Genomic DNA, 55,656 nt, shown 5'->3' with positions numbered 1-55,656 from the left:
TGTGTCATCGTATGGGAGTTGCCGCTGAAGTGCAGTGCTTTTGTTCAAGAAGGTTTGAAAAGCGGGCGTAACGAACGCTTGTTGCTTACAGACAGTTCATTAAATAAAAGCGGAAGACTTCAGTGGATTAATATCCGCACCAGCAAGCACCGATAATGATTAACAAGATGAACAACACAATGATCAACGCGAAGCCGTGGCCATGACCGTAACCTTTAGTTCCCATCCCTTACACCTCCTTCATCTCTACATCCCTAACATATACACCGTACAAGTCTGGTGTTTGGGCGAATGTCTATAGGGTTAAGCCTATTTTTTTAGAAATTCCTTCATTAAAAATCCCAGGGGTGAAAATAGTAAGAAATATATGGATAGACAAGCGATTTGGTTAGAAGCCAGATTTTATGTAAAATAGACATTAACATTCGTCTGAAAGGAGCTTTTTTGAATGTGGGAAGAATTTAAGAAGTTTATTATGCGAGGAAATGTTATTGATCTAGCTATCGGTGTCATCATTGGCGCCGCATTTTCTAAGATTGTTACCTCTCTGGTGGAAGATGTAATCATGCCTCCAATCGGTTTGCTGCTCGGCAAAGTGGATTTCAGCAGCCTTTATCTGAACTTGAGCGGAAAAGATTACAGCTCGCTAGCCGCAGCGCAAAAGGATGGCGCAGCTACAATAAATTACGGCCTTTTTATTAACAGCATTATTAATTTCATTATTATCGCGATCGTCATTTTTATTGTGGTCAAACAAGTAAACCGCTTCAAGAAAAAAGAAGAAGTGAAAGAGCCGGATACGAAGGAATGTCCTTATTGCTTGGCGCAGATTCCGCTGCGCGCTAAAAAGTGCCAGTGCTGTACAGCTGATTTTGTTACAGAAGCAGAAGCTTAATATTAAAAAGCAGCTTTCCAAATGTGAAAGCTGTTTTTTTTGTAGGAAAAAGTTCTCGCCGTTCAACATAATAGTAACTTTCTTTATAACTGTTATTTAACAGAATGAATTGACAGAGTTACTTAAAAACCGTTACTATTTTATTTATGTGTTTGTCGTAATTTGTCGAGAGGAGTTTACATCATGAAAAGAATTGGACTAGCGTGGCAAATTCTAATCGGTTTAGGATTAGGTATCGCGGTCGGAGCTGTCTTTTATGGCAATCCATCCGTGCAGACTTACTTACAGCCTATCGGAGATATTTTTATTCGATTAATTAAAATGATCGTTATACCGATTGTTGTTTCAAGCCTGATTGTTGGGGTGGCAAGCGTTGGGGATATTAAAAAGCTTGGACGCCTTGGCGGAAAAACTATTTTATACTTTGAAATCATCACGACTATTGCTATTGTCGTTGGTCTGGCAGTAGCGAATATCTTCAAGCCTGGAGCAGGCATCAACATGTCTGCATTAACGAAGGGGGATATTTCAAGTTACATGGGAACGACTGAGGAGGTACAGAATCACGGTTTTGCTGATACCTTCATCAATATGGTCCCGTCTAACTTGTTCCAGTCATTGGCGGAAGGCAATATGCTCGCCATCATTTTCTTCAGTGTAATTTTCGGAGTAGGAGTAGCTGCGATCGGAGAAAGAGGAAAGCCTGTCCTTTCATTTTTCCAAGGTACGGCCGACGCAATGTTTTACGTGACGAATCAGATTATGAAATTTGCTCCATTCGGCGTGTTCGCATTGATTGGTGTAACGGTTTCTAAGTTCGGTGTACAGTCGCTGATTCCATTGAGCAAGCTGGTGCTTGTTGTTTACGGTTCGATGATTTTCTTTGTGATCGTAGTACTCGGAGCCGTAGCTCTTATGTTCAAGGTTAATATATTCAGCATGATCAAGCTGCTGAAGGATGAACTGATTCTTGCATATTCCACAGCAAGTTCAGAAACAGTTTTGCCGAGAATCATGGAAAAGATGGAGAAGTTCGGATGCCCGAAAGCTATCACTTCTTTCGTCATCCCGACTGGGTACTCATTCAATCTGGACGGATCAACTCTTTATCAGGCAACAGCGGCAATCTTTATAGCCCAGATGTATGGCATTGACCTGACAATTGGGGAACAGGTTTCATTGCTGCTTGTTCTCATGGTTACTTCTAAAGGAATCGCGGGAGTGCCAGGCGTATCATTCGTCGTTCTGCTCGCAACATTAGGCACAGTAGGGATTCCATTAGAAGGTCTTGCGTTCATTGCCGGAATCGACCGTATCCTGGATATGGCACGTACAGCGGTTAACGTTGTCGGCAACTCTCTTGCTGCAGTTGTCATGTCAAAATGGGAAAAGCAGTACGATGAGAATAAAGGAACACAATATTTACAAGAACAGAAGATTGCATAAAATACAGAAATCCAGCCCCGAAAATGGGCTGGATTTCTTATTTTCTTAAAAGAATTGACTGATAATCAGGTCCGTCACCTTTTATTGGAATAACCTTAAACTCTATCAATTTGAACACGTTTTCTACAGTTTTCTTAATGTCCTCGTGTTCAAAAAAGGAAAAGAACCGTTTCGGCTCATAAAGATCGTCCTTCCAGACTCCCTCTGAATCCATGCCGCCATATACACCCATGTAAAAGATCCCGCCAGGCTTTAAAATACGTTTAATGTTTTCAAGAACAGATACGAGGCTGTCCTTTGGAACATGCAGAAGTGTGTTCATAGCGAAGACTCCGTCAAAGGTGCTCTTTTCAAAATCAAGATTGTAAAAGTCCATTTGAAAAGCGTTCAAGTGCTTTGCCTTGCAAGACTGCACCATGTTCTCAGACAAATCGATGCATGTCAAGTCCAAGCCTTTACCTTGCATGTACAATGCATGCTGTCCCGGACCTGAACCAAGATTCAGAATGGCACTTCCATCCTCAAGAAAAGATGAGAACATATCAATCTCTCCCGATTTCCAGTCTGACGTCATCATACTGTCGCGTTCTTCCACACGTTTGTCATAACTCTGCTTAAGCTGTTCTTTTAGTAAAATATCCATGCTACAGCTCCTTTTCATAGCAAAAGTAGGTTTGGTGTCCGGCAGGTTTGGAGCTGAACTGCACTTCTCCGCGTTTGATATATCTGTTGCTTTCATAAAGGGTGAGGGCGGCTTTGTTCCCTGAAAAAGCATCGAGACGGATGCAACTGTATTTCTGCTCAGCAGCAAACTTCTCGCAGAAGAGCAGCAGCTTCTTGCCGTAGCCTTTTCCTTGTTCAGACGGAAGCAGACAGAGAGTATGAATGATGAGTGCCTGGCTTGAATTATCACTCCAGGCAACATTGTCCCATTCTTCGGACTGCCATTCGTTCAGGACAACTGCCCCAATAATTTTTCTGCTCTCGCAAAGTACATACAATTCATTAGCATTTGCTGTTTCTTCGATATATGAAAAGTTTGGATAATACTCATCCCATTGAAATATGTGCTTGCTCAGCATGTCCTCCGTACACAACTGTATCAGGCTCATCACTTCAGCAGATTCGTTAATTTCAGCCTGCCTGATTGTGAGGGTTTCATTCGCTGTCATCATAACCGGCCACCTTCTCATTGTACTTATGTAATAATATCCCAACGTTTTTTATGCTGTCTATTAAAATATTTTTCGAGAGATATTACAGCGCTTACAATACTGCTCTCATCATATTGTATCTTTTTTATATAAGTGAAAACGCGCAGTTTCCCCTTGAATTAACGCAGTACAGTATGTACAATGAGAAAAATTTAAATTTTCTAAAAAAGGAGGGTGATTATGGGAAAGCCTTTATTAAAGGAGATATCGCTGGATAAACACCGCAAGCAGAAAAGAGGCTTTAACCGGTTTCTTGACTGGGTAGAGAAGAATGGCAACAAGCTGCCAGATGTGCTGACGCTCTTTCTCATCATCACAATCTGTATTCTGCTCGCTTCGATGGCTGCCGGGCTGTCAGGGTGGAGTGCAGTAAATCCTTCAAACAATGAAACAGTAAAAGCGGTCAACCTTTTGAACGAAGAAGGAATCAAACGGATGATGACCGATATGGTTAAAAACTTCGTCAACTTTCCTCCTTTAGGTCTTGTACTGGTTGTTATGCTCGGTGTTGGACTTGCCGAGTCAACGGGCCTGATTTCAGCTTTTATGAGAAAAATCGTCCTTGCCTCACCAAAAAAGCTAATACTTCCTATCATTGTCCTGATCGGTATTATCGGAAACGCTGCGGCTGATGCTGCGCTGATCGTTCTTCCGCCGGTAGCTGCAATGGTCTTCCTTACTTTGGGACGACATCCAATTGCAGGTCTAGCCGCGGCTTATGCGGCGGTCGCCGGCGGTTTCAGCGCTAATGTTATCATATCTATGCTCGATGTTATGCTGGCCGGCTTTACCGAGTCTTCCGCTCATATTGTGGATAAAGCGTACAAAGCCAACCCGGCCATGAACTATTATTTCTTGTTCGTTTCTACATTCGTTCTCGTGCCTGTTGCCGTATGGGTGACTACCAAAATAGTGGAACCGAGACTCGGACTCTATAAAAAGCCGGAAGATGCTGGCAGCACATCTGAAAAGCTCACAGATGCTGAACAGCGCGGCCTAAAATGGGCAGGCATTTCTTTATTCGCTTATGTTGCTTTAATTCTAGCAGTCACTGTCCCAGAAGGAGCGATGCTGAGGGACCCGAAAACTGACGGAATTATCGTGTCGCCGTTCATGGACGGACTTGTGCCGATCATGTTTTTATTCTTTTTGATACCGGCACTGTTTTACGGTTTTGGTGCCCGGGTATTGAAATCTGATAAAGATGTGGCAGAGCATCTGACAAAAGCGATGAGCGGGATGGGATATTATATTGTTCTTTCGTTTATAGCAGCGCAGATGATCACATATTTCGCCTGGAGCAATCTCGGCACCATTATCGCCATTAAAGGTGCGGATACATTGAAAGCGATCGGCTGGGAAGGACTTCCTCTCCTGCTGGCGTTTATCATCTTTACAGCCTTCGTTAACTTGCTGATCGCAAGTTCATCGGCTAAGTGGGCGATTCTCGGTCCTGTTTTCGTGCCAATGTTCATGATGATGGATATCAGCCCGGCTGCAACACAGGTCGTCTACCGTATCGGCGATTCGATCACGAACGTTATCACACCGATGCTCGCATATTTTGCCATCCTGCTTACGGTAGCAAAGAAATTCGATAAAAACATGGGAATGGGCACGCTCATTTCGGCACTTCTGCCATACTCGATCGCTTATACAATTTTTTGGACGATCCTTTTTGCCGTATGGTATGTGCTAGGACTTCCGCTCGGTCCTGGAGAATATATTAAAATGGGCTGATAATGTTAACATACACTAAAGGGAGATGAGATTCTTTTGGAACAGCTATATACAAAGCTTCAAAGCTATTATGATGAAATGGTAGAAATCCGCAGGCATCTGCATCAATATCCTGAGCTGTCTTTTCAGGAAGTGCAGACTCCGAATTATATCGCGGCTTATCATGAAAAGCTCGGGAATGAAGTAAGGACGAATGTCGGCGGAAGAGGGGTTGTAGCTACACTAAAAGGCGGCAAGCCCGGCAAGACAGTTGCGCTTCGTGCCGATTTTGACGCACTTCCGATTCAGGAAGAAAATGATGTGGAGTATGCTTCTAAGGTTCCTGGTGTTATGCACGCATGCGGCCATGACGGCCATACGGCGACACTGCTGGTGCTGGCGAAAACATTGGCTGAAATGAAGGACGAGCTGGAAGGGACCATCGTGTTCATCCACCAGCATGCAGAAGAGCTTGCACCAGGCGGAGCGATCGCCATGATCGAGGATGGCTGCCTGGACGGAGTGGATGTCATTTACGGCACACACCTATGGACGATCCTGCCGTACGGAGATGTTGGATACCGCACAGGTCCTGTAATGGCAGCTGCCGATTCGTTTAAAATTAAGATCCAAGGTAAAGGCGGACACGGCGCACAGCCGCACCGCACGAAGGACTCTGTCGTCGTCGGCGCTCAGCTCGTCGGAAACCTGCAGCAGGTTGTCAGCCGCAGGACGAATCCTCTCGATCCAGCTGTATTGACCGTTGCTTCATTCGTCGCGCAGAACGCATTTAACGTGATCGCTGACACAGCCGAGCTTATCGGGACAGTGAGGACGTTTAAAGAAGAAACAAGATCATTGATTGAGAACGAGATGGAACGGATCATCAGCGGAACATGCGCTGCTGCCGATGTGACATACGAATTTAAGTACAACCGAGGATATCCGGCAGTCGTCAACCATAAGGAAGACACCGAGTTTGTGGCAGGGCTTGCTCCGGCTGTGCCGGGAGTGGCCAACGTATACGAAATCGAGCCGTCGATGGGCGGCGAGGATTTTGGGTATTACATGCAAAAGGTGCCAGGCACTTTCTTCTTTACAGGAGTACAAAATCCGGATTGGGATGTCACATATCCACACCACCACCCGAAATTTGATATCGACGAGCGCGGCTTGCTCGTAGCGGCCAACGTCCTCGGAACTGCAGCACTTTCTTATTTGAAGAAAGAAGCGGGAAAAAAGGTTGAAGCGATATAAATGACGAAAGCACCGGCTGATAAAGCCCGGTGTTTTCTTTTGGGGGTATTTTGGGGGTACGGTACCATTCCAATTTAACACCGTTGCAGAGCCAAGCGTGCGGAATGGTACCGTACCCCAAGCCTTACATAAGAAGCTATAAAAAGGAATAGCATATGATTCAGCGAAATGTAAGAAGGCGTAAAGAAGCGATAGGATGTACCTTTATGGGGTACGGTACCATTTGTATTGCTTCCTTTAACAGTGGCTTCTGTGCAAGAATGGTACCGTACCCCCAACACCGACTACAGAAAGGGTGAGCGAGGATGATGGTAAAGAGTATTCATGACAGGGCAGTGCTGCACAATGGTGTGAAGATGCCTTGGCTCGGGCTTGGCGTTTATAAGGCAGAAGAAGGACAAGAAGTGGAGCAGGCAATTCAGTACGCGCTTGATGCGGGCTACCGCAGCATCGACACAGCGAAACTGTACGAAAACGAAAGAAGTGTCGGAGTGGCGATCAGGGATTCAGGTATACCCCGCGAAGAGATATTTGTGACCACAAAGGTTTGGAACACCGATCAAGGCTATGAATCAACACTCGCTGCTTTTCAAGAAAGTCTTAATAAACTTGAACTGGATTATGTTGATTTATATTTAATTCATTGGCCAGTGGCGGGGAAATACAAAGATACGTGGAGGGCACTTGAAGAAATCTACCGTCAGGGGAAGGCCAAAGCGATTGGAGTCAGCAACTTCAACGTATCACATCTTGAAGATCTCATGACCGTGGCGACCATCAAGCCAATGGTTAATCAGGTCGAATTGCATCCGAGACTCACGCAGAAGGAACTTTTGTCTTATTGCAAGGATAATGCTATCCAGCTGGAGGCTTGGCGTCCGCTTGTGAAAGGTGAAATCTTACAAGAGCCAGTGCTTCAGAAAATCGCAGACAAGCATGACAAGACGACAGCTCAGGTCGTACTGCGTTGGAATGTGCAAAGCGGGATTGTGACGATACCAAAATCCGTAAATGAAAGCCGGATCCGTGAAAATGCGGATATTTTTGATTTTGAATTGTCGGCGGAAGATATGCTGGCCATAGACGGTTTGAACGAGAACAAACGCAACGGTGCAGATCCCGACAACTTTGATTTTTAAGGAATTAAAAAAGCTCTTATCTAAAAGATTGTTACTTTTCAAATGATTTATTTGTTAGAAAGTTGAGCGGAGTTGCCGATGAAGAGTAAATTAAACTTCATCGCCTAATCTGAGGAATGTTTCATTCTTCGCTTTGCTTAACCATCTTTGAATACATCATTGATAAGTTGATCGGAGTGTAAGGTGCCGACTCCAGCGGGACGAGTGGGACAGGTGAGACCCTTTAGGGCGCGCAGCGGCAAAGGGGCTCACTTGTCCAGCAGAAAACGGCTAGCCCCTCGAGGTCAAAAGGGCAAGTGTCCAATAAGTCAAAAACCGACTTACCGGCCCCTGTCCCTTTTGCTTGTCGGGGCTGAACGAGCCGTTTCTGCTTTTCGCCACGCCCCGCGGAAAGCGTGTGCCTGAAACGGAGATCAACCACTTCTCTGATTGCTTTCATAGTACAGTTTAAGCAGACTCGGAAAAATAAGGCGTGATTATCCCGTTTATTTAAATGGGTGTTAAGGGAATAGATAGAAGGTAAATTGATTGAAAGGAAGTGTCAACGCATGACTAAACGCATTTTAATTGTAGTAACGAATCACGGGAAGATCGGCAGCAACGATACAGGCTTATGGCTGGAGGAGTTCGCGGTGCCGTTCAATCAGTTCAAGAAACAAGATTACGATATTACTGTAAAAAGCATTAAAGGCGGCGACATTCCGCTCGATCCAAACTCTCTTGAAGGAATCAATGAAGGCGAGTATAAGGAAGCCATCTCGAATCTGAAAAATACGAAGCCGCTCAATTCGGCTGATGCACTTGGATACGATGCAATCTACCTTCCGGGTGGACATGGAACAGTATTCGATTTTCCGAACAGTCCTGAACTGAAGGAAGTCGTCAGCCAGATGGCGCAGACGAATAAAGTGATCGGCTCTGTCTGTCACGGACCTGCAGGTCTCACTACGGCTGTCATGAAAGACGGCGAACCGATCGTAAAAGGACGCAAAGTAACAGGGTTTACAAATGAAGAGGAAGAAGAGATGAAACTCACACAAGAGGTTCCTTTCCTGCTCGAAACGAAACTGCGTGAATTGGGTGCAGAGTATGTACGAGGCGGCAAATGGGAGGACTACACGGTTGCTGACGGGACTCTCGTAACAGGCCAGAACCCGCAGTCGTCACTGAGCACCGCTCAAAAAATGATTGAAATACTTGAATCAGCTGAATAATGAAGAGATGCTGCCTGATTGATTGGGCAGCATTTTTTAATTGAAACTTGTGGAAAATATTTCCGTAATACAGGATAATAACCACAAGGAGCTGATGACATGAGCAAGGTGGAAGAGGCGATTAAAGCTAAGTTTAAATGTACGAAATGCAGCGGGAGTGAGTGCAAAATGAAAGAGCTTGCCATGACGGGATCTGGGCTCTCGAAGCTTCTTGATATCCAGCATAATCACTATTTATTTGTTTCGTGCCGAAACTGTGGATACGTGGAAATTTTTGATCCAAATGTTTTAGAAGGCAAGAAAGGGCAGCTAAGCTCGTTTCTTGATGTTTTGTTCGGGTAAGCGCTATGGAGATGTTTTTTGAAGATATGCCTGCATTTTTTATTGTGTTTTTCGTGCTTTTCATCTTGGTAGCTACAATAATCTTTGGATTGTTTTTTATTGCTATCATCAAAGGAATCATGGAGTGGAGCAGCAATAATAAAAAGCCTGCCCTGACAGTCGATGCGATTGTTGTTTCCAAGAGGCAAAATGTTAGCGGGGGAGCTGGTGATACATCAGCGAGCACAAATTATTTTTGCACATTTGAAGTGAAAAGCGGTGACAGAGTCGAGTTCCCATTATCGGGGAACGAGTACGGACTGCTGGCTGAAGGCGACAAGGGGGAACTGACTTTTCAAGGAACACGCTATAAAAGCTTCAGCCGGCCAACTTCAGTATCCGATAGTGCAAACTTCGGCGCAGGCATTTAACATGATAAAAGGACGATCCGCCATCTTCGTAAGATTGGTGTGATCGTCCTTTATGTTTGTTTTGCTGCAATTTCTCCTGCTTCGTTTTTGTTCTCCTTGTACGCAAGTCTGCAATCGCATAAATACTGCGTCCTGATGCTGGGCTGCGCTTTCCTTCACGTACCGACTTTTCTCGTTGTTTCTTTGCTTTGCTTTTCGCCATAGATATCACTCCTTTACCATATTTTATGCAAAAAATGCGAAAGCTGCAACAATGTTTAATAAGCAGGGTCTTCGGCAAATTATAAGGAGTAGACAAAATTAAAGAGGAGTGTGGAGCATGGCGAAAATTGCAACTGTTTTAGACAGCATGTTTGAAGACGTGGAGTACACAGAACCTGCAAAAGCATTTGAGGAAGCAGGACACGAGGTAACGGTCATCGGATCGGAAAAAGGAAAATCGCTTCAAGGAAAGCAAAAGGAAGAAGTATTAACGGCTGATAAAGGCATCGATGAAGTATCACCTGAAGACTATGATGCACTCTTTATCCCTGGCGGCTTCTCTCCTGATCTTCTGAGAGGGGATGATCGTTTTGTTCAGTTTGCCAAAAGTTTTGCTGACAGCGGGAAACCAATCTTTGCTATTTGCCACGGACCGCAACTGCTTATCACGGCGGAAGTGCTTAACGGCAGAAAGGTTACAGGATACAAATCCATTCACGTTGACTTGAAAAATGCTGGAGCGACAGTCGAGGACAAGGAAGTAGTCGTCTGCGGCGGCAATCTTGTCACAAGCCGCCAGCCTGAGGACATCCCGGCATTCATTAAGGAATCACTCAATACACTAGGAAAATAGCGCCTCGTAGAATACGGGTTTAGTAAAAAAGGGGCGTATTTCGCCTCTTTTTGCGTTATTTACCCCTCTTTGAATGTAAACGAATGCGAAGATTTTAAAAAGATGTGTGTGAAAAGGAGGGTGCTTTTTGAATACAAGCAATACAGCAGAGTCACTAATCATGAGCAAAGAAGAAGTGATTGATGCGGTAACGTTTTATCTGCAAAAAGAACGGTATCATGTGAACAGGCTGAATAAAAGCAACGAAGCAGATGTGATCGCGGCAAATGAGTTTCATACACTTATTATAGAAGCGGAAGGAAATGAAGCCGGGAAGTTCAAGCTTGAAACGGATTTTAGCTGCCAAGTCATGAGGCTGCTGAAAAAGTATGATAAAGCACCAGGCAGGACACTTGTGCTTGCCAACCCGGATACGCCGTTCCTTAGAGAGCGGGCTGCTTCTTTAAAAGAGGCTTTGGATGAACTCGAAATTGTCCGCTTCTGGGTGAAAAAAGATCAGACCGTCGAGTGGGAGTGATGAGCTCCCTTTTTGTGTTTTTAGAATCAATCTGATACCTTCAATAATAAGAGATTGAAGGAGTGAGAGAGATGAGTGGAAGAAATGAACTCGCCACGTTTGCAGGAGGCTGCTTCTGGTGCATGGTGAAGCCGTTCGATGAACTGCCAGGCATTGAGAAAATAGTGTCCGGCTATATGGGCGGCGAATTGAAGAACCCGACATATAAAGAAATCAAAACAGGAACGACCGGCCACAGGGAAGTAGTGCAGATCACGTTCGATCCTGACCAGTTTCCTTATGAAAAGCTGCTCGACTTATATTGGCCGCAGATTGATCCGACAGATGATGGCGGACAGTTTATCGACCGTGGAACACAGTACCGGACGGCTATTTTTTATCATAATGAAAAGCAAAGAGAGCTTGCTGAGCTTTCAAAACAGCGTGTCGCAGAGAGCGGCCGTTTCAAGGATCCAATCGTAACGGACATTTTGCCAGCAGCAGAGTTTTATGAAGCAGAAGAAGAGCATCAAGGCTTTTATAAAAAGAATCCTGAAGCGTACAAAAAAGAGCGGGTCGAGTCAGGACGCGATACGTTCATTAATGAAAATTGGAAATAAGGAAAAGCCCGCAAATCCGCGGGCTTATTTTTATAGCTATTATATCTTTTTCTTTAGAAATCTTTCATAAAACCTGGTGCATAGTTGAAGTCAATGCGTCCGATGTCAGGGAACTTTTGCTCTTGATAAAACAACGCGACAAGATAAGATTGGTCAGAATCCCCTGAACCGTTCACACGAAGAATGGCATCGAGCTGCTTTTTATCCTCAACCCGCAATGCTTTGCCTTGTTCGACTAGTTTGTTCAGTTTCTTGACGTCAATCATGCCGTCCTCTTCTTCCTTTAAATCTTGGTCCTCTTGCTTGAAAACAATCGCATGAGAAAGATCATCAGGCATGATGCGTGCGTTTTTAATTTCCCCTTTATTTGTCAGCCATTTTTCTATCGTTTTATAGGATGTTTTGTAGTCCATATAATGAGTGTTGTTATCGGACGTGAGAAATTCAATTCCTGAAAAGACTGGCTGATTTTCAGTCATCATTTCATAGCTTTCATTTAATAGTTCGCGCTGTGCAATCTCCGTGAACTCTGTAATATCTTTTGGATCGGCCAGCGTTACTGATTTATTTAATGGTCCGTTGGAAAAAATCTTTATTTTGTCCACCACCTTGCTGTCTAAGGCAGCTATGGGATTTGTGGCTTTTTTATATTCGTCTGACTCAAATATCGGGCGCAGCTCATTTTTGAATGTTTCTCTGGATCGAATGTTGTATTCACGTACTAAATGTTCTCCGTCTTTCAGTTTGTAAGCGATAAATATCGTATCATGCCCAGCGGTGATCTTGCCTTCTTGGTTACTGATAATCTGCTGATGAAGAGCACGGACAGACTGGATATTTTGTTTGGAATATAGTTTTTTCTTATAAGGAATCTGATCTTCGGGAGCCGAGAATTCATAATAGTTGTCTAGTACATAAACACTTTGAATGTCTTGTTCAGCAGGTACAGCTTTTTCGTATCCGGTCAAATCCAGCTGGATAAGGAAAAGTAAAGCGGCTGCACTTGCAGCGTATACAACAAATCCTTTCCATTTGCCGGCAACACGCCAAGTTTTTTCAACGATCATCGTTGCGATGAGATAACCGAGCATAGATCCTGCGATATAGCCAAAAATAATCCAGCTAGTGCTGTTTTGTGTTTCTCCATAATATAATCCGGCAAATAGCATCGTGCAGAAGGTAACACCGTAAATGAAGACTGGCTGCAGACCTCTTATGCTGATTGCTTGTGAAACAGATTCGATTCTTCTTTTTTGATAGAGAAAGATGGAACCAGTATACAGAAGCGCGATGAGAACAATGTAAGACAGTACCTGAAGCTTGCTTAACATACCATCTAACAGCACTGGAGCAGTCAATACAGGTGACAATATCTCTAAATTACGATCCATATAAAAAAGATTGGCAAAACCATTTAAAAAGTACGACAAATTGACCATAACGAGGATGCTGATGCCGTATGGAAACAGCAGCATGATGACCGTTAAGACACCTTGAACTGCAGTCATTCCTGTCAGCATTCCGACAAAGATAGATAGAACAAAAGTTAACAAGCTAAAAAGCAAGGTTTGACCGGCCCATTGAAAAACGTCTGTGATGCTGAAGAGTGACTCTGCATTTGAGGCAGCGTGCATGATCAACAGGATAACTGATGTAATGAAAACAGGTGCTAATAAAAATAGAATTCCTGCTGCCGTGAAGTGGTGAAGCAATGCAGGCCGCTTGATCGGCAGGCTGTGTATAAATACAGATGATTGCTTGCTATTCAAATAGCGGAATAGTACTAGGGCGAGCAGTATCGGCACACCAAACATGAACAGCATCTGAATTTCCGAATGATAGTTAAAGAGTGTGATAAACGGCTTATAATAATCGATCGCATTGCCATCCGTCATATCCATCGCTATCCGCAGAGGAAGGGCGAACAGGAGCGCGACTAGGTAGACGATGCTGATCCAACCCGCAGAGCGGAATGTCTGGACAAATATCTCTCTGTTAAACAAGGATGTTCTTGATCGCATAGCCCGCGTCCCCCATTTCGTATATAAAGATTTCCTCAAGTGTCAGAGGAAGGATGTCATAAATGACAGGGTCATAGTTTTGGAAATGAGCCGTAACTTCGTCATAATCTCCGCGGACGATAGCAAGCGTGACACTGCCGCGTTCTTCTTTATACAGCAGCTGCATGCTGCTGAAGAGCGAAGATGGCGTGTCGTGTTTGAAGGCGAGCTGCACTTTATGAACATCAGATTTTAAGTCATCGATATCCTTTTCCAGAAGCAGGTTTCCTTTATGTAAAATCCCGATATGATCGCACAAATCTTCTACTTCTCGCAGATTGTGAGAAGAAATCATGATCGTCATCTCTCGTTCGGCTACATCTTGTACGAGCAGGTTTTTAATTTTCTTCCGCATCACAGGATCAAGGCCGTCGAAAGGCTCATCAAGGATAAGGATATCCGGCATGGCAGACAGCGAGAGCCAGAAGGATACCTGGCGCTGCATCCCTTTTGAGAGCTTGTGAATTTTCTTGGACGTATCGATTCCAAACACTTCGCGAAGTGCAACATAACGCTCCTCATTCCAGCCGGAATACATATTCTTATAAAAAGAAGCTGTCTGATCGATCGTGTATTGCGGAAAAAAGTAAAGCGTGTCAGGAATGAAAACCATTTTTTCTTTAATCTCAAGGTTTTCAAAAACCGGCTGCTGATCAATAAAAACATTACCTTTATCCTGCCGGTAAACCCCGGATATTGTATTAAGGAGGGTTGTTTTGCCCGCGCCATTGGAGCCGAGCAGTCCATAAATGGATCCTTTTTTTACAGATAGTGAGACGCCGTTTAAGATCGCCTGCCTGTCAAATTGTTTGTGTATGTTTTTAACATCAATCATCGTTGCTTCCCCCTTTTACCGCTTCTTCAATTTCAGAGAGCATCTGCTGCAGCTGCTCCATCGTCATACCAAGATACATCGCCTCTGACAAAAGCTTTACCAGTTCTTCTTTTACTTTGTTCAGTTTTTCTGATGTAGCTTTCACCGAGGCAGGACTGACAAAGCTTCCTTTTCCTTTTATCGAATAAATGTAGCCTTCTGCTTCAAGTTCCCTGTACGCCCGCTGTATCGTGTTCGGATTAATGGTAAGCTGCTGCGCGAGAGTTCTGACAGAAGGCAGCTGTTCATCGCTCTTTAATATATCGGTGATAATAAGTTCCTTCATCTTATCGACTAGCTGTTCATAAATCGGCTTCCGGCTCCTCAAGTCAAGATCAAACATAAGCCCCTCCAATCCGTATTAACTGTATTATTAAACTTAATACAGTTATTATAATATGACATTCCTAAATATGGAATAGCTAATTTTGGATAAATTTATGGGGTACGGTGCTCTTTCTTTTTCACAGCATGAATCTGCTGCTCGTGAGAAAGAGTACCGTACCCCCGACAATTTTTATGAATAGTACATGCCTCATTTTACATACAACTTAACGTACAGCTGTGACAGGAGGGGAAGGCATGTTTACACGACTCAATAAACTGCTGATCGAGCTTCCGATGCCTACAAATCCGGATGCGAACGCGGCGGCTGCCGTTCAGGACTTGCTTGGGGGGAAATTTGGCGAGATGTCTACGCTGAACAACTACCTTTATCAGTCCTTTAATTTTCGTGAAAAGAAGAAACTTAAGCCATTCTATGATCTTGTAGCAAGTATTACGGCTGAAGAAATCGGGCACGTTGAATTGGTCACGAACACGATCAATCTTATGATTTATGGAACGACAAGGCCGGGTGACGTGAACTCTGCACCGATGGGGGCTGCAAAGGATAAGCGAAACACGGATCATTTTATTGCTTCTGCACAGACAGGGCTGCCGTTTGACTCTATGGGAAGATATTGGTCAGGAGATTATGTGTTCAGCAGCGGGAACTTAGTGCTTGATCTACTGCATAACTTCTTCTTGGAGTGCGGTGCACGGACACATAAGATGAGAGTTTATGAAATGACAGACAACCCCGTTGCACGCGAGATGATCGGTTATTTGCTTGTGCGCGGCGGTGTTCACGTTCTGGCATATGCCAAAGCGATCGAGATGGCGACAGGTGTTGATATTAAAAAGATGCTGCCAGTTCCAAACTTAAGCAATGCGGCATTTGAGACAGCTAGAAAGTTTGAAGCACAGGGAATCAACAACAAGCTTTACACGTTCAGTGATAAATACTATCAAGATGTTGCCTGGATCTGGCATGGCCAGAACCCTGAGAACGGTCAAGACCTTGAGGTTGTTATCGGAACGCCAAAAGGCGGCCCAATACCAGATCTGCCGGAAATTCCTGAAGAGTTTGCTCCAGGAATCTCTCAGGAAGACTTTATGCAGATTGCAAGACGTCTGCAGCAAAACGCAGGCATCTCTCCGAGGGAGCAGGTCTAATACTTGTGGGGGGTACGGTACCATAGCACTTATATGCTGTTATAGCAGCATATTGTGCAAATGGTACCGTACCCCCATTTTATTTAGGCACAACCTCACAGAAGAACATTCACCAAATGGTAGTATTGATTCAAAATTCAGACAATTAAACATTTAAACTTGTGATTCGTTTTCATCTCTTCATAAAATAAGACAAGATGACAAAATTTGACGGCAGGAGGAGACATATGAATAAGACATTAAGAATAATTATGGCTTTGGTTTTCAGTTTATCGCTCGTTACAGGGACAAGTCTGGCGCAGCCTGCGGAAGCGAAGAAGCAGAAAGAATATTCACAGGTGGCTGTTGGCAAGGATGGGATGGTTTCGTCTGCACATCCGCTCGCTTCTGAAATAGGGGCCGACGTGCTTAAGAAAGGCGGAAACGCCATAGATGCGGCTGTTGCGATTCAGTTTGCTTTGAATGTCGTGGAACCGATGATGTCCGGCATTGGAGGCGGCGGCTTTATGATGGTATATGACGCGAAAACGAAGGAGACGTCCATCATTAACAGCCGTGAGAGGGCACCAGCAGGAGCGAAACCTGATATGTTTTTAGATGAACACGGAAACCCTATACCGTTTGACAAGCGCCATACTGACGGAAAAGCCGTCGGTGTCCCGGGTACGCTGAAAGGTCTTGATGCGGCACTCGACAAATGGGGTACGGTACCGATGGACAAGCTGATCAAGCCTTCAATTAAGTTAGCGGACAAGGGTTTCCCGATTGATTCAGTTCTGGCGAAAGCGATCGCTGACAATAAAAACAAACTTGTGCGCAGTGCTGCCGGCGATGTGTTTTTAAAGAATGGGGAACCGATAAAAGAGGGTGAGATTCTCGTTCAGAAAGATCTTGCTAAGACGTTCAAGTTAATTAAGAAAGACGGAGAGAAGGCTTTTTATAATGGTAAGATTGCAACTGCTGTGGCAGATACCGTACAGGATTTCGGCGGTTCGATGACGGCTGATGATCTGAAACGATACAAGACAACGACAGACAAGCCGATCTGGGGGGATTACCAAGGCTACGAGATTGCCAGTATGCCGCCGCCAAGTTCGGGAGGAGTGTTCCTGCTCCAGATGCTTAAGACGCTCGACAGCTATAACCTCTCGCAATACGATGTCCGTTCATGGGAGAAATATCATCTGCTGTCAGAAGCGATGCATTTGTCATATGCGGATCGCGCCGTTTATGCAGGTGATCCTGAATTTGTAGATGTGCCGGTCAAAGGCTTGCTGCATCCTGACTATATTAAAGAACGGCAGTCGCTGATTTCGCTCAATTCAATGAACAAAGACGTAAAAGCGGGCGATCCTTGGAAATACGAAAACGGTTCAGCTAACTATGACCAAAAAGAGAAAAAAGACGATAAGAAAATCGGACAGACCACTCACTTTACAGTAGCTGATAAATGGGGAAATGTGGTTTCTTATACGACAACCATTGAGATGGTATTTGGCACAGGCATCATGGTGCCTGGATACGGATTTATGCTAAACAACGAGCTGACTGATTTTGATGCGGTTCCAGGAGGTGCGAATGAAGTTCAGCCAAACAAACGTCCGCTTTCGAGCATGACGCCAACCATTGTGTATAAAGATAATAAACCGGTGCTGACCGTAGGTTCGCCGGGCGGACCGACTATTATCACATCAGTTTTGCAGACAATCCTTCATAAAATTGAATACGACATGGAGCTAAAGGCCGCTGTCGAGGAGCCAAGAATTTATACACCCAAAACAACTTCTTATATGAAGGAAGAGGGTATTCCGACAGAGACATTGCAAAAATTGCAGCAGCTCGGGCACGGCTTTACAGATCAATCCGGACCGATCGGCAACGTGCAGAGCATCGAGATCGATCATGAAAAAGGAACGTTTAAAGGTGTAGCGGACTCCAGCCGGAATGGTGCTGCAATCGGTATTGATTTCAAAAAGAAAAAACACACTCATCGGTAATCCGTTTAAAAGAATCCTGTTGTGGTAAACATGATACATGTAGATAAACACACAGGAGGGATATACATGAGCGAGAAAAAGAAAGATGTTGATGATAAAAATTATAAGCCTGAGCGCAAGGACAACGACTCAGGTGTGGAAAAGACGCACGAGCAAATAAACGATATGTTCAACGACGGTGCAGTCGATCAGAAGGAAAAGAACAAAAAGCGCAGTGACGAAGAATAAAGGAAGCGGGGCTCAAGCCTCGCTTCCTTTATTTTTTTTGTTCATCAGCTGTTTAACCTGATCTTTTGGCTCCCAGCAGTTGAATTTGTACTGTGGCTTAGTTTCATACTTCAGCCGGACGCAATAGTAGCGCATGCCTGCAGGTGTCTTTTGAGCCAAGAAGTTAACACACGTTGCGCAGCAATGAAAATCTGTCATCTATATCACCACTTTCCGCGAAAATAAAGGGGATGTTATTTTAGTGGAGAATACCATAAAAAGACTGGTTTAATTGTAAAGGGAGTGTCGTGTTGGAAGCTGTACTTTCGCTGTTTCCTATAGTATATCTTTTGCTGCTGCTTGGCTGCATTGTTTTTGTCGTGAAATGGATGAACGGATTGAAACGAAACTCAGACCGCCAGCTGAGGCAGCAGGAGGAGATGATCCGGTATCTAGCATCTATACAAAATTTGCTCGAGCAAGACAGATACCGATGAAGCTGAGCTTTGTCATCCACTTTATGCTCGGTTTTGCACTGATCATGTTTGGAGCTGTTTTAATCGAACTAGTGACGGGCCAGACAATTTGGAAGTATTTCGTACTCGCGGGATTATTTATTATCCTTATCTTTTTCATACAAAAGATCGAAAGTGCGTCACAGAAAGTCATTCCATTCTGGCTTGGAATCGTCATATTACTAGCCTATTTGGCAGCAGGCATATGGCTGAATGTGCATTTTGTTGAAAAAGTTTAATGAATGTTCAAATATGAAAAGTATATCTTGTCTCCTATCCATTACAATAGATAACAGTGAGTATTGGAAACTGGAGGGATTATAAATGTTAAATTCACCTATAGAACGGCTTCGGGTTGTCGGAAATCTTGAAGGTCTATCGTTTATCGTGCTGCTTGTCATCGCGATGCCGCTAAAATATCTGGCTGATATGCCGATGGCGGTTACGATAGTAGGTATGCTGCACGGAGTACTTTTCGTCTTGTATATCGCAGCGATCCTGCACGTCTGGCTTGTGAAAAGATGGCCAGTGTTTCGTGTGATCCTCGCGATGGCTGCATCAGTCATCCCGTTCGGGCCTTTTTTCTTTGATGCGAAGTATTTAAAAAAGAATTAATTACACAAAAGCTCTGTCATTTCATATGGCAGAGCTTTTTTCATGCCGTCTATCATACTTGAACTCATGCCGTCTATCATACTTGAACTCATGCCTCATCATATGACTGCAGGCACTCCTTCATATGACTTTTATTTCATAACATAAGGACGTAGAAAAAAGTTGGAAGGAGTGAACCATCATGACATGGTTTACGAAATGGTCTTTTAAAAATAAAGCAGCGATGTGGCTGCTTGTTGTATTAACGCTTGTAATAGGAACGGTCAGCTATATGAAGCTGCCGCTGGAATTTTTCCCGGAAGCAGAATTGAAGCAGATTACCATCACAACAATGGGGCAGGGGTATGATGCTTCTGCGATGCTTAACAGCGTAACAAAGCCAGTTGAAAAGGCGGCAGAAAGTATTGAGGGGAAATCAGAAGTGCTTTCCACGACAGGAAATGGCTTTTCGAAGGTCGATGTCCTCTTTGATGCTAAAACTGATATGAGCAAGGCGAAAGCAGGGTTGAACGAAGCGCTCGCAGACGTTAAGCTTCCTGCTGGAATGAGCAAGCCATACGTGCTGCTGCTGAAATCTTCCATGATCCCCGTCTCGCAAGTATCAGTTGCTTTTGAAGACGGAATGACAAAAGAGAACACAGAAGCGATTAAAGAAAAAGTAGTACCTGCACTTGAAAAAGTTAAAGGAGCGGCTGGAGCATCCATGATCGGGAACAGCAGCACGCAGGTCAGCGTGCAGCTCGATCAGAAAAAGCTTGCAGAAAAAGGCATCCCGGTTCATGCAGTTATGAATTTGCTGCAGGGAAAGAACTACACAGCTGCAGTATCAGAGGAAACATTGGACGGGAAAGCATCCAACATAAAAGTAGTCGGACAGATTGACGGCATCAGCGAGCTCGAAAAACTGTCTGTCGTGCCGAATGTACAGCTGAAAGACATCGCATCTGTTAAAACAGATAATGGGTCTGCCGGCATCACACGCATTAACGGAGAAGAAGCCATTCTTGTCCGTGTTATGAAAGAAGGCGGATATAACTCTGTCACGATCGGAAAAGACATTGAAAAGACGGTTTCGGACCTAAATAAAGAGGTTGATGGGCTGAAGGCAGAGGTTGTTTGGTCAAATTCTGATCAGGTCGTAACATCGCTAAACAGCATGCTGAAGGAAGTAGGACTTGGAGCCTTGTTTGCTACGCTTGTTATCCTTCTGTTTTTAAGAAACTTACGAACAACGTTTATCACGATTGTTTCTATTCCGCTGTCGCTAGGATTGACGGTGTTCCTGCTCTGGCAGAGCGGCATCACGCTGAATGTAATGACACTAGGCGGTGTCGCGGTCGCAGTAGGACGGCTTGTGGATGACAGTATCGTGGTGATTGAGAGCATTTTTAGAAAAGCACAAAAAGGCATAAAGCTTAACCGTGAGATGGTGACAAATGCGACGAAGGAAGTCAGCGGCGCGATCACATCCTCTACATTGACAACAGTAGCGGTGTTCCTTCCGCTTGGAATCGTCAGCGGATCATTGCAAGACTTTCTGCTGCCTTTCGCATTAACAGTCACGTACGCACTTCTTTCATCACTTCTTGTCGCAATAACAGTCGTTCCAGTCATGAGCGCAGCACTTTTGAAAAACGAAAAGCTGCCTGAGCAAAAAGAGCCGGTGCGATATGTAAAATTGCTTGCCTGGTCGCTGAACCATAAATGGGTGGCGTTAACGGTTGCTATTGTTCTTTTTGTTGGATCTATCGGCCTTTTCAGCGCGATGCCTCAAGGCGCTATGAACGCTTCAGACGCTTCGCTCGTTGATGTGAACATGAAGTATCCTGCGGGAACGCCTATCAGTGAAGTGCAAGAAAAGGCACTTCAATTAGAAAGCTTTTTGGTGAAGCAGAAAGAGGCGAAAACAGTTTTAACAATGCAGGGTAATAGCGAAGATGGAGCGAAATACGGGCAAGTCGGATCTGAAACAGAAGTTACCTACAGCGTCATTATGGAAAAAGGCAGTGATGTTCAACACTTCATCGACGAAGTAAAGAAAGAAAAATCACGTTACAGCGATGCTGACTTCTCCGTTACTGCAATTTCTATGACAGGCGGAGGAAGCTCGGATGTTACAGTTGACCTTGCTGGTGCAAACATCGAGGACCTTAACATTGCAGCAAATAAAGTATTAGACAAAGTAAAGGATATTGATGGTGTGGAGAAGGTGTCAAGCAACCAAGAAGAAACAAAACCATCATATGAAATAAAAGTAAACCCGTCATCAGCAACAGCTCAGGAAGTGGCAGGTCAGCTTCAGATGCTTCTAAATCCGATGCCGATTGGCACAGTTAACCTTGATGGTAAAGAAGCAAATGTGGTGATGGAAACTGATTTTAAACCATCTTCGCAGCGTGACCTAGAAAACATCATGGTATCAGCAGGCGGGAAAGTGATTCCAATGTCGCAAGTAGCAACTTTCGTAAAGACTGAAGAAGCGAGCATGTTGTTTCAAAGAGATGGAGAGCAGTACGTGAGGGTTACGCTCCAGATTGACCCGGATAAACTTTCCGCTATTAAGAAAGATATTGAAAAAGTGAAGACTCAGCTGGAACTGCCAGACGGAGTGGAGATGAACGTTGGAGGAGCAACAGAAACACAGGAAAAAGAAAACGCAGATATGATGACGACTATGCTGGCTTCAATCGGCCTCGTTTACTTGATTATGGTGCTGACGTTTAAAACACTTCGTGCACCGCTCGCGATCCTGTTTTCACTGCCGCTTGCGGCAGTCGGAGCTGTACTTGGGCTTTTGATAACAAAAACTACGGTAGAAACAACCGCGATGATCGGCGGATTGATGCTGATCGGAATCGTTGTAACGAATGCGATCGTATTGATCGAGCGCGTCAAGCAGAACGAGAAATCAATGACGATCAGGGAGTCACTGCTCGAAGCAGGCGCGGCAAGAATGCGTCCAATACTAATGACAGCAATTGCTACCGTATGTGCGATGCTGCCGCTCGTGTTTAAGAGCGCCGATATGGGGAGCATCGTTTCAAAAGGTCTTGCCATCGTTGTAATTGGCGGATTGACCGTATCCACGCTGCTGACACTTGTCATCATCCCGGTTGTTTATGAGCTGCTGCACTTCCGTAAGTCGAAGCGTCAGCGCAAGGTCGCAGAGCAAAATAGAGGAATTGTAGCGTAATAAGTGCTTTCTGCCCAAAAGGTCATATAAAGATGAACCTTTTGGGTATTTTTTCTTTTTGCTGAATTTCCAGTTCTAAGACAATATGACATAATGGAAAAAAATACATAACGAAGAGGTGCTGTAGTATGAAAACAATCGGGCTGATCGGCGGAATGAGCTATGAGTCTTCCATACTGTATTACCGGATCATAAATGAAAAGGTTAATTCCATGCTCGGAAAATCACATTCTGCCAAAATTTTGATGTATTCGATGGACTTTCAGGAAATCAGAGAATTACAGGAAAAAGGGCAATGGAATGACGCAGCTGAAATGATGGCAAATGCTGCACGATTCCTTGAGCTGGGAGGTGCAGAGGTTATCCTGATATGCACGAATACGATGCACCGGATGGCGGCAGAAGTGCAGAGCGCCGTAAAGGTTCCACTGCTGCATATAGCAGATGGCACGGCAAAAGCAATCCAAGCGGCAGGCGTTAAAAAAGTCGCTCTGTTAGGTACGGCTTATACGATGGAACACGATTTTTATAAAGGCAGGCTGATAGATGACTTTGGACTGAATGTCCTCATTCCAGAAGAACATGATCGTAAAGCCATCCATGAAATTATCTTTGAAGAGCTATGCCAGGGTATTGTTAAGCCAGCGTCCCGCGCCGTCTATCAAAATGTGATCAGAAAGATGGAAGCTGCAGGAGCGGAGGCGGTCATACTCGGATGCACAGAGATTGGCCTTTTAATCTCTGAAAAGGATTCACCTCTTCCGATTTTTGATACGACCATAATCCACGCAGAAGCCGCGGTTGCTTTTGCGCTAAAAGGCATACAGACAAGCGCGATGAACATATAAAGAATAGGGGTTATTGAAAAGGTGAAAAAAGTTCTCTATTTTCTGCTCGGACTGCTTGTACTTGATGTGTTTTTTAACTATGGACTGATAAGCTTCAGCAGCATTTACGGCAAGCTTGCAGTCATTATAGGTTTCTTTCCGCTTGCTTACGGTGTCACAAAGGCCAGCGGCTTGAATGGTTTCCGAGATATGGGTGTTTTTAGGCATGAGGGATGGATTCGGAATTTTACAAAAGGATTCGCGGTGGGCTTTTTGTTTTGGTGTGTTTATTTTGGAGGACTCATTATCCACGGAGACATCTCTGTAATAGGGGTGAAGCCGCTCTCAGAGAACTTGATGACATTTAGTATTACTGCGTTTGGCTTTTTTATGGGTTCGTTCATAAATGACATTATCGTAAGAGGCTACGTGATCGGTCATTTAAGAGACGGGATTCCACTCGTTTTAGCGGGAACAATCTCAGTCGCTGTATATACTCTTGATGATGCATGGCATGCAGGATTCAGCTGGAATAATACACTTTTTTCTATCATTCTCGGAATTTCCCTGACATTGGCTTTTATCAGGAGCGGATCGATATGGGCGAACACAGGCATCCACTATGGGCTCAATATGTGCTATGGTCTGTTCTTTGGTCTTGTCGGATCTGAAGACGGCGGGCTGCTTATTGTAAAAGAGAGGCAAATCGGAAATTTTGATGATATTCTTCTTATTGCTGTTGCTGTACTTATGGTCTTGTTTATTTATTTTTGGGGACTCTTTAAAAAAGACAGCGGTAAAAAAGCTGATCATTTTCCAGTTTTAAAGCAATTCAGCTAGGGAAGAGACAGGTAATCATAATTTTTTAGGAGTGGTGCCATGAAAACCTTGAACAAATACCTGCTGACGAAAGAAGATATGACGAACCCGGAAATTGTTCCTGAGTGGGTTCTTAATGAATATAAGACGTTTCACAATGTGGTAACAAACCCAACGTTCCCATGCTATTTTGGCATGAGCGCAGAGAACAAAGGCGAACTGCGTTATGCGTATGTCACGAAAGATGACTGGTCGAACCTTCCAAAGGCAATCGAAGAGTTTATTACATTATTTGATGCGCCAAAACTTATCCGGCACGGCTTATTTGTGTTTGTGGAGCCGGAAATGGATGAAAAGGATATCCCATATTACCGCGAGTACTTTTGGAACATGCTGCAATATCTTCATAAGGTGGATGAAAAACCTTGGCCGGAAGACTATCCAACTGATCCAGACCATCACCTTTGGGCATTTTCATTTGCCGGTGAGCCGTTTTTCGTTTTTGGCAACACACCAGCGTATAAGCAGCGTAAAACACGTGATCTTGGAAACAGCCTTGTACTCGGTTTTCAGCCTAGACGAATTTTCGAAGGGCTTGAAGGAACATCCAAAGGCGGTGTCATGTCGCGCGAAAAGGTGCGTGAACGCGTAGAGAAGTGGGATAATCTGCCGAAACATCCAAACATCAGCCACTACGGAGATCCTGAGCACCGCGAATGGAAGCAATATTTTATAGGAGATGATGTTGAACCAATTAAGGGGAAATGCCCGTTTCATCATAAATCTCAAGACTAAAGAAAAACAGCCCGAATGATAATGGGCTGTTTTTCCTTATCCAAGCTATTGCTTGGCCACAAGCTTATACCCAATGGAGGAGAGCTCGGGCAGGTGATTTTTTTCTGTGACACAAATGGAATCATCCTGTATCCGGCAAAGAACGATCTGATTTTGCTCGCAATGGCAAAGAGCGCCGACAAAGGATTCAAATTCTCTTCCAGCTATCTTTTTTTCGCCGACAAGCCACATTCTGTTCCAAGATAAATGAGCACCCATGATATCACATCACCTCCATGGTTTATATAAAAACCATACCCTTTAAAGTGTAAAAGTAATATTAAAGTTATGTATCAGAAAACAGGCTGCAAGAACCATCACTTATTTAAACAGTTATCATCTTTATGACTTTTGCCGGATTCCCGCCTACAACTGCGTTTGCTGGCACATCTTTTATAACTACTGCACCTGAAGCGATGATGGCATTATCGCCGATCGTGACACCTGGATTAATGACCGCGCGCCCGCCGATCCACACGTTATTGCCAATCGTTACAGGCTTCCCGAATTCTGGACCTGCTGCACGCTCTGCCGGATGGACTGGATGTGTTGCTGTGTAAATATGAACGCCTGGAGCGAGAAGAACATTGTCGCCAATCACAATCTCGCATACATCAAGCATACAGCAGTCAAAGTTGGCGAAGAAATTTTTCCCGAGGTGAATGTTATATCCGTAATCGCAGCGGAAAGTCGGCTCAATATAGTAGCTTCCTTCGACAGAACCGAACAGTTCTTTTAACAGAGCCAGACGCTGCTCTTCTTCAGCTTCTGTTGTTTCATTGAACAAACGGGTCAGTCTGCGCGCTCTCGTCCGTTCCTCGACGAGCTGTTTGTCTGATGCGACGTAAAGCTCACCAGCCAGCATTTTTTCTTTTTCAGTTTTCATAGCATCACCCTTGATCTTTTCTCTGTATTGTAGCGCAATTTGTGTATTCAAAAAAGAATGAAGGCAAAGGATGTGGGAGAGAATGGTGATAACATGTATCTTTGCGTTAGATTCTCACGAAATAGGGAACAGTTCTCTAAGTAGAAAAGATTTGGAGGCCTGTACATGTCATTACTGCTAAAACGAGGGAAAACTATGTCTGTAAACAACGAATTCGATACGCTAAAAAGTGTGATTGTCTGTTCACCTTTATTTATGGAAATCAGCGAGGTGATCAATGAAACGCAAAAACACTTTATTGACGAAAATATTAATAAAGAAGTGGCTGTAGAGCAGCATAATACATTCGTGAAAACAATGGAGCAGCATGGAGTAGAGGTGATCAGCCTTCCAGCTGTCCGGAATTTTCCTGAGCAGGTCTTTACGAGAGATATTGGATTTACACTCGGGAACACGATCTTCATCTCCGAGATGGAAAGCGAGATCAGGCGAGGCGAGGAAGAAGTGTTTAAAGCTTGGCTAGAAAAACAGCAAGTGAAGCTTCACGAAATGAAGGGTCACAGCATTGAAGGCGGCGATGTGATCATTCACGGCCGTTCGATCTATGTGGGCATCAGCCACCGTACAACAAGAGAAGCGATCGATAACTTGCAAACAATTCTTCCGGATTATGAAGTGATTCCTATTCCTTTTAAAGAAAAGTATTTGCACCTCGACTGCGTGTTTAATATATTATCACCGACAGAAGCTCTTATCTTTCCAGATGCACTCGACCGCAAAGAGTACCGAATGCTGACTTCACGGTTTGACTGCATCGAAATTACTGAGCAAGAGCAGTTTACTCTTGGAACAAACGTCCTTTCAATCGGTAACAAAAAGGTGTTCAGCCTGCCGATAAACAAAGGCGTGAACAGTGAACTGAGAGCGCGAGGCTATGAGGTGATGGAAGTCGATATATCAGAAATCATCAAGTCAGGCGGCTCGTTCAGATGCTGTACGCTGCCGATCATGAGAGAAGATTCTTATAATAATGAAAGTGCCCCCGCAAGCTGATTGCGCGGGGCGCTTTTTTTTAGTTGAGACAGGTGATTGATGGGGGCGGTTGCGGGCAATTTTTTAGAATTGCGGTCCAAAAATGAGGTTTCTCGGCCAAAAATTAAAATTCTCGCACAAAAATTTCATATTTGCGGTTATCACTTAAACTTCGAATAAAACAACTTGCAGTTTACGTTAACGTCAATGCTACAATATAATTATCTAAAAATTCTAACAACAGGTGATGTTCATGATTTCGATCTCACAGCTATCAGAAGACTTTGATGTAACGACAAGGACGATACGCTATTACGAGGAAATCGGTCTGCTCTCACCAGAGCGGACCGATGGAAACAGGCGGATGTACTCCAATAAGGACATAGCGAGGCTGAAGCTCATTGTCAGGGGGAAAAAGTATGGTTTTAATCTTGATGAAATCAAAGAGATGATCGTGCTCTTCGATAAAGACCGAAGCGGAAAAGCGCAGATGAAAAAGACGATCACATACGGAAAGAAAAAGCTGGAGGAAGTGAACGAACGGATCGAGGAGCTGCAGCAGATGAAAACGGAAATGGAAGTTTTGCTGTGGGAATTTGAAAACAGACTAAGAAACGAATAGGAGCTGTGTTTCATGAATTTTTATAGTGAGGATTTACACTTTAAGCGTCTTTTCCAAAAATATTGCGATGAGGACATGTTTGAGTGGGCTGATCGGGAGCTGCAGGAATTTGGTGCTTTATGCGGGACGGAAATTGATATGCGGGCGGTTCATACAGACCGTGAAGGGCAGCCGCGGCTGATCAAATATGACCGTATGGGCAACGATGTCTCAGAGGTGTGGGTGAATGAGGGCTACTTGAAAACAGTCGAGCAAGTGTATAACAAAGGAATCGTCGGATATGTGCATAAAACAATTCCGAAGATTGGGAGGAAAGCAGACTATTTTTACTCGTATGCGCAAGGGTATTTGCTGTCTCAGACTGAGCCGGGTTTTTACTGTCCGGTAACATTAACGATGGCTACTGCCTATTTGCTGGAGCAGTATGCAGATGAAACGGTTAGAGACAGGTTCCTTCCGCATGTAATCTCTACTGGCGAAACGGAGCTTTATGAAGGAGCTACTTTCTTGACGGAGCGCCAGGGCGGTTCCGATGTCGGGGCAAACGAAACGCGTGCGGTGGCGGGAGATGAAGCTGGTGTTTTTTATCTGACTGGTGAAAAATATTTCGCCTCAAATGCCGGCATGTGCGGAGTGGCGATGGTGCTTGCCCGTATGGAAGGAGCAAGGCCGGGAACGAAAGGCTTGAGCCTTTTTGCAGTGCCATGGCGAAATGAAGACGGCAGTTTGAACGGCATCAGCATTCGAAGACTCAAAGATAAACTCGGCGTCAGGGCTGTACCGTCTGCTGAAGTAGAGTTTAGCGGAGCAAAAGCGTATCTTGTCGGAGATCCGTCAAAGGGCATTCATTACATGATGGAGGCGCTGAACTTATCGCGCGTGTGCAACGCGGTGGCGTCGATCGGGATTATGCGGCGAGCTTATTTAGAAGCGCGGAAATATGCGGTTGACCGCAGCGCTTTCGGTAAAAAGTTGATAGAATATCCGATGATTAAGGAATCGCTCACCCATCTAGCCGTTAAGCAGGAGGTCGAAACGAGCGCGATCTTCCGGCTTATTCCATTGTTCAGCAAGGTGATGGATCCAAGCAGAGGAGCGAGTGACAGAGAAAAGGTGATGAACCGCCTGCTCATCGCCATATTAAAGAAGGAATCAGCTGAGCAGTCCATTCATTTTGCGCATGAAGCGATTGAGATGCACGGCGGCAACGGGTTTATCGAGGACTTTGTAACACCGCGTCTGCTGCGGGATGCTCAGGTGCTGACCGTCTGGGAAGGAACGGCGAACATCTTGGGGCTTGAAGTGCTGAGACTGATGAACAGGTTTCACGCTCACAACATTTTTATTCAGGAAATGGAAACAGAGCTTGCGCAGCTTTCGGCCAGGCTGACCGAGACGGCTAAGCCAGTGCTGGAAGGACTAGAAAGCCTAAAAGAGATGTGCAGTTTTATGGTGCAGCAGTCAGAGGATGTTCAGACGCTGTATGCGAAGAAAGGGGCAAAACTCATGGCGGATATTTTTGAAAGCGTCACTGTACTAAGTGAAGCTGCATCCGGAACAGAGCGGGATTTCATGAAGGCAGAGCTGTTTTTGACGCAAACGTGGAAATCTGGTCACGACGTCGATACCGAGATGAAAGTACTGAAATATTTTGAAGTGATTGTACTTGAAAAGCAAAATAAAGCTGTAAGGTAAATAGAAGGACCCGCTCCGAAATAGGAGCGGGTCCTTCTATGAAAGCAATCCGTTTTCCTTCGCTTTTTTTGCGGCGTTCACGCGGTCACGGACATCGAGCTTCGAGTAGATGCTTGATATGTAGTTTTTTACCGTGCCTTCGGATAAAAAGAGTTTGCTAGCGATATCTTTGTTATGCAATCCGTCTGATATACAGGAAAGCACCTGAAGTTCGCGTTCGCTCAAGCCGAAATGGCCTGCAGTCTTTGCACCTCCGCCAATAACTGGAGGCTGCTGTGCATTTAGGCCATTGATGAGCAGCTTCGCAATATCCTGTGGAATTAACGATCCGCCCTGGCTTACCCACTTGATTCCAGCTGCAAGATCCGCTGGATTAATAGCTTTTAACAGATAGCCTTCTGCACCTGCACTCAATGCGTCGACAACATAATGGACTTCTTGGAAGGTTGTGAGGATGATAACTTTTATTTCCGGCCAACGTCCTTTAATAAGCTTTGTTGCGTCCACGCCGTTCATTTCGGGCATATGAATGTCCATCAGCACAACGTCTGGTTTAATGGATTCACAGAGTTCAACAGCCGTTCTGCCGTTCTCTGCAAGTCCGACGACCTGAATATCTGGATCCATATTAAGGACAATCTGCAGACTTTCTCGTATTAAATCCTGATCATCCGCTATGAGCAGTGATGTGTTTTTCATGAAATTGACCTCCTGTAGGAACTTTACATGATACGATGGTCCCTTTGCCTTTTGCAGAATCAACGAGCAGACTGCCGTTAAGTGCGGTGATTCTTTCCCGCATTACCTTCAGGCCGAAGCCAGGTGAGATAGCGTCGAATCCAATGCCGTTGTCTTCGATCTGCAGCAGGATTTGGCCATCTTCAAAAACGAGTGAAACATCAATTGAAGAGGCTGCGCCATGCCGTTTGGCATTTGTCAGCGATTCCTGAAGACAGCGGATAAGAGTAAGCTTCACCGGCCTTGAGATATCATATTCGACTCCTGAAGGATAAAGCTTGGTATTTGTTCCAGTATGCAGTGAAAACTCGCTGATCAATCGGGAGAAAAGCATAGATAGCTGAGAGTCGCCTTCGTTAGTATCCATCCCATGAATACTTTCTCTAATTTCATCCAGCCCTCTGTATGTCACGTCTCTGAGCGTTTCAAGTTTTCGCTTTGCCAGCTGCGGATCAGAATCAATTAACAAGCCCACCGCATCCATTCCCATAATTACTGAGGTGAAAGTATGCCCGATCGTATCATGAAGCTCACGAGCCATGCGGTTACGTTCTTCAATGAGGGTGAGCTGTTCGACTTTTTCTGTATACTGCTCCAATGTATTGTTTTGATCTTGAATGAGTTTATATTGATACTCATTCTCCAATAGCAGCTGTTTCATTTTACGGTTGGATGACGTGACTCGCTGAAGAACGTATCCAATTCCAAACATCATCAGGCTGTCAAAGGCTCCTGTCAGAGCAGTTGCCATGCTCATGTTTTCGACCGCCAGCCTGGACAAGATGTAAGCACCAGTATACAAAGGGGCGGTCACCATCCAGATTCGGCCTGTTGAAAGAAACCCGGCAATCATTGTCGGGAAGATGATAATCCCCACATTTTGCTGCAGATAGTCTGATAGATACCAGTTAAACACCCCGGTCGTCAGCAGTTCAGTCGCAAAGAACAAGGACAGGTTGCGGTATCCCGGACGCCAGAACAACGCTGGAATTATGTAGCAGGCTGTGTGACTGAGGAGGAGAGGCAATGCTGGAATATGCTTTAAATCTTGATCGGTATAAAAATAGATAAATCCTATGAAAAACCAAAGCGTCCGAGCAAAAAACAGCCCGCGTTCAGGCCAGAACCACTTCTCTCTAGACTCCATCCACTTGTAGCCTCCTATTCTAAACATCTACTATTATCCATTTTACACCATAAATGGAATATAGGAATATCGGGTAAAAATATATAGGGTTGAGGTTCGGGTGTTCGGGGGTACGGTACCCGAAATGGACAAATTATCTTATTTGTCCATATGGGGTACCGTACCCCAAGGCCTCCGTGCAGCCTTCTCTGTAAGTAGTAAAATCTGCATTTGTCTATTTAGCCGGTTTTGCCTAACATAGTACTCGGAATCGTTTTAAAGGGGGAGCTTACGCTGGATTTTATTGTAGGGATTTATCAATCAAGCCCGCTTGGGTTTTGGATTATGAACGGTATCGCACTTTTGCTGGGTGGTGTGTGTGCGATTGGCTTTTGGACAAACCGCCATGTTTTGGGAGAGAAAAAAGCCAAGAAAAGGGCTTTAATGGCTTATCCGGTCTGTTTCATATTTTTTAACGGTATTATGGTTTATGTTCTATGGGAAGACGGTGAGCGGCAAAAGCGTGCGTTTTCAAGAATGACGGCAGAAAACCAGACAGAAGGAAACCCATCGACAGAGGGACAAGAGAACTTACAGGTCAACATTCAAAGAGACGGCAGCAGGAAGGGCGGCACCGACTATTATGTGTATGCGGCGAACTTCAACAAAAAAACGCCCTTTGAAGGGAAGCTGAAGGTTGTCCTGTACGATGAGCCAGAAGAAGAGCTGAAGACGTTCACTTCCAAAATAGTGAAACTGAAACCTGGAGAGAAGAAGAAAATTGATGTGTTTGAAGGTCCGTGGAGCTATGACTTCTCCAGGTATTGGACCATTGACCGACAGGATTTGGGGAAAGATCGCCATCAGCTGGAAGCTCGCGATAGAGCGATCAATAGCCTTAATTATCAATATAAGGAGAAGGGTGTAAAAGACAGCGAGAGCATGAAAAACATTCGTTTTTCAGCTGTAAATACAAAAGATAATTTGGAAATCTATGCAGGTAATTTTAATAAAGACAATGAATTGACCGTGAACTCAAAAATAGAATTTTTAAGAAAAGGGAAGATCGTGAAGACGGTCCAGGTTCCTGCCTTTTATATTGAAACCGGAGAGAAGAAAAAGGTAATGACAATTGAGAAACTGACGTTTGATGATTATCGTTGGTATGTTACACCTGATATGAAGGCAACTGGCTTTGCCAAGCTGGATGAAGGCTTTAAGAAGGTAGGAAAGCCTGGGGAAGAATCGCAAAAGAACTTTCTTATGACGTATAATTTCAATCTGAATAATGAGGTTGAAATGTTCGCGGCAAACTTTAATGAAAAATGGGCGTTTAAAGGAAAGATGGAACTGAAACTGTATAAAGACGACAAGGTGTTTCAGACTGTAACGACTCCAGAGTTTGAACTCAAGCCAGGAGAGAAAAAACAGATTCACACATTTATCCCGAATGCTGTTCCAGAGTCGTCCAAGCATTTTTGGATACCTAATAAGTAACCTTATGCGATTTAGTAAAAACCTGACACTATTAGGGGTGCAGTACTAAAGAATCCTAAGGACAGTGTAACTAAAAATACTTTCTTTAAACACACTTGATATAGTGTGTTTTTTTCAATAATTGTTAACAATGTCACATCCAAATCGCTTTTTTCTGCGTTAGTATAGTAGAAACGACATTTTACAGCGGAGTGTGCGATATGACATATAACAAGATTAAGTGGCTGATTCTCTTGCTTCCGACCTTGTCAGTCGGGCTTTGGGAATATGTGCGGCACACCATTCTCGAACCGTATCTGTCCATGACCTTTGGAAACTACCTTTCTGGCGCCATCGTATTTCTCGTGACGCTTTATTTTTTGAACAAGCTGTTCGGACTCCTCGAGAAAACGCATCGTGAACTTCAGAAAGAGCGTGAGGAAAAGGCTGTCCTTGAAGAGAGAGAGAAAGTCGCAAAAGAACTTCATGACGGAATTGCTCAGTCGCTGTTCTTTTTATCGGTAAAATTAAACAAACTGGGAAAAGAGCAAGGAATTCTGGAAGAAGAGTCTTACTTGAATCTAAAAAAAACATTGCAGCATGTACATGAGGACACGAGGCAGGCGATCCATAACTTGAGGTATCCTCAGGAACAGACACCAATACCGTGGACAGAGAATCTGCATAAATTCTTAGATGAACTTGAGCGTGATCACCAGCTGAAGATTCACCGCCAATGGGAACTGCCTGAACAGGATCTCTCTCCTAAAGAAAAAGTGGAGCTGTTCGCGTGTGTGAAAGAAGCACTTATCAATGTCATCAAGCACGCTGAAACGGATGAGGCGTGGGTGAACGCGGTGCATGATGAAAACGGATGGATATGCAGTGTCAAAGATAATGGCAAAGGTATGCCTGAAAATTATTCGGAAAGCGGCTACGGACTGAAAATAGTAAGAGACAGAATCCGATCAATGGGCTGGTCGTTGCAGATTGATAACAAGAATAGCGGAACGAAAATGGTGATCCAGAAAGGAGGAGCTGCATGAGCGAGCCTGTTCGAATTTTAATAGCAGATGATCATGCTCTTGCACGTGAAGGAGTGAAGGAACTGGTTGATGGCTGCAGCGACTTTACTGTGATCGGTGAGGCGTGCAATGGAAAAGAAGCGGTGCACATGACTGAACAGCTCCAGCCTGACCTTGTTTTGATGGACATCTCTATGCCCGAGATGAACGGATTTGAAGCGACAAAAGTGATTAAAGAAAAGTTCCCGTGGATCAAAGTGGTCATGATGACAGTGTCTGACGATGTGATGGACTGGTTCGAAGCGTTAAAACGCGGAGCTCAAGGGTATTTGCTGAAGAACCTGAACACTGAGGACTGGGTGAACGGACTTAAGGCGTTCGCACTCGATGAGATGCCAATGTCCAAAGAGATGGCTTACCGCATCCTCCAGGAATTCAAGAAAAAAGAAACAGAAGAAACGCCGCTGTCAGCACGTGAACAGGAAGTGCTGCAGCTCGTTGCTAAAGGCCTTTCTAATAAAGACATCTCAAAAAGTCTTTTTATATCCGAACATACGGTCAAGAGTCACCTGAAGAACATACTCGGAAAGCTACATCTTGAAAACCGGGTGCAGCTGACGAGCTATGCATATAGTAAAGGTATTGTCTAAAAAAGTCCATTGGGGCGTTTTTTGCAACTGCGTTATAAAATTGGAAAATATTGAAACTCCATTCTTATCCTTTCGTATATAATGCTAGAAAGAGGAGGGGATATGTGATGGCTGGATTTATTATGGTTCTGTTCATATTTGCATTTTTAGTGATATTAGCAGCGAATCTTTTTAAGCCTTCTCAAAGCAGCTATAAAGTGAAAAAATCTGCCCGCAAAAGCAGCGGAGCAATGTTTTTTTCGAACGATTACAATGATAACAATGGATTTTTTGATAACAACGACTGCCATGACAGCGGAGGATTTTTCAGCGGCAGTGACGGTGGAGGAGACTGCGGCGGAGGCGGCGGTGGAGATTAATAAGCTGATCAAGACGGCAGAGATTGTTTCTGCTGTTTTTTATTTGTTCCGCGGGAAAAATCACTCTACAGGGTGATGTGCAGCTTTTCACAAACACGTACACTTTCCTTAGACAATGCAAAAGAGGAGAGAAACATATGGATGCTGCACGCAATCTGGTTCAACCCAAACAGGGAGAAACGCCGCAAAAGGCAGCCGGACTTTATCAGACGTTCTGGCGCTGGCACTTTTATGCGGGTATTTTATTCGCACCTTTCTTGATCGTACTCTCGATCAGCGGAGCGCTTTATTTGTATCAAGCAGAAATTGAAACGATGCTTTATAAAGATAAATTGGTCGTTCAAGACAGCGGAGCAGCATTGCCGCTCTCAGAACAAGTAGCTGCGGTCAAACGAGAGTTTCCGAAAGCTGAAATAGGTTCTATCCGGCTGCCAAAAGAAGCAGACCGGACGACACAGGTGAAGGTGACAGAAAATGACGTTACCACACGTGTGTATGTGAACCCGTACAACGCAAAAATTACCGGAACCATATTAGATGAAAAGCATTTTACGAACGTTGCAGCTAAACTGCACAGCGAATGGATCGTCGGCGGAACATTCGTGAACAGATTCGTTGAGCTTGCCGCTTGCTGGACCGTTATCCTGCTCATTACTGGGCTCTATATCTGGTGGCCAAGAAACCGAAAATCGATCTGGGGTACGGTACTCCCGCGCTTCAGTCAAAAAGGGCGGACGTTTTGGCGCGATATGCATGCGGTGCCGGCTTTCTGGCTCTCGCTTCTTATCCTGGTGCTGATCGTCACCGGTCTTCCATGGTCAGGAGTGATGGGAGAAGGCATCAACAAAATCGCGACATCCTCCAACACAGGATATCCTGTTTATGCGTTCATGCCTCCGAAATCGGATACAGCGACGAAAGATGTGGCTGACGATGTACCATGGGCAGCAGAAAATGTGCCTGTTCCAAAATCAGGAGCAGAAAACGGAGGGCTCGATGTTGATCAGGTGACGGCTCTTGCGGTAAAAGAAAACATCCAGAAGCCGTACACCATTTCATTGCCTGAAGGAAAAGACGGAGTGTTCACGATATCATCTTCGCGCGATAAGCCAGAAAATGAGGCTACTGTTTATTTTGATCAGTACAGCGGAAAGGTGGTTGAAGATGTCCGGTTCAGCGATTATGGCTGGATGGCTAAAGCGGTCTCGATCGGCATCGCCCTGCATGAAGGCAGGTACTTTGGCCTCGCGAACCAGCTGCTCGGTACAGTCGCCGCACTAGGACTGGTAGGCATCGTTATCAGTTCGCTTGTGATGTGGCGCATACGAAAGCCAAAAGGCAAGCTAGGTGCACCGCAAAAAAATGGGAAAGTAAAACCGATGGTCATATTAGGAATGGCTGCAGCGGGAGTTGTGATGCCGCTGGCAGGTCTGTCATTTATCGTCGTGTATGTTATGGATCGTTTTGTATTTAGAAGAATTAAGCCGCTTAAATCTTGGTTATATTGAAATATGTTTTAAATCAGCCGCTCCGATATTGATTTCTGGGCGGCTTTATTTATTTTGAAAGCATTGTTCGTTTAATAAAAAACTTTGAGGGTATGTACAACTATAAAAGGGAGGCGAAAGAATGAAGTCAGTTAAAGTGACCCTTGAATATGATGAACAGCTGCTGCAGGAAGGCAGGGAAGTTCAGTCAAAGCTGGAAGAGCAGCTGTACGGAACAGGATTTACAATTCTTGCAGTCGAGAAAGAGAAAACAGATATTATTCCAGACTCAGATCATTCAGGAGCAGGCGGCCAATCTTCCCCAGATGAAGAAGATCAGCACCCTAAACCTTAATAAAGATCAAAAACGAGCATGGCTGCAATCTGCAGCCATGCTCGTTTTTTTGATCTCTTACAATATGGGGTACGGTACTCTTCATGAAAAATTACCGCTGCACAAGGGTTGGCTCCGGTGAGTACCGGACCCCAAAGATCTTTTTCTCCCGCACCAGCACAAAAGAAAAAACGGTGGAAATCACCGTTTTTTTACCATGATTTTCAGTTCTCGAAGGTCATTGATCACCTGGTGAACTTCTGTGTATGGGGAATCAATCTGCAGCATCTTCCGCAGAACTTTTTTAAACTCCTGCGATACAGACAGCTCTTCTTCCCAGGTGCGTTCTTTTTTCTGACTCGGCTCGAAGCCGGAGTAGAGAAGAAAGAGAGCAAAGTGCCCCATATGATAAAAGTCGCTCGATGGGGAAACGGCACGCATCACTTGCTTTTCAGGATAACGAGGGTCTTCATCCTCAGGATCATCATCTTGATAGCAAGCTAGACCAAAATCAATAATTTTCAGCCGGCCCCCAACATCAAGTATGTTAGGAATCCGAAGATCACGATGGTAAATTCCTTGTGTATGAAGGACTGAAACAAGCGTGCAAAGCTCGTCCAATACATCCATTGTATCTACTTCGGAGAAGATTCTCCCGTCCTCAAAAATCAGATCTTCAAACGTACGACCGTCCACATACTCCATCACGAGAAAATAGCTGCCGTCTTGCTCAATAACATCATAAAGTTCAGGGAATCCGCTGCCTGAAACAGCTCGCATTAACTCCGCTTCACGCTGAAAAGACCGGATGCCAGAAACGGTTTTTGCTTTTGTCGGACGCAGCTGTTTTATCGCACATAGCTTTCCGGTCATTTTATCTTCGGCCGTATATGTGATGCCATAGCTTCCCATGCCAAGCACATGCCAAATTTCATAATTTGCTCCGACTCTGCTGCCGCTTTTTAACGGGCGGTCATACAGAAATCGAAGCAATTTTTCTTTTATTGTTGCCATTGCCTATTAGCTTGAGAAGAAGCTGCTTTTGTGTTTTCCTTTATAATGCTTGTGTCCATAGTGCTTGCCATGTTTGTAGTCGCTTGAGCTGTATTTTTTGTAGTATGATTTTTTGTGTTTATACGCACTAGAGCTGTACTTTTTGTGGCTTGAGCCTAGCAGTGATTTCAGAATTTTTTTCAGCATTAGTCAACACTCCTTTTTAATGAGCCGAATTTCGTAATCCTGGCTTACATAGAGTATACGGACAAGAGGGGAAGAAGTTTCTTATGATTTTTGCCTGATCAGGACAATCTACATATAAACGACTAAACATAAAGGAAAATATACGATGAAATATATGTTTATATGCATAGGTCTCGAAATCCTGCTTGGCGGTGCAGCTGTTTTGCTGATCATCATGTTTTCTGGCATTTAACAATAATTATTCTTCCCTCAATCGGCTTTCAGAAATCTTCTTCCACTGAAGCCGCGCATCAGCGATCAACAGCTCATCCCCAGATTCCGCTATATCCTTTTCCGTGCACCGGACAATGCATCCTCCTTTAAAATCCATAAATTGAATGGTGATTTCACCTGTCATTCTGGATCGGCCGCGGTACATAAAATGATAGCGTTCCGGCGTCATTTCTTTAGATCCTCCTCTAATTTTTCAATTACCGTGATGATATCTTTCAGCTCAATCTCGCTCTGTTTCATCCATTCCAGCAAGTCCTTCATTTTCATTCACACCTTTCTATGATGTGCATCTTACTTCCATCATATACGAACTTATGTTCGATTATCAAGGTAGTAATTTTACAGACTTGCTGAAAAATTATGGTAATCTAAAGAAAAGGGGATGATGCGATGTATGTTCCAAAGCAGTTTAAAGTTGATGACAAGTCGATACTCCATTCTTTTATAAAAGAACATAGCTTTGGCATTCTTTTTACGAAAGAAAACGGCCGGGCTGAAGCGACACATCTCCCTCTTCTGCTGAATGAAACAGAAGGGAAGTTCGGCACTCTTTATGGTCATTTTGCAAGAGCAAACACGCAGTGGAAGAACATCACTGATGAGGTGCTGTCCGTTTTCCACGGTCCACACAGCTATGTTTCGCCTAGCTGGTATGAAGAAGATAAAACGGTTCCGACGTGGAATTATACGGCGGTTCATGTTTATGGAAAATATGAACCTATAAATGATATTTCAGAGGTTAAAAAACTCCTGGGGGACACGATCAGCACATACGAAGCTTACTTCGAAAAACCGTGGAGCACTGATCTTGAGGCAGAGCATAATCTGCGCGAGATGAGAGGCATTCAATGCTTTAAAATCGAAATCAGCGAAATGCAAGGGAAATGGAAGATGAACCAGCACCATCCGGAAGAGCGGCGAAAGAAAACGGCTGCAGGACTAATGGAAGCCGATATTTATGATTCGAAAAAAGTCGGTGAGATCATGAAGAACCAGCTGTATAAATAAAAAGGAGAGCGTGTGGCCTCTCCTTTTTACATGTTAAGTTACAGGTACGCTTTCTTTTGAATACGTGATAAATCCGCCAGGCGAGCTGCCCATTTTTTCGTAAAACCGCTGGGCTCTGTGGTTATCGGCTGCAGTTTCCCAAAGCATGGCCGCATATCCGTTTGTCTTCGTATAAGCCTCACAGGCGGAAAACAGGGCAGTCGCAGCTTCCGTTCCACGTGCTTTTTCAGCAACGAATAAATCATTCATAATCGTAACTTTATCCGCGCGTGTTGTGCTGAACGAAAAGTAAAGTGTAGCAAATCCGATCAATTCAGTCTCTTGCTGTGCAACAAACTGAATGCCTTTTTCATTTTGAATGAGTGTTGTAATAAGGTTATGGAGCTTATCGTCCTCAGGTCTCGGTGACTGATAAAAATCAACGATATATTGGAGCATTAGATTTTTAAGTGCTGGAATATCCTGCGTTTCCGCAGGGCGTACTTCAAATGGCATCATGGTTCCTCCTTCGTGTGTTGTATAGGTTTTCGCCTGAAGTTACAAAATTCCTTTTGACAAATGGAAGTCAAATGGAATATGATGATAGTAACAAATTGGAAGGGATGGTGTGTTTGTGAGCGTTTGTGTTCTTAACTAACGAAATTGGATATCGGCAAACAAAAGATGAGGTACAACTGCCCGTACGGACTGGGCGTATTTTCTGTGCTCTTTTGCTGCCGCCATTAGTTAAGAACAGCGGTCCATACAACGCCATCATTTTTCCCGATGACGAAACCGTGCTCTTAAAAGGAGCCGGTTTTTTTGTTACAGGGAGAAGTGTATACAAAGGCGGAGATGACTCGTTCATCTCCGCCTTTTTTTGTTCCATTATTGGACAGTATAACTTTTTAGCAACGGCGAGTTTCGACGTGGCTAAAAGTCAACGTTCATAGTATTAGCGCAACTAAGGCTGACAAAAAGGCGTGGAATCAGCCAGATTTTCTTATTCCAATGGCGGCAATCTGCAATTTTATAAAAAAATGGAGGAACCAGCATTGAATACAAATACGTTTAAAACTTTGGAGTTTAATAAAATTTTAGAAAAACTGAGCAGCTTCGCGATGAACGATTTGACGAGGAAGCGTTTTGCGAAACTCAAGCCGTCAACAGATGAGGCAGTGGTGCGCAGCTGGCTGAGTGAAACGTCAGAGGCAGCTGCGATTTTAGAAAAAAGCTCGAGCGTCCCGATCGCTAACTTGAATGGAATAGAGAACTTGCTGCGAGTGCCTGACAAAGGATTGAACTTAAGCCCGGAACAGCTGTGGCTTCTATATGGGTTGCTTGAGAACGCAGCGCGGTTTCAGCGATTCATGCGCGATAAGGAGTTTATTGCACCGACAGTTTCAACATACGCTTATTCAATGTTCGATCTGTCTGAGCTGAAAAACGAAATCGAGCGGTGCATCCGCAATAACCGCGTTGATGATGGAGCGAGCAAGGCACTCGCTAAAGTGCGTAAGCGGACAGCTGCGATGGATGACAAGATCAAATCAAAACTTGAGAGCCTTGTGAAGTCTTCCATGTACCGCGACATGATGCAGGATCAGATCGTATCGATGAGAGACGGGCGTTATGTGATACCTGTTAAAAGTGAACACAAGCGCCACTTTGACGGCACGATCCTTGACAGTTCATCGAGCGGAGCTACCGTGTACATGGAGCCACAGGAAATTAAGAAACTTCAGACCGAGCTAAACATGCTGCGTGCGGAAGAAGAGATCGAGATATCTAAGATTCTTGGCCAGCTGACTGACATGGTCGTTGGTTATGAACGAGAGATCTCAATCACGATGGAAGCGATGGTGCATTATGATTTTATCTTCGCAAAAGCAAAGTATAGCCGTGCGATAGACGGAGCAGCGGTGAAAGTAAACACTGAGAACCGGATCATCATTCACGAAGGGAGGCATCCGCTGCTCGGCAGTAAATGCGTTCCGCTGCATTTCAGGCTTGGCGAAGAGTACGGAGCGCTCGTTATTACCGGGCCGAACACGGGAGGAAAGACGGTTGCGATCAAGACTGTCGGTCTTATGACGCTCATGGTGCAGTCCGGGCTTCATGTACCTGTAGGAGACGGCAGCGAGTTTGCCGTTTACCGCAATGTGCTCGTGGATATCGGTGACAATCAGAGCATTGAGCAGTCGCTCAGCACGTTCTCTGCTCACATCACGAACATCATTTCCATTTTGCAGGAAACCAGTCCGCGCGATCTTGTTATTCTTGATGAACTGGGCGCTGGAACAGATCCGGTAGAAGGGATGGCGCTTGCAGTCGCCATTTTGGAGAAAGTGTACAGCAAAGGATCATCACTTCTCGCAACGACTCATTACAGTGAGATCAAAGAGTTCGCCGAACAGACGCCAGGGTTCGAGAACGGATCAATGGCGTTCGATCTGGAAACATTGCGTCCGCTTTATCGGCTGACAATCGGCAAGGCAGGAGCAAGCCAAGCGTTTGCGATCGCATCTAAACTTGGGATGAGCGCAGAATTGATTGAACGAGCGAAAAATGTGGCCGGCCGCAGCGAGGAGAAAACATCCGTGGACTTGAGCGTGCCGGATAAGATTCAGCAGCTTAGAGAGAAAGCAATTTTGAAGGATCGCAAGCCGGTGAAGAGGGAGAGCATGTTCAGTGCTGGAGATGCCGAGAAAGTATTTGAAGTCGGCGACCGCGTACACGTGTCGAGCATGAACAGCGCCGGGGTGATCTTTGAGCTTGAAAACGATCGCGGAGAGTACGGCGTGCAGGTGGATGGCAAGAAAGTGTGGGTGCAGAAAAAGCGGTTATCGGTCCACATAAAAGCGGAAGCACTCTATCCGAAAGAATACGATATGGATATTGTGTTTGAGACGAAGGAGAACAGGAAGAAGGATAAACAGATGAAGAAGAGACATGTGGATGGGATGTCGATTGAGAGGGAAGGGATTTAAGATCAGCACGTCTCGTGAATTTTCATGAGACGTTTTTAAATTCATACTCTTAATGAAACTGTAAGGTGAAAATTCACGTCTAAATTGAAAAGGGGGAATAGTTTTGAGATATAAAATGTTTTTAGTTATTGCCATTACTTCTGTTTTTAGTTTGATAATTGTCTTTTCTAACCAAAATTCTGTCATGCTTAGTAAAATAAAAGATCATAAAATAACGGTTCAAAAGCACTCAGGTGAAGGAGATAGTTACGAAGATTTTAACGAAATTACCGAGCAAAAGAAGGTGGACAAGGCAATTAAGATTGTGAAAAATAATGACTGGAATAAGATTAAAGTAGAAATGTCGCGTTACCCTGACTATAGGTTTCAATTTTCTTTTAAGGACGATGACAATAGTGAGGGGAAAATAGCCTCATATTCATTATGGGTAAATGCAAACGGTGATCATTTACAGATTGTCACAGACAGTGGAAATTACGTTAAATTAGATGAAAAAAATTCAAAGATTCTTTTTGAAATATTAACAGATAAATCTAAGTAACTAATAAACAACCCAATAAACAATAGAAGACTCGTCAATGACGAGTCTTCTATTGTTTGCTTCAAAAAATTATGACTGTATAGCTGAATGCTTCACAAATTTCCCGATATAGTCAGACTGCGGCCGGTAAATCGTGTTGTCTTCGGCCTGCTCCAAAACATGTGCGGTCCAGCCGACAACGCGGCTGGCGGTAAATGTCGGAGTGAAGAGGGTAGATTCCATGCTGATCGCCTTCATGATCGCAGCGGCGTAAAATTCTACATTCGTGTAGAGCGAGCGGCCAGGCTTGAATTCAGCGAGCAGTTCAACGGCTTTTTCTTCGACTTCTATCGCAAGGTCAAGCCATTCATCACTACCGACGAGACCCTGCAATTTGGCTTTTAGCGCAATCGCCCTTGGGTCGTGTGTCTTGTATACACGGTGACCGAAGCCCATCAGCTTCTCGCCATTTTTCAATTTTCTTCTAATCACAGCTTCTGCACTGCCGTCTGCGGCGATTTCATCAAGCAAATTGATAACGCCTGAGGGAGCGCCGCCGTGAAGCGGTCCTTTCATCGTTCCAACAGCAGAAGTAACGGCTGATACCATATCAGATTCAGTAGAAGCAGTCACTCGGGCTGAGAACGTTGACGCGTTCATCCCGTGCTCAAGCGTTAGAATCATATACGTCTCAAGAGCTTGTACGTGCGCCTTTGACGGTCGCTCGCCTTTTAACATGTAAAGATAGTTCTCTACATGATCGAACTCATCGGATGGTTCTACAAAGCTTTTTCCTTCAAGCTGACTGTTGCGATATGCGATGATAGAAGGAAGAAGAGCGGTGAGTCTAATCGCTTGCGTCACATCAGGCTTCCAGCCGTAAGCGCTCGATCCCTCAGCGGAAACAGCAGTACGGATCACGCTCATCATGTCCATGTCTTTCGGCAGCTGATCAATGACATTCTTCATATGTGTGCTGAGAGAACGGTTTTTTTTCAGTTCCGATGTAAGATGCTTCACCTGTTTATCGTCTGGAAATACACCGTACCATAGAAGATAGGAAGTCTCTTCAAATGAATAGCGGCTTGTTATGTCTCCGATCTCGTATCCTCTGTAAACGAGCCTGCCTTCGTTTCCGTCAATATGGCTGATTGTCGTTTCAGCGGCCACAATGCCTTTAAGACCTTTTGCAATCATGACGATCACCTCTTTCATTATTTGCTATTAGTGTATACAATCTTATTTATAAAGAAAATTAAATATATTTAAACAAATTGATAATAAAAGTTAATCATAAGGAGATTACGATGGATTTTACGTGGCTTAGGACATTTATTGTAGCTGCAGAGTGCGGAAACTTCAGAAGAACAGCGGAAGAGCTGCACATCTCACAGCCCGCTGTAACCGTACATATTAAACAGCTGGAATCGGAAGTGGGAGTGAAGCTATTTCAACGCGACGGCAGGAGGGTCAAACTGACTGGAGAAGGAAAACGGTATTTAACTCATGCGAAAGAGCTAATTACCGTGTACCAAAATGGGCTCGAGGATATAAACTCGTTCAGACAAGGCTACATCTCCAAGTTTCTGATCGGCATCTCGCCACTTATTGCTGACACCATCCTGCCATACGTCTTGAAAAGTTACATTAAAAAGAACCCTGAGGTCGAGATTTCGGTGAAAATCATTGATTCAGCCGATATTGAGAGCGCGGTGATGCGTGAGGAGGTCGACCTAGGATTGTCGTGTTTGAACAGCACGAACCCCGAACTGTCTTCGGAATTGTTGTACCGTGACAAAGTGGTCTTCGTGGCACCGCATGACGGCAGGGATTCCGAAACAGCGCCGCCGCTCGATGAAAAAGAGATACTAGAATCGAGCCGGCTGCTGACTCATAACCATCCGGGTTATTGGGATGAACTGTGCCAAAAAATTAAAAACATCTATCCTGGCATTCGGATGATGCAAGTTTCGCAGTCTCATATTACAAAGCGGTTCATCGCAGAAGGACTTGGCGTCTCGTTTCTGCCACTGTCTACAGTGCGCAGAGAACTGCTCGAAGGAAGGCTGCTCGAGGTAGACTGCTATTCTCTCAAACTTCCCGAAGCCAACACATACGCGATCATGAAATACAGCAACTCCAAACAAAGAGAGTTCGTTAACTTTATTTCGGGGTACCGATTTTAAATATGCGTCGCTTAGCGTGGAGAGAAATTGCTTCAATTAATTTAGGGGGAGCAGGAATAATGGAAATCGTCGACTTGCAAAGCATACCGAGAGAAATTGTTGTGGAGTTCTTTGTTACTCATTGGGGAAGCCCAGAGATGGTGATCTCAACCGGTGTATTTGATTGCAGTTTGCTAGAAGGCTTCGCTGCCGTAAATGAGGAAGGTCAAATCCAAGGCATGGTTACCTACCATATTGAGAAGCATGAGTGTGAAATTATCTCGCTGGACAGTATTGCGGAAGGCAAGGGAATTGGCACATCTTTAGTAAAGAAAGTTGAAGAAGCTGCACAAGAAAAGAAGTGTACTGCCCTTAAACTAATTACGACAAATGATAATTTAAATGCGCTGAAATTTTATCAAAAAAGAGGATTCTTTCTTTCTAAATTGCTGCCCAACGCTGTTTCAGAGGCACGGAAACTGAAACCACAGATACCGCTAGTCGGTAATGACGGCATTCCGATTCGTGATGAAATAGAACTTAAAAAACAGCTATAAAAAAGCAGTCTAGAGATTTTTTGCCTCTAGGCTGCTCTTCATTATCAAACAGCTTCCGTAACGGCAGCACTTTTCCCTGAACCCTTGCCGATTCGCATAACAATCAGCGCTCCCATCATGCAGACAATTCCTGCGCTTAGGAAGCTGAAGCCGTATGTGCCAAACAAGTCATGCAGCAGTCCGCCGAGATAAGCGGCAAGCGCGGCGCCGAACTGATGAGCGGCCATGATCCAGCCGAACAGGATTCCGGCCTGTTCTTTACCGAAAATGTCGGAGGTCAGGCGGATAGTCGGCGGTACGGTTGCCACCCAGTCGAGTCCGTAGAAGATGATGAAGAACCATAAATAAAAGTGTGATGCATCAAGGGCGAACGGCAGAAATAACAGTGACACGCCGCGCAGTGAGTAATACCAGAATAACAGCCACCTGTTGTTGAAACGGTCAGACAAATAGCCGGATAGCGTCGTTCCGATTATGTCAAAAATCCCGATCATCGCCAACATGCTTGCTGCCTTTATTTCTGGAATGCCGTGGTCGAGGCAGGCTGGGATAAAGTGTGAGCCAATCAGCCCGTTCGTCGAGAACCCGCAAATGAAAAAGCTTCCGGAAAGCAGCCAGAAGTCAGGCGAGCGGGACGCTCTTTTCAATGACCCAAGCGGCTCGGTAAAAGGATTGATTTTCCGGATGACTGGTTCAGTCGGGATGGTGTCTGAGCCATAAGGGGCTAACCCCATTTCGCCTGGAGAGCTTCGTAAAAACAGAGCAACGAGTACGAAAACAACTGCAGCCACAGAACCGACGACTAGGAGGGCTGAACGCCAGCCGTCTGTTGAAACTAAACTCGCAAGAAACGGAAGGAACAAAATCTGTCCAGTTGCGCCGCTCGCTGTCAGGATACCGATGACGAGCCCGCGTTTGTTCTCATACCACCGGTTGGCGATCATCGTGCTCAGCACGACCGTCGCACCGCTTCCGATCCCGATCATCACACCCCATAAAAGAATAAGCTGAACAGCGGATGACAACAAAAGCGTGGAAAAGACCGCCGCAGACAAAGTGAATAATGCTGTTAAAGTTACCCGTTTTAAACCGAAGCGAATCATGAGTGCAGCGGCGAACGGACCGAACAATCCGTACAATAAAAGATTAACCGCGAGCGCAGATGAAACGACGGAACGGCTCCAGCCGAATTCCTCTTCAAGCGGAACCATGAGCACACTCGGCATCGAACGAATGCCGGCACCAGTCAACAGGATGAAAAACGTGACGCCAAGAATGATCCAGCTGTAATGGAGTCGTTTTGATTTCACCATTATTGTTGCTCCTCAAAGGAAATATTTGTTTTGCTTCTAATTATCACGTTACTATGAAAATAGGAAAAAATGCAAAGGAGGAGTTTCGGTGATCTCGGTAAAATTTATTTCGCCTGAAGAAACGTATTCCATCAGACATAAAGTGCTTCGTCCGAATCAGAAACTCGAAGACTGCAAGTTTGCAGCCGATCATGACGAAGCTGCTTTTCATTTAGGGGCATTGTTTGAAGGAAAGCTGATCAGCATCGCTTCTTTTTATCATGAAACGTTTCCTGAATTTGAAAAAGAGAGACAATACCGATTGCGCGGTATGGCGACATTAGAGGAGTTCAGACGTTACAATGCAGGAAGTCTGTTAATCCAAACAGCTGAAGAGTATATGAAGGAAAATGACGTGAACCTCTGGTGGTGCAATGCCAGAACATCGGTGAGCGGATATTATGAAAAGCTGGGGATGAAGCCTTTTGGTGAGGTGTTCGATTTAGAGCCGATCGGACCGCATATTGTGATGTATAAACACTTGGTGCTCAAAGATGAGATGAATTAATGAAAATGTATGCGGTATTCGTATTTTCATTATTTGTAACTTGGATTATCGTTTCTCATTTATACCCTGAACCAAGCTGGTGGTCTATCTTTACATCGAACCGTTCAACACATACTGCTTTAATGGAACAAATATCGTTAAACAAAGTTGCATTTGCTGCACTAATGTCCATTGGGGTGCCATATATTGTCCGTAAACTTTTTCAAAACACATAACAGTAAAAGCACTGCATTTGCAGTGCTTTTACTCATTTTTTTTCAGGCACAATAACCTGCAAGTGGCGTTCGAGATTTTTAACTGTAATAGGCAGCGAACCACCCTCATCACCGTCAATGTTCGGAATCATGTCTTTGGATGAAGACAATGTCAGTGAGCACGTCTGGATGTACTCGACCTGCTTTTTGTCCTTGAGGTCTCCTTTAAACAACGAAGGGAGGAGTGCAGCGAACTCTAGGAAAGAGACATCTTTGATGATAAACACGTGGAGCATGCCATCGTTTACTTTTGCGTCCGGAGAAATGGTTTCAAAGCCGCCGACAGAGTTGGTAAGAGCGATAAGTAGGATTAAAACTTCACCGTCCCAGCGTCCGGCATCATGTTCGATCACCGCATCAAACGGCTGCTTTTCTTTGATTGTTTTCGCACCTTCAATAAAATAAGCGAGAGGGCCGAGCTTCGTTTTCTGTTCAGGTGACACCGCGAATGTCGCCTCAGCCAGTGCTCCGACAGCCACGACGTTCATAAAGTAGCGGTCATTTATCTTGCCGATATCTACCGCTTTCGTACCGTGATCCTTCAGCAGTTCAATCGCTTCTTCAGGCTTTAGCGGAATGTTCAATGCCCGTGCAAAATCGTTAACTGTGCCAAGAGGAATTAAGCCAAACTTAGGACGGTGTGGCTGTTCCGCGAGTCCGTTGACTGTTTCATTCATCGTCCCGTCACCGCCCATCGCAACGACACAGTCAAACTGTTCCGTACACGCTTCTTTTGCAAAACGGGTGGCGCAGCCTTCCCCTTTCGTTTCTTTAACCGTTACTTCATATCCGTTTTGCTCAAGAGCAGTCGCTGCATTTTCAGCGTACGCAGTACTTTGCTCTTTACCAGCAGAAGGGTTCACAATCAGCATCGCTTTTTTCATATGTGCCGTCCTCTCTAAAAAACGTTCTCCTTTCCTTATTCCACTTTTGCGAGAAAAACAACCGTGGGCATAAGAAAAACCGGAGAAAAAGTTCTCCGGTTTCTTTAAGCGGCCTTTGTCTGCGGCAGCAATTTCGCTTTAGACAGACGAGAGCGAACGGTGATTCCAATCCAGCTGGCAAGAAACGCCTTGATTAGACCAACGATGATAAACGGATACACCCCTCCAGCCATTGCCTTTGCCCAGCTAAGGTCCAGCACATATTTCAACTGAATCACACCGATTAATAGCGTAATGACCATCCCGACTGTGTTGGCGATCATGGCGTTCGCGAGTGTGAAGGATGTTTTTTCTAGAATAAGTCCTGTGAAAAATGCTGCGACTATAAATCCGATAATATAGCCGCCTGTCGGTCCAATCACTACACTTAAACCGGCTTTTGCTTCAGCGAAAACAGGTGCGCCGGCAGCCCCGACAGCCATGTAGCCGATCATGGCAAGTGCGCCATAACGGCTTCCAAGGATTGTTGCTGTAATTCCTACTGCCAGCGTCTGTCCTGAGATTGGAACGAGCGGAAGCGGAATCTCTACCTGCGCCAGTATGGCGGTGATCGCCACAAACATTGCGCAAATAATCGTCATGCGTAATCGTGCTGATGAATTCATCTTGTTTCTTCCTCTCTTGTAAATGTTAACTAATTATATGTTAACGTTAACATTTAATATGCAAATTGAGAAGGTTATTTTTCCCTTGCTGTAATCCAGTTTGAAATTGTGTTTAGAAAGTCAGGATGAAACTCTTTTTGCAATTTGTAAAATTCTTTTGTGCTGCCCGTTTCGCACTTCCAAAAAAGGTGATTGCAGTCAGTGAAAATCTTATATGTGGTTTGGTCGGGCAATAGATGCTTATTAATAGCAGCGATGCTTGGCTCTGGGTGACAGAGAACGTCTTTTTCGCCAAAAAGAGCAAGGACCGGGCAGGTGATATCAGGAAGAATGTCTGCAGGGTCAAAGTCCATTATGTAAGTTATCGGATGACGGTATCCAAGTACCGCAGCTATTTTTGCTAAGTGCAGCTGTGATTTTATAGAAATCATAGTGAGAGCTGTTTTCAGTTTAGACGCGTTTTCGATACTCAGATGGCCGCTGCGGTCCATCATGATCTGGTCGTACACTGAAATATATGGCCCGGCTAGTGTGATGATAAACGAAACTTCGGCCGAGCGGGATGCAGCTAGCTGAGTGATCCAGCCACCCTGGCTGTGTCCGATTAAGCCCGTGTTGTTGTTATCAATTTGCGGCAATGACTTTAAATACTGAATGGCAGCGAGTCCATCATCAGCACGGTCATCGAACGTCTGCTTCGACCAGTCACCGGTTGATTTGCCGAGTCCAGGCTTATCGAAAAGCAGGACAGCTATGCCTCTAGCTGCGCAATGCTCAGCAAGCGTCACCCACATTTTAAAGCCCCACGCGTCTCCTTCACTTCCAGACTCTGCTCCGGAACCAACGAGAAAAGCCATCGCGGGATGCTTGCCTGAAGTATCTGGTGTATAGAGCGTCCCACAGAGCGTATTTTCGCCGCTTTTAAACGTAATTTCCTGAATCATAGAGTAATAATCTCCCTTATTGCTAGTATTAACCATATTATAGAGCATCGGTTATTCAGTTAGTTCATTTGCGGGCAAAAATCTATAAATACAGGCAAAATCTAATATTTGCGGACAAAAATAAGATTTTACGGCTAAAAATCAAAATTTACGGGTAAATGCTCAAAGCACCTTCCAAATCTCAGGAAGGTGCTTTGTATGGTCTATCAATTATTTGTTTTTGTTCTCCATCGCAGCCTTTAGCGCATCAGCCAAGCTGCTGCCGCCTAAGCCACCGCCATTATCATCATCATTTTTCGAACTGTATTTCTTCATCAGCTGCCGTTCTTCACGCTTAGATACGGTCTTTTTCTTGTCCGCTGCTTTATCAACCACGTTGCACGGTCGGCACTGGAAGTACGTACCGGCTTTGCCGTTGTGAATCTCCATCTTCTTATGGCACTGCGGGCAGCGGCGGTTTGACAGCTTCGGATCCTTGCGTCTGCGATAGCCGCACTCTGCACTGGAGCAGACAAGGGATTTGCCGTCTCTGCCTTTGACTTCCTTCAGCAGTTCGCCGCATTCCGGACACTTAGAGCCTGTTAAGTTGTGGGCACGGTATGTCTGCTCGCTCGTCTTAATTTCCATCACAAGCTGTTTCGTCTGAGAACGGATATTGCTCAAAAATTCCTTTGGGTTGCCTTTTCCGCGGGCGATCGCTTCAAGCTGCTGCTCCCAAGTTGCCGTAAGTTCTGGTGATTTCAGGTCGTTATTTACGAGCTCGATCAGCTGTTTCCCTTTTGGTGTCGGGAACAGCTTACCGTTCTGGCGGTCGATCGACTCGGACCCGAGCAGCTTTTCGATAATATCAGCTCGTGTTGCCGGCGTGCCAAGACTGTACTTTTCCATGCGAGATAAAAGGTCAGCCTCTGTCAGGCGGGAAGGAGCTTCTGTGAGTTTCTTCTGCAGGTTCACAGATTTGACAGGCAGCTCCTGACCAACCTTCAAGCCAGATAGTAGATTCGAACCGGAAGCATCCTCATCACGGCCGCCAAGTGCTTTAAAGCCAGCATCCAGCACAGCCGTCTCGCGAGATGTAAACATTTCACCAGCCACATCGATCACCGCAGAAATTGTTTCGAAGCGGTAAGCAGGGTAGAAGAGGGCAAGGAACCGGCGGACGATCAGGTCGTACAGCTTGCGCTCATCGTTATCGAGATCGCCAAGGAACAGCGGCTCGTCTGTCGGAATAATCGCATGGTGATCCGTAACCTTCGCGTCGTTGAACACTTTTTTCGCCACAACGTTGCCTTTGTTCTTCAGGCCAGGCTTCACCTCGTCGCGGTAGCCGCTCGAGATCGCCTGCAATCGATCGAACATCGTGTTCTCCATGTCTTTTGTCAAATAACGCGAGTCAGTCCGCGGGTACGTGACAAGCTTGTATTGCTCATACAGCTTTTGCAGAACAGAAGACGTCTTTTTCGCCGAGAATCCGAAACGGCGGTTCGCGTCGCGCTGCAATTCAGTCAAATCATAAGGCATCGGGTGTGCTTCAGTTTTTTCCTTTTTATCAAGCGACTTCACGATACCCTTTCCGCCCTTTACTTTTGATGCAATCTCCTCTGCACGGCTGCCGTCAAATTGACGCTTCTCGCCGTTCTTTTCCCACGCTGCATCAAGCATGCCGATCGCAGCGTTGATCGTCCAATATTCTTTTGGCTGGAAAGCAGCGATTTCGCGCTCACGCTCCAAAATCATTGCTAGGGTCGGTGTCTGAACGCGTCCAGCCGACAATGGATCGTTAAATCGCGTTGTCAATGCGCGGGTCACGTTCAATCCGATCAGCCAGTCCGCTTCTGCACGGCAAAGAGCAGACTGATAAAGATTGTCGTACTCTGCTGCGGGCTTCAAATTTTTGAAGCCATCGCGGATCGCCTTATCGGTAATGGATGAGATCCAAAGGCGCTTGACCGGCTTTTGCCAACGCACTTTTTCAAGGATCCAGCGTGCGACAAGCTCACCCTCGCGTCCGGCATCTGTTGCGATGATAAACTCGCCGACATCCTTGCGTTTTGCCAGGCTTTCAATAGCACGCAGCTGGTGGCTCACCTGGCGGATTGGCTTCAAGCCCATGTGCTTAGGGATGATTGGCAGATCCTCAAGACGCCATTGTTGATAGTTTTTATCATAATCCTCAGGCATCTTCAGTTCGACTAAATGGCCGAGCGCCCAAGTGACGATATGCTTTGGCCCTTCTATAAAGCTTTTATTTTTCTGACTGCAGCCAAGTACACGCGCCAGGTCGCGCGCGACACTCGGCTTTTCAGCTAAGATTAATTGTTTCATGATGTATCTCCTCTCAAAAGCATCCACTCAACAGTATAGCGCAAACATACGGTAAAATTACAGAAGGATACTTAACAGGCATGCCGAATTAAATGAACAGCAGAAGGAGGAAGACAGATGTTTACATATCAAATTGATGAGGATATTCACTTAAGGCTTTTAAATGATGAAGATGCAGGCGAACTGGCACAGCTTATTGACACATCACGACCGTACCTAAAAGAATGGCTTGGGTGGGTGGAGTACTCGACGACCGAGCAGGACTCACGCGAGTTTATTAGAGCCGGCCGCAAGAACTATGCGGAGAACGTCTCGATGACGGCGGCTATTATTTATAAAGGAAAGATTGCAGGCGTGGCGGGTTTTCACCAAATATCGTGGAGTAACCGGAACGCGTCGATCGGCTATTGGCTTGGAGAAGGATTTCAAGGTAAAGGGCTTATGACAAAAGCGGTCGAAGCGCTTGTGAAATATGCGTTTGAAGGCATGGAAATGAACCGTGTAGAGATAAGGGCTGCCGTTGAGAATAAAAAGAGCCGGGCAATCCCTGAGCGACTTGGTTTTACAGAAGAAGGGCTGATCCGTCAGAGCGAATTTTTATATGATCATTATGTCGATCATATCGTGTACGGTATGCTTGCGGATGAATGGCAAAAGCGGAGTGAAAACCTCGCCGCAGTTGTGGTAGAATAGGTGATGGAAAATTGGCGGCAGTGCCAAATTCATTTCAAGGAGTGCAATCAATGGAAAAAGTATTGATTTTCGGACATAAAAACCCTGATACAGACACAATCTGTTCTGCGATCGCTTATGCAGATCTTAAAAAGGAGCTTGGCATCGATGCTGAGCCGGTTCGCCTTGGCGAAGTGAGCGGAGAAACACAATTCGCGCTTGATACGTTTAAAGCAGACAAGCCTCGTCTTGTTGACACGGTATCGAACGAAGTGAACAGCGTTATTCTTGTTGACCACAACGAGCGCCAGCAGAGCGCGAGCGATATTGATAAAGTGCGTGTGCTTGAAGTCATCGACCACCACCGCATCGCGAACTTTGAGACGAGCGATCCATTGTACTACCGTGCTGAGCCGGTTGGCTGCACAGCGACTATTTTGCTGAAAATCTACAAAGAAAAAGGCATCCAGGTGAAGAAGGACATCGCTGGTCTTATGCTGTCAGCGATCATCTCTGACTCTCTTCTATTCAAATCGCCGACTTGCACGGACGAAGACGTTCAGGCGGCGCGCGAGCTTGCTGAGATCGCGGGCGTTGACGCTGAAAGCTACGGCCTTGAAATGCTGAAAGCGGGCGCTGACTTGAGCGGCAAAACAGTAGAAGAACTTATCTCTCTTGATGCAAAAGAGTTCAACGTAGGCAGCACGAAGGTTGAAATCGCACAGGTGAACGCAGTAGATGTGAACGACATCCTCGCGCGTCAGAGCGATCTTGAAAACAGCATCAATAAAGTCGTAGAAGAAAAAGGACTCGATTTGTTCCTATTCGTTGTAACAGACATCCTAAACAGCGATTCTGTCGGTCTCGCGCTCGGTGCTAAAGCTGACGCTGTTGAAAAAGCATACGATGTGAAGCTTGAGAACAACACAGCTCTTCTAAAAGGTGTTGTATCGCGCAAAAAGCAGATCGTGCCTGTATTAACAGATGCACTAAATAAATAAAAATGGCAAAAACCACCTTTAGGGGTGGTTTTTTTATGTGCTTTTCATAACTCGAGTCGAACTGGTTTACAATATGTACGAAAAGGAGTAAGGTCTTCATTAATCTTTCTTTTAGCAAGTTACTATCAAGGAGTGAGTGCATAATGAATACTGATTTTTCTCATATATATATTAATGGTGAATGGAAGAAGGGCAGCAGTGATCGTTCGATGGGAAACGTGAACCCATTCACCGGGGAAGAGCTCGTCACGATACAAGCTGCGTCAAAGGAAGATTTGAATGAGGCTTATGAAACAGCGAAAACAGCCCAAAAAGAATGGGCTAAAGAACTTCCGCAGAACAAGCGCGCTGTAATCGAAAAAGCGATTTCTGTTATGCAGGAAAACGAAGAAAAGATTCTCGATTGGATCATTAGCGAATCAGGAAGCACATATATGAAGGCTGTTTCAGAATTGCGAGCTTCATATAACATCATGAAAGAAGCGGCTTCATACCCATACCGAATGGAAGGTAAGATCATGCCTTCGCAAACGGCTGGCAAAGAAAACCGCGTGTACCGCAATCCGCTTGGTGTCATAGGAATCATCAGCCCGTGGAATTTTCCTTTCCATTTAGCGGTTAGATCGATCGCACCTGCAATTGCCACAGGAAACGCTGTCGTAATCAAGCCGGCGACAGATACACCTGTGACCGGAGGGCTCATATTCGCGAGTATTTTTGAAGCAGCTGGTTTGCCTAAAGGACTCTTGAATGTTGTGGTGGGTCGAGGTTCAGAAATCGGTGATGATATGGTTTCTCATCCCGTGCCGCGCCTGATCTCGTTTACGGGCTCAACAGAAGTGGGACGCCACATTGGGGAACTTGCCGGTAAAGGATTGAAGAAGACAGCTCTTGAACTTGGCGGAAATAATGCCTTTATCGCGTTGAAGGATGCTGATGTTGACCAGGCAGTGGATTCAGCGCTGTTCGGCAAATTTTATCATCAAGGTCAAATTTGCATGGCGATTAACCGGATATTCGTTCACAAAGAGATTTATGATGAATTTGCAGAATTATTTATTAGGCGAGCGAAAAATTTAAAATATGGAAACCCTGCTGAAAAAGATACACACGTTGGTCCTCTTATCAATGGTGATCAGGTTAGCCGAATCTTAAAAGACATCGAAGACAGTGTGGGACTAGGAGCTGCTGTCCGCCTTGGCGGAAAAGCAGAAGGCAATGTTCTGCAGCCAACGGTTCTGACTGGCGTGACAAATGAGATGCGGCTCGCGAAGAACGAAATCTTCGGACCTGTAGCTATTCTCATTCCGTTTGGCAGTGACGAAGAAGTGATAGAGTTCGCGAACTCTTATCCATTCGGACTAAGCGGCGCTGTTCATTCGAAAGACATCCAGCACGGTACAATGGTTGCTCAGGAGATCCAGACAGGTATGATTCACGTGAACGATCAGTCTGTGAACGAAGAAGCGCATATGCCGTTTGGGGGAGAAAAGGAATCCGGACTTGGCCGCTTTAACGGTGAGTGGGTGCTTGAAGAGTTCACCACTTTAAAATGGCTTTCCGTTCAGCACACACCAAGAAACTACGGTCCGTTTATCAACAATCTAAAATAACGTTCAACTGCATCCGGATTTCATTTCGGGTGCAGTTTTAAATAGAAAAAAGACGCCCCTGGAGGCGTCTTTTGTGCGTATTGCGGCGAGAGACAGCACTCCACATAGTGCCTTGCCTAAAAGGCGTGTCAATCTCGTCTTATGCAAATTAGCTCATCGCAAAATTAAGTATATCATCTCTTTTGATGGATGAAAAGGGGAATTATGGGGTGTTCGTGGATATCAAAAACATATGGTTATTGGGCAAGCGTACAAGCCAAAGTGAAGGTATGTAAATAAGATGAATAAACA

The 55,656-nt window shown here is 44.9% G+C and carries 60 protein-coding genes; 39 read left to right on the top strand and 21 right to left on the bottom strand.

The window, feature by feature from the left end:
• Positions 1–127: 127 nt before the first annotated feature.
• A complete protein-coding gene (locus CGZ90_RS06565; RefSeq protein ID WP_094251510.1) occupies positions 128–226 on the bottom strand; it encodes a YjcZ family sporulation protein in 99 nt (32 codons plus the stop codon).
• A gap of 222 nt (positions 227–448) precedes the next feature.
• On the opposite strand from CGZ90_RS06565, the gene mscL reads away from it, so the two are divergent.
• Positions 449–895, top strand: a complete 447-nt coding sequence (mscL, locus tag CGZ90_RS06560) for a large conductance mechanosensitive channel protein MscL (RefSeq protein ID WP_094251509.1) — start codon at positions 449–451, stop codon at positions 893–895.
• A gap of 183 nt (positions 896–1,078) precedes the next feature.
• Complete coding sequence (locus CGZ90_RS06555; RefSeq protein ID WP_094251508.1) at positions 1,079–2,341, top strand: cation:dicarboxylate symporter family transporter; 1,263 nt, start codon at positions 1,079–1,081, stop codon at positions 2,339–2,341.
• A 37-nt stretch (positions 2,342–2,378) separates the two neighbouring features.
• Here CGZ90_RS06555 and CGZ90_RS06550 read toward each other — a convergent pair whose 3' ends face one another.
• Both CGZ90_RS06550 and CGZ90_RS06545 read right to left on the bottom strand, forming a co-directional pair.
• The gene (locus tag CGZ90_RS06550) at positions 2,379–2,984 is read right to left on the bottom strand and encodes a class I SAM-dependent methyltransferase (RefSeq protein WP_165766790.1); all 606 of its coding nucleotides are present in this window, start codon (positions 2,982–2,984) and stop codon (positions 2,379–2,381) included.
• Between the two features lies 1 nt (position 2,985).
• Complete coding sequence (locus CGZ90_RS06545; RefSeq protein ID WP_165766789.1) at positions 2,986–3,516, bottom strand: GNAT family N-acetyltransferase; 531 nt, start codon at positions 3,514–3,516, stop codon at positions 2,986–2,988.
• Between the two features lie 219 nt (positions 3,517–3,735).
• On the opposite strand from CGZ90_RS06545, the gene CGZ90_RS06540 reads away from it, so the two are divergent.
• The 9 genes from CGZ90_RS06540 to msrA all read left to right on the top strand — a co-directional run bounded on the left by CGZ90_RS06540 (position 3,736) and on the right by msrA (position 11,587).
• Positions 3,736–5,295, top strand: coding sequence for an AbgT family transporter (locus tag CGZ90_RS06540; RefSeq protein ID WP_094251505.1), 1,560 nt, complete (start codon positions 3,736–3,738; stop codon positions 5,293–5,295).
• Positions 5,296–5,331: 36 nt separating this feature from the next.
• The gene (locus CGZ90_RS06535; protein ID WP_094251504.1) at positions 5,332–6,531 is read left to right on the top strand and encodes a M20 family metallopeptidase; all 1,200 of its coding nucleotides are present in this window, start codon (positions 5,332–5,334) and stop codon (positions 6,529–6,531) included.
• Positions 6,532–6,839: 308 nt separating this feature from the next.
• Positions 6,840–7,670: an aldo/keto reductase gene (locus CGZ90_RS06530; protein ID WP_094251807.1), complete on the top strand. Its 831-nt coding sequence runs from the start codon at positions 6,840–6,842 to the stop codon at positions 7,668–7,670.
• Positions 7,671–8,218: 548 nt separating this feature from the next.
• Positions 8,219–8,884: a type 1 glutamine amidotransferase domain-containing protein gene (locus tag CGZ90_RS06525; RefSeq protein ID WP_094251503.1), complete on the top strand. Its 666-nt coding sequence runs from the start codon at positions 8,219–8,221 to the stop codon at positions 8,882–8,884.
• Positions 8,885–8,983: 99 nt separating this feature from the next.
• The gene (locus CGZ90_RS06520; RefSeq protein ID WP_094251502.1) at positions 8,984–9,226 is read left to right on the top strand and encodes a zinc ribbon domain-containing protein; all 243 of its coding nucleotides are present in this window, start codon (positions 8,984–8,986) and stop codon (positions 9,224–9,226) included.
• Between the two features lie 5 nt (positions 9,227–9,231).
• Positions 9,232–9,636: a DUF2500 domain-containing protein gene (locus tag CGZ90_RS06515; protein WP_094251501.1), complete on the top strand. Its 405-nt coding sequence runs from the start codon at positions 9,232–9,234 to the stop codon at positions 9,634–9,636.
• 319 nt (positions 9,637–9,955) lie between these two features.
• Positions 9,956–10,471, top strand: a complete 516-nt coding sequence (locus CGZ90_RS06505) for a type 1 glutamine amidotransferase domain-containing protein (RefSeq protein WP_094251499.1) — start codon at positions 9,956–9,958, stop codon at positions 10,469–10,471.
• Positions 10,472–10,598: 127 nt separating this feature from the next.
• Positions 10,599–10,988 (top strand): hypothetical protein, encoded by a 390-nt coding sequence (locus CGZ90_RS06500; protein WP_094251498.1) that lies wholly within the window; start codon positions 10,599–10,601, stop codon positions 10,986–10,988.
• 71 nt (positions 10,989–11,059) lie between these two features.
• Complete coding sequence (gene msrA, locus CGZ90_RS06495; protein ID WP_094251497.1) at positions 11,060–11,587, top strand: peptide-methionine (S)-S-oxide reductase MsrA; 528 nt, start codon at positions 11,060–11,062, stop codon at positions 11,585–11,587.
• A 53-nt stretch (positions 11,588–11,640) separates the two neighbouring features.
• On the opposite strand, the gene CGZ90_RS06490 is transcribed toward msrA, so the two are convergent.
• Genes CGZ90_RS06490 through CGZ90_RS06480 form a run of 3 tightly spaced genes read right to left on the bottom strand, consistent with a single transcriptional unit; the run spans position 11,641 to position 14,864 of the window.
• Complete coding sequence (locus tag CGZ90_RS06490) at positions 11,641–13,608, bottom strand: DUF6449 domain-containing protein (RefSeq protein ID WP_094251496.1); 1,968 nt, start codon at positions 13,606–13,608, stop codon at positions 11,641–11,643.
• Positions 13,583–14,482 (bottom strand): ABC transporter ATP-binding protein, encoded by a 900-nt coding sequence (locus CGZ90_RS06485; RefSeq protein WP_094251495.1) that lies wholly within the window; start codon positions 14,480–14,482, stop codon positions 13,583–13,585. Before CGZ90_RS06485 ends, CGZ90_RS06490 begins: the two co-directional genes overlap by 26 nt.
• Complete coding sequence (locus CGZ90_RS06480) at positions 14,475–14,864, bottom strand: GntR family transcriptional regulator (protein ID WP_094251494.1); 390 nt, start codon at positions 14,862–14,864, stop codon at positions 14,475–14,477. Before CGZ90_RS06480 ends, CGZ90_RS06485 begins: the two co-directional genes overlap by 8 nt.
• Before the next feature lie 239 nt (positions 14,865–15,103).
• Here CGZ90_RS06480 and CGZ90_RS06475 point away from each other — a divergent pair, with 239 nt between their 5' ends.
• The 3 genes from CGZ90_RS06475 (at position 15,104) to CGZ90_RS20340 (ending at position 18,243) form a co-directional block, all read left to right on the top strand.
• Positions 15,104–16,018: a manganese catalase family protein gene (locus CGZ90_RS06475; RefSeq protein WP_094251493.1), complete on the top strand. Its 915-nt coding sequence runs from the start codon at positions 15,104–15,106 to the stop codon at positions 16,016–16,018.
• Positions 16,019–16,245: 227 nt separating this feature from the next.
• Positions 16,246–18,015, top strand: coding sequence for a gamma-glutamyltransferase (gene ggt, locus CGZ90_RS06470; RefSeq protein WP_094251492.1), 1,770 nt, complete (start codon positions 16,246–16,248; stop codon positions 18,013–18,015).
• A 66-nt stretch (positions 18,016–18,081) separates the two neighbouring features.
• Positions 18,082–18,243, top strand: coding sequence for a DUF4025 domain-containing protein (locus CGZ90_RS20340; RefSeq protein ID WP_165766788.1), 162 nt, complete (start codon positions 18,082–18,084; stop codon positions 18,241–18,243).
• Between the two features lie 12 nt (positions 18,244–18,255).
• Here the strand turns inward: CGZ90_RS20340 and CGZ90_RS06465 are convergent, their stop codons facing one another.
• Positions 18,256–18,441 (bottom strand): hypothetical protein, encoded by a 186-nt coding sequence (locus CGZ90_RS06465; protein ID WP_094251491.1) that lies wholly within the window; start codon positions 18,439–18,441, stop codon positions 18,256–18,258.
• Positions 18,442–18,533: 92 nt separating this feature from the next.
• Between CGZ90_RS06465 and CGZ90_RS06460 the strand changes: the two genes are divergently transcribed.
• The 7 genes from CGZ90_RS06460 to CGZ90_RS06430 all read left to right on the top strand — a co-directional run bounded on the left by CGZ90_RS06460 (position 18,534) and on the right by CGZ90_RS06430 (position 24,986).
• Complete coding sequence (locus CGZ90_RS06460; protein WP_094251490.1) at positions 18,534–18,719, top strand: hypothetical protein; 186 nt, start codon at positions 18,534–18,536, stop codon at positions 18,717–18,719.
• Positions 18,716–18,976, top strand: coding sequence for a hypothetical protein (locus tag CGZ90_RS06455; protein ID WP_094251489.1), 261 nt, complete (start codon positions 18,716–18,718; stop codon positions 18,974–18,976). Before CGZ90_RS06460 ends, CGZ90_RS06455 begins: the two co-directional genes overlap by 4 nt.
• An 85-nt stretch (positions 18,977–19,061) precedes the next feature.
• The gene (locus CGZ90_RS06450) at positions 19,062–19,352 is read left to right on the top strand and encodes a DUF3817 domain-containing protein (protein WP_094251488.1); all 291 of its coding nucleotides are present in this window, start codon (positions 19,062–19,064) and stop codon (positions 19,350–19,352) included.
• A gap of 181 nt (positions 19,353–19,533) precedes the next feature.
• Entirely contained in the window at positions 19,534–22,545 is a 3,012-nt protein-coding gene (locus CGZ90_RS06445; protein WP_094251487.1) for an efflux RND transporter permease subunit, read from the top strand.
• A gap of 128 nt (positions 22,546–22,673) precedes the next feature.
• Positions 22,674–23,393, top strand: coding sequence for an aspartate/glutamate racemase family protein (locus tag CGZ90_RS06440; protein ID WP_094251486.1), 720 nt, complete (start codon positions 22,674–22,676; stop codon positions 23,391–23,393).
• A gap of 21 nt (positions 23,394–23,414) precedes the next feature.
• A complete protein-coding gene (locus tag CGZ90_RS06435; protein WP_094251485.1) occupies positions 23,415–24,212 on the top strand; it encodes a CPBP family intramembrane glutamic endopeptidase in 798 nt (265 codons plus the stop codon).
• Positions 24,213–24,251: 39 nt separating this feature from the next.
• Positions 24,252–24,986 (top strand): YqcI/YcgG family protein, encoded by a 735-nt coding sequence (locus CGZ90_RS06430; RefSeq protein ID WP_094251484.1) that lies wholly within the window; start codon positions 24,252–24,254, stop codon positions 24,984–24,986.
• Between the two features lie 45 nt (positions 24,987–25,031).
• Here the strand turns inward: CGZ90_RS06430 and CGZ90_RS06425 are convergent, their stop codons facing one another.
• Positions 25,032–25,244: a hypothetical protein gene (locus CGZ90_RS06425; RefSeq protein ID WP_094251483.1), complete on the bottom strand. Its 213-nt coding sequence runs from the start codon at positions 25,242–25,244 to the stop codon at positions 25,032–25,034.
• A 106-nt stretch (positions 25,245–25,350) separates the two neighbouring features.
• Complete coding sequence (locus CGZ90_RS06420; protein ID WP_094251482.1) at positions 25,351–25,911, bottom strand: maltose acetyltransferase domain-containing protein; 561 nt, start codon at positions 25,909–25,911, stop codon at positions 25,351–25,353.
• Positions 25,912–26,076: 165 nt separating this feature from the next.
• On the opposite strand from CGZ90_RS06420, the gene CGZ90_RS06415 reads away from it, so the two are divergent.
• The 3 genes from CGZ90_RS06415 to CGZ90_RS06405 all read left to right on the top strand — a co-directional run bounded on the left by CGZ90_RS06415 (position 26,077) and on the right by CGZ90_RS06405 (position 29,260).
• Entirely contained in the window at positions 26,077–26,964 is an 888-nt protein-coding gene (locus tag CGZ90_RS06415; RefSeq protein ID WP_094251481.1) for a dimethylarginine dimethylaminohydrolase family protein, read from the top strand.
• 226 nt (positions 26,965–27,190) lie between these two features.
• A complete protein-coding gene (locus CGZ90_RS06410) occupies positions 27,191–27,565 on the top strand; it encodes a MerR family transcriptional regulator (protein WP_094251480.1) in 375 nt (124 codons plus the stop codon).
• 12 nt (positions 27,566–27,577) lie between these two features.
• Positions 27,578–29,260: an acyl-CoA dehydrogenase family protein gene (locus tag CGZ90_RS06405; RefSeq protein ID WP_094251479.1), complete on the top strand. Its 1,683-nt coding sequence runs from the start codon at positions 27,578–27,580 to the stop codon at positions 29,258–29,260.
• A gap of 36 nt (positions 29,261–29,296) precedes the next feature.
• Here CGZ90_RS06405 and CGZ90_RS06400 read toward each other — a convergent pair whose 3' ends face one another.
• On the bottom strand, positions 29,297–29,959 hold the full coding sequence (locus CGZ90_RS06400) for a response regulator transcription factor (RefSeq protein ID WP_094251478.1): 663 nt from the start codon (positions 29,957–29,959) through the stop codon (positions 29,297–29,299).
• On the bottom strand, positions 29,928–31,145 hold the full coding sequence (locus CGZ90_RS06395; protein ID WP_165766787.1) for a sensor histidine kinase: 1,218 nt from the start codon (positions 31,143–31,145) through the stop codon (positions 29,928–29,930). Before CGZ90_RS06395 ends, CGZ90_RS06400 begins: the two co-directional genes overlap by 32 nt.
• Before the next feature lie 228 nt (positions 31,146–31,373).
• Between CGZ90_RS06395 and CGZ90_RS06390 the strand changes: the two genes are divergently transcribed.
• The 6 genes from CGZ90_RS06390 (at position 31,374) to CGZ90_RS06365 (ending at position 36,476) form a co-directional block, all read left to right on the top strand.
• A complete protein-coding gene (locus CGZ90_RS06390) occupies positions 31,374–32,621 on the top strand; it encodes a hypothetical protein (RefSeq protein WP_094251476.1) in 1,248 nt (415 codons plus the stop codon).
• Positions 32,622–32,821: 200 nt separating this feature from the next.
• Entirely contained in the window at positions 32,822–33,646 is an 825-nt protein-coding gene (locus CGZ90_RS06385) for a sensor histidine kinase (RefSeq protein WP_094251475.1), read from the top strand.
• Complete coding sequence (locus CGZ90_RS06380) at positions 33,643–34,275, top strand: response regulator (protein WP_094251474.1); 633 nt, start codon at positions 33,643–33,645, stop codon at positions 34,273–34,275. The genes CGZ90_RS06385 and CGZ90_RS06380 overlap by 4 nt, the downstream gene beginning before the upstream one ends.
• A gap of 107 nt (positions 34,276–34,382) precedes the next feature.
• Complete coding sequence (locus tag CGZ90_RS06375) at positions 34,383–34,634, top strand: hypothetical protein (protein ID WP_094251473.1); 252 nt, start codon at positions 34,383–34,385, stop codon at positions 34,632–34,634.
• A gap of 137 nt (positions 34,635–34,771) precedes the next feature.
• On the top strand, positions 34,772–36,142 hold the full coding sequence (locus CGZ90_RS06370) for a PepSY-associated TM helix domain-containing protein (protein ID WP_094251472.1): 1,371 nt from the start codon (positions 34,772–34,774) through the stop codon (positions 36,140–36,142).
• 121 nt (positions 36,143–36,263) lie between these two features.
• Positions 36,264–36,476: a hypothetical protein gene (locus CGZ90_RS06365; protein WP_094251471.1), complete on the top strand. Its 213-nt coding sequence runs from the start codon at positions 36,264–36,266 to the stop codon at positions 36,474–36,476.
• 180 nt (positions 36,477–36,656) lie between these two features.
• Here CGZ90_RS06365 and CGZ90_RS06360 read toward each other — a convergent pair whose 3' ends face one another.
• The 3 genes from CGZ90_RS06360 to CGZ90_RS06350 form a co-directional block, all read right to left on the bottom strand.
• On the bottom strand, positions 36,657–37,469 hold the full coding sequence (locus tag CGZ90_RS06360) for a serine/threonine protein kinase (RefSeq protein ID WP_094251470.1): 813 nt from the start codon (positions 37,467–37,469) through the stop codon (positions 36,657–36,659).
• 6 nt (positions 37,470–37,475) lie between these two features.
• Entirely contained in the window at positions 37,476–37,655 is a 180-nt protein-coding gene (locus tag CGZ90_RS06355) for a hypothetical protein (protein ID WP_094251469.1), read from the bottom strand.
• 238 nt (positions 37,656–37,893) lie between these two features.
• Positions 37,894–38,097 carry a hypothetical protein gene (locus CGZ90_RS06350; RefSeq protein WP_094251468.1) on the bottom strand — a complete coding sequence of 68 codons (204 nt, stop codon included), beginning with the start codon at positions 38,095–38,097 and terminating at the stop codon, positions 37,894–37,896.
• Positions 38,098–38,318: 221 nt separating this feature from the next.
• Between CGZ90_RS06350 and CGZ90_RS06345 the strand changes: the two genes are divergently transcribed.
• Entirely contained in the window at positions 38,319–38,936 is a 618-nt protein-coding gene (locus CGZ90_RS06345; RefSeq protein WP_094251467.1) for an FMN-binding negative transcriptional regulator, read from the top strand.
• A 33-nt stretch (positions 38,937–38,969) separates the two neighbouring features.
• On the opposite strand, the gene CGZ90_RS06340 is transcribed toward CGZ90_RS06345, so the two are convergent.
• A complete protein-coding gene (locus CGZ90_RS06340) occupies positions 38,970–39,431 on the bottom strand; it encodes a GNAT family N-acetyltransferase (protein ID WP_205727380.1) in 462 nt (153 codons plus the stop codon).
• 539 nt (positions 39,432–39,970) lie between these two features.
• Between CGZ90_RS06340 and CGZ90_RS06335 the strand changes: the two genes are divergently transcribed.
• Together CGZ90_RS06335 and CGZ90_RS06330 are read left to right on the top strand one after the other, a co-directional pair.
• Positions 39,971–41,905 carry an endonuclease MutS2 gene (locus tag CGZ90_RS06335; RefSeq protein WP_165766786.1) on the top strand — a complete coding sequence of 645 codons (1,935 nt, stop codon included), beginning with the start codon at positions 39,971–39,973 and terminating at the stop codon, positions 41,903–41,905.
• A 103-nt stretch (positions 41,906–42,008) separates the two neighbouring features.
• The gene (locus CGZ90_RS06330; RefSeq protein WP_094251464.1) at positions 42,009–42,446 is read left to right on the top strand and encodes a YhfM domain-containing protein; all 438 of its coding nucleotides are present in this window, start codon (positions 42,009–42,011) and stop codon (positions 42,444–42,446) included.
• 69 nt (positions 42,447–42,515) lie between these two features.
• Here CGZ90_RS06330 and CGZ90_RS06325 read toward each other — a convergent pair whose 3' ends face one another.
• Positions 42,516–43,622 (bottom strand): citrate synthase/methylcitrate synthase, encoded by a 1,107-nt coding sequence (locus tag CGZ90_RS06325; RefSeq protein ID WP_094251463.1) that lies wholly within the window; start codon positions 43,620–43,622, stop codon positions 42,516–42,518.
• Between the two features lie 110 nt (positions 43,623–43,732).
• Between CGZ90_RS06325 and CGZ90_RS06320 the strand changes: the two genes are divergently transcribed.
• Positions 43,733–44,611: a LysR family transcriptional regulator gene (locus CGZ90_RS06320; protein WP_094251462.1), complete on the top strand. Its 879-nt coding sequence runs from the start codon at positions 43,733–43,735 to the stop codon at positions 44,609–44,611.
• A gap of 59 nt (positions 44,612–44,670) precedes the next feature.
• The gene (locus CGZ90_RS06315; protein WP_094251461.1) at positions 44,671–45,147 is read left to right on the top strand and encodes a GNAT family N-acetyltransferase; all 477 of its coding nucleotides are present in this window, start codon (positions 44,671–44,673) and stop codon (positions 45,145–45,147) included.
• 44 nt (positions 45,148–45,191) lie between these two features.
• On the opposite strand, the gene CGZ90_RS06310 is transcribed toward CGZ90_RS06315, so the two are convergent.
• Positions 45,192–46,460, bottom strand: coding sequence for an MFS transporter (locus tag CGZ90_RS06310; protein WP_094251460.1), 1,269 nt, complete (start codon positions 46,458–46,460; stop codon positions 45,192–45,194).
• A gap of 88 nt (positions 46,461–46,548) precedes the next feature.
• Between CGZ90_RS06310 and CGZ90_RS06305 the strand changes: the two genes are divergently transcribed.
• Positions 46,549–47,007: a GNAT family N-acetyltransferase gene (locus tag CGZ90_RS06305; RefSeq protein WP_094251459.1), complete on the top strand. Its 459-nt coding sequence runs from the start codon at positions 46,549–46,551 to the stop codon at positions 47,005–47,007.
• Positions 47,008–47,254: 247 nt separating this feature from the next.
• On the opposite strand, the gene CGZ90_RS06295 is transcribed toward CGZ90_RS06305, so the two are convergent.
• The 4 genes from CGZ90_RS06295 to CGZ90_RS06280 form a co-directional block, all read right to left on the bottom strand.
• Positions 47,255–48,145 carry a diacylglycerol/lipid kinase family protein gene (locus CGZ90_RS06295; protein ID WP_094251457.1) on the bottom strand — a complete coding sequence of 297 codons (891 nt, stop codon included), beginning with the start codon at positions 48,143–48,145 and terminating at the stop codon, positions 47,255–47,257.
• Between the two features lie 104 nt (positions 48,146–48,249).
• Positions 48,250–48,810, bottom strand: coding sequence for a biotin transporter BioY (locus tag CGZ90_RS06290; protein WP_094251456.1), 561 nt, complete (start codon positions 48,808–48,810; stop codon positions 48,250–48,252).
• Positions 48,811–48,884: 74 nt separating this feature from the next.
• Positions 48,885–49,754 carry an alpha/beta hydrolase family protein gene (locus CGZ90_RS06285; protein ID WP_165766785.1) on the bottom strand — a complete coding sequence of 290 codons (870 nt, stop codon included), beginning with the start codon at positions 49,752–49,754 and terminating at the stop codon, positions 48,885–48,887.
• Between the two features lie 210 nt (positions 49,755–49,964).
• Entirely contained in the window at positions 49,965–52,079 is a 2,115-nt protein-coding gene (locus CGZ90_RS06280) for a DNA topoisomerase III (protein WP_094251454.1), read from the bottom strand.
• Between the two features lie 117 nt (positions 52,080–52,196).
• Here CGZ90_RS06280 and CGZ90_RS06275 point away from each other — a divergent pair, with 117 nt between their 5' ends.
• The 3 genes from CGZ90_RS06275 to CGZ90_RS06265 all read left to right on the top strand — a co-directional run bounded on the left by CGZ90_RS06275 (position 52,197) and on the right by CGZ90_RS06265 (position 55,365).
• The gene (locus CGZ90_RS06275; RefSeq protein WP_094251453.1) at positions 52,197–52,772 is read left to right on the top strand and encodes a GNAT family N-acetyltransferase; all 576 of its coding nucleotides are present in this window, start codon (positions 52,197–52,199) and stop codon (positions 52,770–52,772) included.
• A 50-nt stretch (positions 52,773–52,822) separates the two neighbouring features.
• Complete coding sequence (locus CGZ90_RS06270; RefSeq protein WP_094251452.1) at positions 52,823–53,752, top strand: manganese-dependent inorganic pyrophosphatase; 930 nt, start codon at positions 52,823–52,825, stop codon at positions 53,750–53,752.
• 143 nt (positions 53,753–53,895) lie between these two features.
• Positions 53,896–55,365: an aldehyde dehydrogenase family protein gene (locus CGZ90_RS06265; RefSeq protein WP_094251451.1), complete on the top strand. Its 1,470-nt coding sequence runs from the start codon at positions 53,896–53,898 to the stop codon at positions 55,363–55,365.
• The last annotated feature ends 291 nt before the right edge of the window (positions 55,366–55,656 follow it).

It is taken from the genome of Fictibacillus aquaticus, from assembly GCF_002245695.1.
GTDB lineage: Bacteria > Bacillota > Bacilli > Bacillales > Fictibacillaceae > Fictibacillus > Fictibacillus aquaticus.
Note: the sequence above shows the minus strand (reverse complement) of the source record. Positions and strands in the feature narration are given on the sequence as shown.

What these genes read in the sequence shown, in the direction of transcription:
- CGZ90_RS06310 (WP_094251460.1), bottom strand. Translation starts at nt 46,460, where the DNA reads ATGGTGAAATCAAAACGACTCCATTACAGCTGGATCATTCTTGGCGTC.
- CGZ90_RS06515 (WP_094251501.1), top strand. Translation starts at nt 9,232, where the DNA reads ATGGAGATGTTTTTTGAAGATATGCCTGCATTTTTTATTGTGTTTTTC.
- CGZ90_RS06285 (WP_165766785.1), bottom strand. Translation starts at nt 49,754, where the DNA reads ATGATTCAGGAAATTACGTTTAAAAGCGGCGAAAATACGCTCTGTGGG.
- CGZ90_RS06280 (WP_094251454.1), bottom strand. Translation starts at nt 52,079, where the DNA reads ATGAAACAATTAATCTTAGCTGAAAAGCCGAGTGTCGCGCGCGACCTG.
- CGZ90_RS06365 (WP_094251471.1), top strand. Translation starts at nt 36,264, where the DNA reads ATGAAGTCAGTTAAAGTGACCCTTGAATATGATGAACAGCTGCTGCAG.
- CGZ90_RS06450 (WP_094251488.1), top strand. Translation starts at nt 19,062, where the DNA reads ATGTTAAATTCACCTATAGAACGGCTTCGGGTTGTCGGAAATCTTGAA.
- CGZ90_RS06410 (WP_094251480.1), top strand. Translation starts at nt 27,191, where the DNA reads ATGTTCATGATTTCGATCTCACAGCTATCAGAAGACTTTGATGTAACG.
- CGZ90_RS06345 (WP_094251467.1), top strand. Translation starts at nt 38,319, where the DNA reads ATGTATGTTCCAAAGCAGTTTAAAGTTGATGACAAGTCGATACTCCAT.
- CGZ90_RS06415 (WP_094251481.1), top strand. Translation starts at nt 26,077, where the DNA reads ATGTCATTACTGCTAAAACGAGGGAAAACTATGTCTGTAAACAACGAA.
- CGZ90_RS06405 (WP_094251479.1), top strand. Translation starts at nt 27,578, where the DNA reads ATGAATTTTTATAGTGAGGATTTACACTTTAAGCGTCTTTTCCAAAAA.
- ggt (WP_094251492.1), top strand. Translation starts at nt 16,246, where the DNA reads ATGAATAAGACATTAAGAATAATTATGGCTTTGGTTTTCAGTTTATCG.
- CGZ90_RS06265 (WP_094251451.1), top strand. Translation starts at nt 53,896, where the DNA reads ATGAATACTGATTTTTCTCATATATATATTAATGGTGAATGGAAGAAG.
- mscL (WP_094251509.1), top strand. Translation starts at nt 449, where the DNA reads ATGTGGGAAGAATTTAAGAAGTTTATTATGCGAGGAAATGTTATTGAT.
- CGZ90_RS06355 (WP_094251469.1), bottom strand. Translation starts at nt 37,655, where the DNA reads ATGCTGAAAAAAATTCTGAAATCACTGCTAGGCTCAAGCCACAAAAAG.
- CGZ90_RS20340 (WP_165766788.1), top strand. Translation starts at nt 18,082, where the DNA reads ATGAGCGAGAAAAAGAAAGATGTTGATGATAAAAATTATAAGCCTGAG.
- CGZ90_RS06290 (WP_094251456.1), bottom strand. Translation starts at nt 48,810, where the DNA reads ATGAATTCATCAGCACGATTACGCATGACGATTATTTGCGCAATGTTT.
- CGZ90_RS06505 (WP_094251499.1), top strand. Translation starts at nt 9,956, where the DNA reads ATGGCGAAAATTGCAACTGTTTTAGACAGCATGTTTGAAGACGTGGAG.
- CGZ90_RS06420 (WP_094251482.1), bottom strand. Translation starts at nt 25,911, where the DNA reads ATGAAAACTGAAAAAGAAAAAATGCTGGCTGGTGAGCTTTACGTCGCA.
- CGZ90_RS06480 (WP_094251494.1), bottom strand. Translation starts at nt 14,864, where the DNA reads ATGTTTGATCTTGACTTGAGGAGCCGGAAGCCGATTTATGAACAGCTA.
- CGZ90_RS06370 (WP_094251472.1), top strand. Translation starts at nt 34,772, where the DNA reads ATGGATGCTGCACGCAATCTGGTTCAACCCAAACAGGGAGAAACGCCG.
- CGZ90_RS06530 (WP_094251807.1), top strand. Translation starts at nt 6,840, where the DNA reads ATGGTAAAGAGTATTCATGACAGGGCAGTGCTGCACAATGGTGTGAAG.
- CGZ90_RS06520 (WP_094251502.1), top strand. Translation starts at nt 8,984, where the DNA reads ATGAGCAAGGTGGAAGAGGCGATTAAAGCTAAGTTTAAATGTACGAAA.
- CGZ90_RS06475 (WP_094251493.1), top strand. Translation starts at nt 15,104, where the DNA reads ATGTTTACACGACTCAATAAACTGCTGATCGAGCTTCCGATGCCTACA.
- CGZ90_RS06525 (WP_094251503.1), top strand. Translation starts at nt 8,219, where the DNA reads ATGACTAAACGCATTTTAATTGTAGTAACGAATCACGGGAAGATCGGC.
- CGZ90_RS06425 (WP_094251483.1), bottom strand. Translation starts at nt 25,244, where the DNA reads ATGGGTGCTCATTTATCTTGGAACAGAATGTGGCTTGTCGGCGAAAAA.
- CGZ90_RS06350 (WP_094251468.1), bottom strand. Translation starts at nt 38,097, where the DNA reads ATGACGCCGGAACGCTATCATTTTATGTACCGCGGCCGATCCAGAATG.
- CGZ90_RS06455 (WP_094251489.1), top strand. Translation starts at nt 18,716, where the DNA reads ATGAAGCTGAGCTTTGTCATCCACTTTATGCTCGGTTTTGCACTGATC.
- CGZ90_RS06275 (WP_094251453.1), top strand. Translation starts at nt 52,197, where the DNA reads ATGTTTACATATCAAATTGATGAGGATATTCACTTAAGGCTTTTAAAT.
- CGZ90_RS06465 (WP_094251491.1), bottom strand. Translation starts at nt 18,441, where the DNA reads ATGACAGATTTTCATTGCTGCGCAACGTGTGTTAACTTCTTGGCTCAA.
- CGZ90_RS06315 (WP_094251461.1), top strand. Translation starts at nt 44,671, where the DNA reads ATGGAAATCGTCGACTTGCAAAGCATACCGAGAGAAATTGTTGTGGAG.
- CGZ90_RS06325 (WP_094251463.1), bottom strand. Translation starts at nt 43,622, where the DNA reads ATGATTGCAAAAGGTCTTAAAGGCATTGTGGCCGCTGAAACGACAATC.
- CGZ90_RS06430 (WP_094251484.1), top strand. Translation starts at nt 24,252, where the DNA reads ATGAAAACCTTGAACAAATACCTGCTGACGAAAGAAGATATGACGAAC.
- CGZ90_RS06320 (WP_094251462.1), top strand. Translation starts at nt 43,733, where the DNA reads ATGGATTTTACGTGGCTTAGGACATTTATTGTAGCTGCAGAGTGCGGA.
- CGZ90_RS06550 (WP_165766790.1), bottom strand. Translation starts at nt 2,984, where the DNA reads ATGGATATTTTACTAAAAGAACAGCTTAAGCAGAGTTATGACAAACGT.
- CGZ90_RS06545 (WP_165766789.1), bottom strand. Translation starts at nt 3,516, where the DNA reads ATGATGACAGCGAATGAAACCCTCACAATCAGGCAGGCTGAAATTAAC.
- CGZ90_RS06360 (WP_094251470.1), bottom strand. Translation starts at nt 37,469, where the DNA reads ATGGCAACAATAAAAGAAAAATTGCTTCGATTTCTGTATGACCGCCCG.
- CGZ90_RS06555 (WP_094251508.1), top strand. Translation starts at nt 1,079, where the DNA reads ATGAAAAGAATTGGACTAGCGTGGCAAATTCTAATCGGTTTAGGATTA.
- CGZ90_RS06340 (WP_205727380.1), bottom strand. Translation starts at nt 39,431, where the DNA reads ATGCCATTTGAAGTACGCCCTGCGGAAACGCAGGATATTCCAGCACTT.
- CGZ90_RS06440 (WP_094251486.1), top strand. Translation starts at nt 22,674, where the DNA reads ATGAAAACAATCGGGCTGATCGGCGGAATGAGCTATGAGTCTTCCATA.
- CGZ90_RS06400 (WP_094251478.1), bottom strand. Translation starts at nt 29,959, where the DNA reads ATGAAAAACACATCACTGCTCATAGCGGATGATCAGGATTTAATACGA.
- CGZ90_RS06490 (WP_094251496.1), bottom strand. Translation starts at nt 13,608, where the DNA reads ATGCGATCAAGAACATCCTTGTTTAACAGAGAGATATTTGTCCAGACA.
- CGZ90_RS06375 (WP_094251473.1), top strand. Translation starts at nt 34,383, where the DNA reads ATGGCTGGATTTATTATGGTTCTGTTCATATTTGCATTTTTAGTGATA.
- CGZ90_RS06395 (WP_165766787.1), bottom strand. Translation starts at nt 31,145, where the DNA reads ATGGAGTCTAGAGAGAAGTGGTTCTGGCCTGAACGCGGGCTGTTTTTT.
- CGZ90_RS06385 (WP_094251475.1), top strand. Translation starts at nt 32,822, where the DNA reads ATGACATATAACAAGATTAAGTGGCTGATTCTCTTGCTTCCGACCTTG.
- CGZ90_RS06445 (WP_094251487.1), top strand. Translation starts at nt 19,534, where the DNA reads ATGACATGGTTTACGAAATGGTCTTTTAAAAATAAAGCAGCGATGTGG.
- CGZ90_RS06485 (WP_094251495.1), bottom strand. Translation starts at nt 14,482, where the DNA reads ATGATTGATGTTAAAAACATACACAAACAATTTGACAGGCAGGCGATC.
- CGZ90_RS06565 (WP_094251510.1), bottom strand. Translation starts at nt 226, where the DNA reads ATGGGAACTAAAGGTTACGGTCATGGCCACGGCTTCGCGTTGATCATT.
- CGZ90_RS06540 (WP_094251505.1), top strand. Translation starts at nt 3,736, where the DNA reads ATGGGAAAGCCTTTATTAAAGGAGATATCGCTGGATAAACACCGCAAG.
- msrA (WP_094251497.1), top strand. Translation starts at nt 11,060, where the DNA reads ATGAGTGGAAGAAATGAACTCGCCACGTTTGCAGGAGGCTGCTTCTGG.
- CGZ90_RS06270 (WP_094251452.1), top strand. Translation starts at nt 52,823, where the DNA reads ATGGAAAAAGTATTGATTTTCGGACATAAAAACCCTGATACAGACACA.
- CGZ90_RS06295 (WP_094251457.1), bottom strand. Translation starts at nt 48,145, where the DNA reads ATGAAAAAAGCGATGCTGATTGTGAACCCTTCTGCTGGTAAAGAGCAA.
- CGZ90_RS06380 (WP_094251474.1), top strand. Translation starts at nt 33,643, where the DNA reads ATGAGCGAGCCTGTTCGAATTTTAATAGCAGATGATCATGCTCTTGCA.